Origin of the sequence: Streptomyces flaveus (assembly GCF_014647675.1) — a bacterium.
Lineage (GTDB): Bacteria > Actinomycetota > Actinomycetes > Streptomycetales > Streptomycetaceae > Streptomyces > Streptomyces flaveus.
On sequence record NZ_BMPQ01000022.1, the window covers coordinates 113,032 to 159,348 of the forward strand.

45 protein-coding genes (1 of these 45 only partly in view) are annotated in these 46,317 nt (G+C 70.1%); 18 read left to right on the plus strand and 27 right to left on the minus strand.

Annotated elements, in window-relative coordinates:
- Window positions 1-689 carry the start of a GMC family oxidoreductase gene (locus tag IEZ21_RS32920; RefSeq protein ID WP_189325476.1) on the minus strand. Its footprint begins 832 nt before the window's first position, so 689 of the gene's 1,521 nt are visible here — the first part of the coding sequence; the start codon lies at window positions 687-689; its stop codon lies off the left edge, out of view.
- 167 nt (window positions 690-856) lie between these two features.
- Here IEZ21_RS32920 and IEZ21_RS32925 point away from each other — a divergent pair, with 167 nt between their 5' ends.
- The gene (locus IEZ21_RS32925; RefSeq protein ID WP_189325477.1) at window positions 857-1,795 is read left to right on the plus strand and encodes an AraC-like ligand-binding domain-containing protein; all 939 of its coding nucleotides are present in this window, start codon (window positions 857-859) and stop codon (window positions 1,793-1,795) included.
- Window positions 1,796-1,907: 112 nt separating this feature from the next.
- On the opposite strand, the gene IEZ21_RS32930 is transcribed toward IEZ21_RS32925, so the two are convergent.
- Window positions 1,908-4,292, minus strand: coding sequence for an ABC transporter permease (locus tag IEZ21_RS32930; protein WP_189325478.1), 2,385 nt, complete (start codon window positions 4,290-4,292; stop codon window positions 1,908-1,910).
- Entirely contained in the window at window positions 4,289-4,981 is a 693-nt protein-coding gene (locus IEZ21_RS32935; RefSeq protein WP_189325479.1) for an ABC transporter ATP-binding protein, read from the minus strand. Before IEZ21_RS32935 ends, IEZ21_RS32930 begins: the two co-directional genes overlap by 4 nt.
- A gap of 226 nt (window positions 4,982-5,207) precedes the next feature.
- On the opposite strand from IEZ21_RS32935, the gene IEZ21_RS48505 reads away from it, so the two are divergent.
- Together IEZ21_RS48505 and IEZ21_RS32945 are read left to right on the plus strand one after the other, a co-directional pair.
- Entirely contained in the window at window positions 5,208-6,509 is a 1,302-nt protein-coding gene (locus IEZ21_RS48505) for a sensor histidine kinase (protein ID WP_189325480.1), read from the plus strand.
- On the plus strand, window positions 6,494-7,195 hold the full coding sequence (locus IEZ21_RS32945) for a response regulator (protein ID WP_189325481.1): 702 nt from the start codon (window positions 6,494-6,496) through the stop codon (window positions 7,193-7,195). Before IEZ21_RS48505 ends, IEZ21_RS32945 begins: the two co-directional genes overlap by 16 nt.
- A 15-nt stretch (window positions 7,196-7,210) precedes the next feature.
- Here IEZ21_RS32945 and IEZ21_RS32950 read toward each other — a convergent pair whose 3' ends face one another.
- From IEZ21_RS32950 to fabG, 5 genes are all read right to left on the minus strand, one after another.
- The gene (locus IEZ21_RS32950; protein ID WP_189325482.1) at window positions 7,211-8,005 is read right to left on the minus strand and encodes an SDR family NAD(P)-dependent oxidoreductase; all 795 of its coding nucleotides are present in this window, start codon (window positions 8,003-8,005) and stop codon (window positions 7,211-7,213) included.
- 16 nt (window positions 8,006-8,021) lie between these two features.
- Complete coding sequence (locus IEZ21_RS32955; RefSeq protein ID WP_189325483.1) at window positions 8,022-9,230, minus strand: acetyl-CoA acetyltransferase; 1,209 nt, start codon at window positions 9,228-9,230, stop codon at window positions 8,022-8,024.
- Window positions 9,231-9,242: 12 nt separating this feature from the next.
- Window positions 9,243-10,679, minus strand: a complete 1,437-nt coding sequence (locus IEZ21_RS32960) for an OB-fold domain-containing protein (protein WP_189325484.1) — start codon at window positions 10,677-10,679, stop codon at window positions 9,243-9,245.
- Window positions 10,679-11,929, minus strand: a complete 1,251-nt coding sequence (locus IEZ21_RS32965; protein ID WP_213089384.1) for an acetyl-CoA C-acetyltransferase — start codon at window positions 11,927-11,929, stop codon at window positions 10,679-10,681. Before IEZ21_RS32965 ends, IEZ21_RS32960 begins: the two co-directional genes overlap by 1 nt.
- 83 nt (window positions 11,930-12,012) lie before the next feature.
- Complete coding sequence (fabG, locus tag IEZ21_RS32970; RefSeq protein ID WP_246568369.1) at window positions 12,013-12,789, minus strand: 3-oxoacyl-ACP reductase FabG; 777 nt, start codon at window positions 12,787-12,789, stop codon at window positions 12,013-12,015.
- Window positions 12,790-12,887: 98 nt separating this feature from the next.
- Here fabG and IEZ21_RS32975 point away from each other — a divergent pair, with 98 nt between their 5' ends.
- Both IEZ21_RS32975 and IEZ21_RS32980 read left to right on the plus strand, forming a co-directional pair.
- Window positions 12,888-14,114: an acyl-CoA dehydrogenase family protein gene (locus tag IEZ21_RS32975; protein ID WP_246568371.1), complete on the plus strand. Its 1,227-nt coding sequence runs from the start codon at window positions 12,888-12,890 to the stop codon at window positions 14,112-14,114.
- 125 nt (window positions 14,115-14,239) lie between these two features.
- Window positions 14,240-14,827 (plus strand): carboxymuconolactone decarboxylase family protein, encoded by a 588-nt coding sequence (locus IEZ21_RS32980; RefSeq protein ID WP_189325485.1) that lies wholly within the window; start codon window positions 14,240-14,242, stop codon window positions 14,825-14,827.
- Between the two features lie 61 nt (window positions 14,828-14,888).
- Here the strand turns inward: IEZ21_RS32980 and IEZ21_RS32985 are convergent, their stop codons facing one another.
- The gene (locus IEZ21_RS32985) at window positions 14,889-15,584 is read right to left on the minus strand and encodes a DUF2889 domain-containing protein (protein WP_189325486.1); all 696 of its coding nucleotides are present in this window, start codon (window positions 15,582-15,584) and stop codon (window positions 14,889-14,891) included.
- Complete coding sequence (locus IEZ21_RS32990; protein WP_189325487.1) at window positions 15,581-16,405, minus strand: enoyl-CoA hydratase-related protein; 825 nt, start codon at window positions 16,403-16,405, stop codon at window positions 15,581-15,583. Before IEZ21_RS32990 ends, IEZ21_RS32985 begins: the two co-directional genes overlap by 4 nt.
- 201 nt (window positions 16,406-16,606) lie before the next feature.
- Between IEZ21_RS32990 and IEZ21_RS32995 the strand changes: the two genes are divergently transcribed.
- Window positions 16,607-17,410: a FadR/GntR family transcriptional regulator gene (locus IEZ21_RS32995; RefSeq protein ID WP_189325488.1), complete on the plus strand. Its 804-nt coding sequence runs from the start codon at window positions 16,607-16,609 to the stop codon at window positions 17,408-17,410.
- A 180-nt stretch (window positions 17,411-17,590) separates the two neighbouring features.
- On the plus strand, window positions 17,591-18,772 hold the full coding sequence (locus IEZ21_RS33000; RefSeq protein WP_033318436.1) for an amidohydrolase family protein: 1,182 nt from the start codon (window positions 17,591-17,593) through the stop codon (window positions 18,770-18,772).
- Between the two features lie 40 nt (window positions 18,773-18,812).
- Here the strand turns inward: IEZ21_RS33000 and IEZ21_RS33005 are convergent, their stop codons facing one another.
- Genes IEZ21_RS33005 through IEZ21_RS33025 form a run of 5 tightly spaced genes read right to left on the minus strand, consistent with a single transcriptional unit; the run spans window position 18,813 to window position 22,239 of the window.
- Complete coding sequence (locus IEZ21_RS33005) at window positions 18,813-19,943, minus strand: serine hydrolase domain-containing protein (protein WP_189325489.1); 1,131 nt, start codon at window positions 19,941-19,943, stop codon at window positions 18,813-18,815.
- Window position 19,944: 1 nt separating this feature from the next.
- On the minus strand, window positions 19,945-20,367 hold the full coding sequence (locus tag IEZ21_RS33010; protein ID WP_189325490.1) for a MaoC family dehydratase: 423 nt from the start codon (window positions 20,365-20,367) through the stop codon (window positions 19,945-19,947).
- A complete protein-coding gene (locus IEZ21_RS33015) occupies window positions 20,367-20,843 on the minus strand; it encodes an FAS1-like dehydratase domain-containing protein (protein WP_189325491.1) in 477 nt (158 codons plus the stop codon). The genes IEZ21_RS33010 and IEZ21_RS33015 overlap by 1 nt, the downstream gene beginning before the upstream one ends.
- 49 nt (window positions 20,844-20,892) lie before the next feature.
- The gene (locus IEZ21_RS33020) at window positions 20,893-21,738 is read right to left on the minus strand and encodes an enoyl-CoA hydratase-related protein (RefSeq protein WP_189325492.1); all 846 of its coding nucleotides are present in this window, start codon (window positions 21,736-21,738) and stop codon (window positions 20,893-20,895) included.
- Between the two features lie 6 nt (window positions 21,739-21,744).
- Window positions 21,745-22,239: a PaaI family thioesterase gene (locus IEZ21_RS33025; protein WP_189325493.1), complete on the minus strand. Its 495-nt coding sequence runs from the start codon at window positions 22,237-22,239 to the stop codon at window positions 21,745-21,747.
- A 144-nt stretch (window positions 22,240-22,383) separates the two neighbouring features.
- Between IEZ21_RS33025 and IEZ21_RS33030 the strand changes: the two genes are divergently transcribed.
- The gene (locus IEZ21_RS33030) at window positions 22,384-23,595 is read left to right on the plus strand and encodes a CaiB/BaiF CoA transferase family protein (RefSeq protein WP_189325494.1); all 1,212 of its coding nucleotides are present in this window, start codon (window positions 22,384-22,386) and stop codon (window positions 23,593-23,595) included.
- A gap of 32 nt (window positions 23,596-23,627) precedes the next feature.
- Here the strand turns inward: IEZ21_RS33030 and IEZ21_RS33035 are convergent, their stop codons facing one another.
- From IEZ21_RS33035 to IEZ21_RS33050, 4 genes are read right to left on the minus strand one after another with little or no spacing between them, the layout of a single operon-like run.
- Window positions 23,628-24,395, minus strand: coding sequence for an SDR family NAD(P)-dependent oxidoreductase (locus tag IEZ21_RS33035; protein ID WP_189325495.1), 768 nt, complete (start codon window positions 24,393-24,395; stop codon window positions 23,628-23,630).
- The gene (locus IEZ21_RS33040; protein WP_189325496.1) at window positions 24,392-24,922 is read right to left on the minus strand and encodes a nuclear transport factor 2 family protein; all 531 of its coding nucleotides are present in this window, start codon (window positions 24,920-24,922) and stop codon (window positions 24,392-24,394) included. The genes IEZ21_RS33035 and IEZ21_RS33040 overlap by 4 nt, the downstream gene beginning before the upstream one ends.
- Window positions 24,919-26,097, minus strand: coding sequence for an acyl-CoA dehydrogenase family protein (locus tag IEZ21_RS33045; RefSeq protein ID WP_189325497.1), 1,179 nt, complete (start codon window positions 26,095-26,097; stop codon window positions 24,919-24,921). The genes IEZ21_RS33040 and IEZ21_RS33045 overlap by 4 nt, the downstream gene beginning before the upstream one ends.
- Window positions 26,098-26,117: 20 nt before the next feature.
- Window positions 26,118-27,242: an acyl-CoA dehydrogenase family protein gene (locus IEZ21_RS33050; protein ID WP_189325498.1), complete on the minus strand. Its 1,125-nt coding sequence runs from the start codon at window positions 27,240-27,242 to the stop codon at window positions 26,118-26,120.
- Between the two features lie 129 nt (window positions 27,243-27,371).
- On the opposite strand from IEZ21_RS33050, the gene IEZ21_RS33055 reads away from it, so the two are divergent.
- Both IEZ21_RS33055 and IEZ21_RS33060 read left to right on the plus strand, forming a co-directional pair.
- On the plus strand, window positions 27,372-28,193 hold the full coding sequence (locus IEZ21_RS33055) for an enoyl-CoA hydratase/isomerase family protein (RefSeq protein ID WP_033318432.1): 822 nt from the start codon (window positions 27,372-27,374) through the stop codon (window positions 28,191-28,193).
- A 42-nt stretch (window positions 28,194-28,235) separates the two neighbouring features.
- On the plus strand, window positions 28,236-28,751 hold the full coding sequence (locus tag IEZ21_RS33060) for a MaoC family dehydratase (RefSeq protein ID WP_189325499.1): 516 nt from the start codon (window positions 28,236-28,238) through the stop codon (window positions 28,749-28,751).
- Here the strand turns inward: IEZ21_RS33060 and IEZ21_RS33065 are convergent.
- From IEZ21_RS33065 to IEZ21_RS33075, 3 genes are all read right to left on the minus strand, one after another.
- Window positions 28,730-30,139 carry a family 1 glycosylhydrolase gene (locus tag IEZ21_RS33065; protein WP_189325500.1) on the minus strand — a complete coding sequence of 470 codons (1,410 nt, stop codon included), beginning with the start codon at window positions 30,137-30,139 and terminating at the stop codon, window positions 28,730-28,732. The genes IEZ21_RS33060 and IEZ21_RS33065 overlap by 22 nt on opposite strands.
- Window positions 30,140-30,331: 192 nt before the next feature.
- The gene (locus IEZ21_RS33070) at window positions 30,332-31,933 is read right to left on the minus strand and encodes a GMC family oxidoreductase (protein ID WP_189325501.1); all 1,602 of its coding nucleotides are present in this window, start codon (window positions 31,931-31,933) and stop codon (window positions 30,332-30,334) included.
- On the minus strand, window positions 31,930-32,814 hold the full coding sequence (locus IEZ21_RS33075) for a crotonase/enoyl-CoA hydratase family protein (RefSeq protein ID WP_189325502.1): 885 nt from the start codon (window positions 32,812-32,814) through the stop codon (window positions 31,930-31,932). The genes IEZ21_RS33070 and IEZ21_RS33075 overlap by 4 nt, the downstream gene beginning before the upstream one ends.
- Window positions 32,815-32,894: 80 nt before the next feature.
- On the opposite strand from IEZ21_RS33075, the gene IEZ21_RS33080 reads away from it, so the two are divergent.
- The 5 genes from IEZ21_RS33080 to IEZ21_RS33100 all read left to right on the plus strand — a co-directional run bounded on the left by IEZ21_RS33080 (window position 32,895) and on the right by IEZ21_RS33100 (window position 38,465).
- Window positions 32,895-33,692 carry an enoyl-CoA hydratase/isomerase family protein gene (locus tag IEZ21_RS33080; RefSeq protein ID WP_246568373.1) on the plus strand — a complete coding sequence of 266 codons (798 nt, stop codon included), beginning with the start codon at window positions 32,895-32,897 and terminating at the stop codon, window positions 33,690-33,692.
- Between the two features lie 21 nt (window positions 33,693-33,713).
- The gene (locus IEZ21_RS33085) at window positions 33,714-34,850 is read left to right on the plus strand and encodes an acyl-CoA dehydrogenase family protein (RefSeq protein ID WP_189325503.1); all 1,137 of its coding nucleotides are present in this window, start codon (window positions 33,714-33,716) and stop codon (window positions 34,848-34,850) included.
- Window positions 34,847-35,869, plus strand: a complete 1,023-nt coding sequence (locus tag IEZ21_RS33090) for an LLM class F420-dependent oxidoreductase (RefSeq protein WP_189325504.1) — start codon at window positions 34,847-34,849, stop codon at window positions 35,867-35,869. Before IEZ21_RS33085 ends, IEZ21_RS33090 begins: the two co-directional genes overlap by 4 nt.
- Window positions 35,870-36,397: 528 nt before the next feature.
- Entirely contained in the window at window positions 36,398-37,687 is a 1,290-nt protein-coding gene (locus IEZ21_RS33095; RefSeq protein ID WP_189325505.1) for a vanadium-dependent haloperoxidase, read from the plus strand.
- A gap of 379 nt (window positions 37,688-38,066) precedes the next feature.
- Window positions 38,067-38,465 (plus strand): nuclear transport factor 2 family protein, encoded by a 399-nt coding sequence (locus IEZ21_RS33100; protein WP_189325506.1) that lies wholly within the window; start codon window positions 38,067-38,069, stop codon window positions 38,463-38,465.
- A 193-nt stretch (window positions 38,466-38,658) separates the two neighbouring features.
- Here IEZ21_RS33100 and IEZ21_RS33105 read toward each other — a convergent pair whose 3' ends face one another.
- Window positions 38,659-39,495, minus strand: coding sequence for an isocitrate lyase/PEP mutase family protein (locus IEZ21_RS33105; protein ID WP_189325507.1), 837 nt, complete (start codon window positions 39,493-39,495; stop codon window positions 38,659-38,661).
- A 63-nt stretch (window positions 39,496-39,558) separates the two neighbouring features.
- The gene (locus tag IEZ21_RS33110; RefSeq protein WP_246568388.1) at window positions 39,559-40,116 is read right to left on the minus strand and encodes a GtrA family protein; all 558 of its coding nucleotides are present in this window, start codon (window positions 40,114-40,116) and stop codon (window positions 39,559-39,561) included.
- Window positions 40,117-40,518: 402 nt separating this feature from the next.
- Here IEZ21_RS33110 and IEZ21_RS33115 point away from each other — a divergent pair, with 402 nt between their 5' ends.
- The gene (locus tag IEZ21_RS33115; protein WP_189325508.1) at window positions 40,519-41,253 is read left to right on the plus strand and encodes a helix-turn-helix domain-containing protein; all 735 of its coding nucleotides are present in this window, start codon (window positions 40,519-40,521) and stop codon (window positions 41,251-41,253) included.
- 172 nt (window positions 41,254-41,425) lie between these two features.
- Window positions 41,426-42,706 carry an MFS transporter gene (locus tag IEZ21_RS33120; RefSeq protein WP_281399630.1) on the plus strand — a complete coding sequence of 427 codons (1,281 nt, stop codon included), beginning with the start codon at window positions 41,426-41,428 and terminating at the stop codon, window positions 42,704-42,706.
- A 179-nt stretch (window positions 42,707-42,885) separates the two neighbouring features.
- Here IEZ21_RS33120 and IEZ21_RS33125 read toward each other — a convergent pair whose 3' ends face one another.
- The 3 genes from IEZ21_RS33125 to IEZ21_RS33135 form a co-directional block, all read right to left on the minus strand.
- The gene (locus tag IEZ21_RS33125; RefSeq protein ID WP_189325510.1) at window positions 42,886-43,644 is read right to left on the minus strand and encodes a DUF5995 family protein; all 759 of its coding nucleotides are present in this window, start codon (window positions 43,642-43,644) and stop codon (window positions 42,886-42,888) included.
- A gap of 229 nt (window positions 43,645-43,873) precedes the next feature.
- The gene (locus tag IEZ21_RS33130) at window positions 43,874-44,689 is read right to left on the minus strand and encodes a phosphotransferase (RefSeq protein ID WP_189325511.1); all 816 of its coding nucleotides are present in this window, start codon (window positions 44,687-44,689) and stop codon (window positions 43,874-43,876) included.
- Between the two features lie 151 nt (window positions 44,690-44,840).
- A complete protein-coding gene (locus IEZ21_RS33135) occupies window positions 44,841-45,821 on the minus strand; it encodes a zinc-binding dehydrogenase (protein ID WP_189325512.1) in 981 nt (326 codons plus the stop codon).
- A gap of 119 nt (window positions 45,822-45,940) precedes the next feature.
- Between IEZ21_RS33135 and IEZ21_RS33140 the strand changes: the two genes are divergently transcribed.
- Window positions 45,941-46,317: DDE-type integrase/transposase/recombinase (locus IEZ21_RS33140; protein WP_246568390.1), on the plus strand; the 377-nt coding region annotated here is incomplete at its 3' end.

A 46,317-nucleotide genomic window follows, 5' to 3' on the forward strand; every position in this document is an offset into this window, starting at 1 on the left:
GTGCAGCGTGTGCCGTCGAACAGCAACCTGTGGGCACGAGACTCCGTCGCGACCGTGAGATTCGGACGGCTGTCACGGACCGGGTGCAGATAGGCCGCCGCGGTGCTCTGGCGGTGCCCCTCCGTGATCGACAGGTCGTGCCAGCCGGCACCCTCCTGCACCGCTCCGTTGAAGTCGTCCGTCAGCGGATGACCGGTCGCCGCCGCCGCGTCGAGGAAGACCTGCGACAGCGGATTCGGCTGCGCCGACGGAGCCGGACGCATCGGGCCGTCCTCACCCCGGTACTGCGGATCCCGGCCGCTGACGGTCTCCATACGACGGAAGTAGGGCAGCACGGAGGCGTAGTCCCAGCCGTCGCAGCCCGCCTTGGCCCACGCGTCGAAGTCCGCGCCGTGCCCACGCAGGTACACCATCGCGTTGATGCTGCTCGACCCGCCGAGCGTGCGCCCCCGAGGCCAGTTGTGTACCACCCCGCCGGTGCCGGGCTGGGGAACGGTGTCGTAGGAGTAGTCGACCTCCGTGCCCCACAGCGCGGGCCACGCGGGTGGCACGGCAATCTCGGGCGCGTCGTCGGAAGGACCGGATTCGAGCAGGAGAACGCGAGTGTCGTGATCTTCCGACAGCCTCGCGGCCAGAACGCAGCCGGCCGACCCGGCACCGATCACCACGTAGTCGTAACGAGCAGCCATGGCCACCACAGCCCACCACCTCTGGTTCGGCGCTCCGGCGGGCCCCGTTGCCCGCGCGGCGAAAAACCTGCTACAGATTCTTGTCAGTCACGTTGCAGAGTTGTTGACTGATCCCGCCTCGGCCTTTGTCGCGCAAGGCCAAGTCTGGTGGGAGGGCGCACACAGTGATGTCGTCGACCGCAGGGACCGAACAGTCGAGCTCTCTCCCGGCCGAACTCTGGCGAGAGCAGTTGGGCAGTGCTTTCGGCCGACTCGTCCCCGAGGCCATCGGAGCGCGGGACGCCCATGGGCGGATGGCCGGCACTCAGCTCGGGGCGATCGCTGCCTACCGGGTGAGCGGTACGCCGCAGGTCGTGTGGCGCACCCCCAGGGCCGTACGGCAGACACCGATCGACCTGCTCAAGATCTGCGTACAGCTGAGCGGGCACGCCACCGTGTGCCAGGACGATCGCGAGATCTCGATCGCGCCCGGGCAGATGGCGATCTACGACACCGGCAGGCCGTACCACCTGCGTCTGGAGCGGCAGTGGTCGTGCGCGGTCATGGCTTTCCCCCGGGGCGCGTTGAGCCTGCCCGAGCGCATGGTCGTCACGTCGATGAGCCATGCCTATCCACTCGCGGACGGACCTGGCGCGGTGCTGGCCGGCTTCGTATCGTCCGCGGTATCGCAGCGGGATTCGATCCACCGGACATCCGCCGACCGGCTCGGCGAAGCGGGGCTGCATCTGGTGGCAGCGGCATTGAGCGAGGCCGCCCCCTGTGGCGACGACGGCGCAGCGGACGCATTGCGGCTGCAGATCCTGAACTACATCAGAGCGCACCTCGCCGAACCGGACCTGACACATGCGCGGGTCGCCGCCGTGCACCACATGAGCGCGCGCACCCTGCACCGACTGTTCGAGCACGAGTCATGCACCGTCACCGACTACATCCGCTCTCGCCGCCTCGAAGCGGCGATGCGTGACCTGGCCGACCCTCTGCTCGCCCATCGCAGCATCGCGGCGATCGCCGCCCACTGGTGCTTCGTCGGCCAGGCGCACTTCACCCGCGCCTTCCACGCCAAGTACGGCGTGAACCCCTCGGCTGCCCGTCGCAACGCCGCGTAGTCGCCGGGCCTCACGAGAGCCTCGCCGCCCCGCGGATCCGGCCACGAAGAAGGCACGAAGCAGAACCGTCGGCCGTGCCTCCATCTGACGCAGCGCGGCGAGACAGAGCCGGCTACTCCGTCCGCAAAGCCGTAGCCGTACGCGTCCTGGCCGCCCAGCCCGCCGGGAGCAGCGCACCCAGCAGCGCGATGGCGATCCCGGCCAGCCCCAACAGGACCAGCTGCGGGGTCTCGTACACCTCGAGGACCGACGGCGGCAGATCGGTCCCCGCGGCGTGCCCCATCACGGGCAGCACAAAGCCGTGCAGGGCAAACCCGACCGGCACACCGACGAGACCGCCGAGTACGCCGATCCCGGCCACCGAGGCGAGTACGAGGCTCACCGTCTGCCGCGGCGACATGCCGAGCGCCTTGCAGACGCCCAGGTCATGGACGCGCTCCCGGGTGTCGAGGACGACGGAGTTGAGCACGCCGAGGCCGGCTACGGAGACCAGCATCAGGGTGAGCAGCACCGCCATCGCGTTCAGGATGAGGATCATGTTCTCCTGTTCCGAGGGGGAGTTGACCATGACGTCGCCACCCAGTGGCTTCACCACCGCCGCGAGCTTCTGGGCATACTCGGCGGGGGAGACGCCGGGCTCGACCTCGATCTGGAAGACCTGCGGCTGGGCAGCGGCGAAGCTGGCGATGTCCGCACGTACGGACAGGCCGTCGTTCGAACCGTCGAAGGCCTCGCCGACGATCCGCAAGGTCTGTGTGTCCTTCCCGAGGGTCACCCGCACCGTGTCGCCGATCTTGGTGCCGGTACGTTCCAGGAAGGCTGTGGGCACGACGACCTGCCCAGCGCCGGTGATCCAGTGCCCGGAGATCATCTCGTAGCTGCCGGGACGTGAATCGCCCTGGTAGAAGGTGGCCTCGACCGAGCCGGAGATCCCGGCCACGGTGACGTCGGCCTGGAACATGCCGTAGTACGAAGCGGTGCCCGGCTGTGCCTCGATGGCCGCGCGGACCTTCGCCGGGTCGGTGGACGGAGGGCTTTGGCCGACTTCCACGCGGCGTGGTCCGCCGCCCTCGTCGCCCGGTACGCCGCTGATGGCGGTGACCGCGGCGCGGTCCTCGGGATCCTGTGCCTTGCCGACTGCGTTCAGGGACGAGGTCAGTCCCACCGCGAAGGTCGCGGCGACCGTGCCGAAGGCCACGGCGAGCAGCATCGCGGTGGTACGGACCGGGTGCGCGAAGGGGCTGGCGAGGCCGTACGTCACCGACCGCGGCAGCGGCAACCGGCCCGCCGCCCGGTGCGCCCACTGGCCGCGCCCCGTGCGCGGCGCCCGGCCGACCGCGATGGCCTCCACCGTCCGCAGCCGCCCGGCCCGCAGCGCGGGCACCAGCGCTGCGATCCCGACGACGAGCAGCGCGACGGCCGGCACCAGGACATCCACCCACCAGGCCACTGTCAGCGAGGCGCTGCCGTAGACCTGCTCGGTGTCCTCCAGCAGTGGCACGGCCAGCAGATTGCCCAATACCACCCCGAGCGCGATGCCGACGCCGGCCGGGATCAACGCCTGGGCCACATAGGCGCGTACGACCTCGCGCGGTGTGAAGCCGATGGCCTTGAGGATGCCGATCCTGCGCAGGCTGGTGCCGACCGCGCCGCTGACCACACTGCCGACGATGATCACCGACATGACGATGCCGAGCACGCCGAAGGCGATCAGGAAGGGGATGGTGGGCGCCGCGCCCTGGTCGGCGGCGCGCTTGGTGTCCAGCCAGGACTCGGTGCCCAGCAGCGCCTCGGCGGGCACGGCGGCGGCGAGCTTCTTCCGGTTCCCGGTGATCTGCTCCTTCGTTCCCGCAGAGTCGAAGCGGTAGAGCATCTGACTCGTGACCGGGCCGTCCTCCGACGCCAGTGCCCTGACCTGGCCGGGAGTCGCCCAGGCGTCGGCCGTCTTGCTTGCCGACACGGCGAGGCCGACGACCGTCAGGGGCGGGCTGTCCACAGCGTCCGAAGTCTGCATGGTGAAGCCGGGCTTGATGTCGGGTCCGGCGAACGAAGCGGACACCACGATCTCGCCGGGCTTCGCCGCCCATCGGCCGGACTTCAGGTCCAGGTCGTCCACGCCGCCGTGCGGATCGGACCGCCCGACCAGGGTCAGCGCCGGAAAGTGCCCGCCACCGGGGCCTGTCGGGTGGATGGTCGTGGACGGGAACGGCCCCGCGCTCGCCGTGACGCCGTCGAGCTGTCCGGTGTCCTTCAGCTGTGCCGTGCTCGCCTTGGCCGGATCGAACTGCGCGGTGATATGCGCACCGTGCTGCTTGGCGAAGGCGTGGTCGAACGGGGCATTCGTGGCGACCATGAGCGATCCGGCGACCACGGCCGAGGCCACGGCCATCATCACGGCCACGGCGATCACCACGGTCTGCACCCGGCGCCGGCCCACCCCGGAGCGTACGACCCGGCCGAGCGCGCCGCTGCCGAAGCCGATCGTCAGACGGCTCATCGGACGGCCTCCGCATGCGCGTCGAGGGCGAGGTGACCGTCGACCAGATGGATCGTGCGGCTCGCGCACGCCTCCGCCAGCGCCAGGTCGTGCGTGACCAGCACGATGGTCTGCCCGCCGCGGTGCAGGTCCACCAGGAGTTCCCGTACGTCCTGTCCCGAGGCGGTGTCGAGCGCGCCGGTCGGCTCGTCGGCAAGCAGCAGCGCGGGCCGGTTGACCAGTGCCCGGGCGACCGCGACCCGCTGGCGTTCGCCGCCGGAGAGCCGGCCCGGGTAGGCGCGGGCGTGCTTCTGGATGCCCAGCACCTCCATGAGTTCACCGGCACGGGTGGCCGCCTTGCGGCGCGCGGTCCCGGTCAGTTGGGCGGGGAGCTGGATGTTGTCGGCGACGGTGAGGTCGTCGAGCAGGTTGAAGAACTGGAAGACCATGCCGATCCGCTCGCGGCGGAACCGGGCCAGTGCGTGCTCGCTCAGCTGGTCGATCCGCCGCCCGGCCACGGTCACGGCGCCTTCGGTGGGCTTGTCCAGGCCGGCGACGAGGTTCAGCAGCGTGGACTTGCCGCTGCCGGAGGGGCCCGTCACGGCAAGGGCCTCGCCCTGGGCGACGCTGAGGTCGAGCGGTCCGAGCGCGGGTGCGTCGGCGCTGTCGTAGCGCTTGGCCACGCCGTCCAGTTGGATCACCTGAGTCATGGGAGTCGACCGTCCTTCGGTTCGCTTCGGTTCGAGAAGGCCCGTTGCCGGGCCCAGCGAACGTAGGAGCGTGCGCCGTGGTGGCGCGTCGGCCGCGGCACCGACATCCGGCCCTCCCCGCGGAGGACCCGGCCGCGGGGTCATCCCTGCGAAGTACGCCTGCGAGACGGCGTTTTGGCCGTACAGGCGGACGCGGGCCCAGGCGGGAGGGCCGCACAATGAGCCGATGGAGACGGAGGACAGGCGCGGACGGCGTCAGCAACTGCGCGACGCGCTACGCCCGGAGGCGAAGCCCGCGCCGTTGTCGCGGCGGGCATGGCGCGCCGATGTGGTGCTGGCCATCGTGCTGACCGTCGTCGCGCTGATCTGGCTCGCGCGATATCCCGACAGCGGACCGGTCCGAGTCGGCCAGGACGTTCCGTTCCCTCCCCCGACGCCGCCGACGCCCCCGTCTCCGGGCGTCGCGGTGCGGGAGGAGGAGCCCTCATCGGTGATCTGGCCGCTCGTCGTGCTGTCGGCGCTGCCGCTGGCGGCCCGGCGCCGGTATCCGCTGGCCGCGTTCGCCGTGGTGATGACCGCGACGCTGGCCATGGTCGACGACGCCTCCTGGATAAGCGTGCTGACCTGCGTCATCGGCGCGTACAGTGCCGTCGTCCACAGCCGCTACCGGATGTGGGCCATGGCCGCACTGGTCATCGCCGCCGTGCTGGCAGGCCTCGCGTTCCGGGACACGGAGCCCATCCTTCCGGGCTGGTCGAGCCCGGCAGTCGTGCTGCTGATCGCCGGGGTGCTGGCCGGCCTGGTCCGGATCTGGCGCCGTCAACTGGCGGCGAGCAGGGACCGGTACGCGCGGCTCCAGCAGACCCAGGAGGAGGCCACGCGCCGGGCCGTCGAGGAGGAACGCGCCCGCATAGCCGCCGAGTTGCACGACGTCGTGACCCACAATGTGAGCGTGATGGTCATCCAGGCGGGCGCGGCGCGCAAGGTGATGGACGCGGCGCCGGAGCGGTCGAAGGAAGCACTGCTGGCGGTCGAGGCCGGAGGCCGGGCCGCCATGGCCGAACTCCGGCATGTGATGGGCCTGTTGGCCGGTCCTGACATCGGCCGCACCGACACCCCCGCCGACGGCCTGGAGCCGCAGCCCGGCCTCGGGCAGCTCGACGCCCTGACCGAGCGGGTCCGCGCCGCCGGGACACCGGTCGGCGTCGCGGTGTCGCTGCCGCCGGACCCGCTGCCGCCCGGCGTGGACCTCGCGGCGTATCGCGTCGTGCAGGAGGCGCTGACCAACACGATCAAACACGCACCCGGCGCCGAGGCGTCCGTCGTGATCGGTTACACCGACGACTGTCTGGAGATCGAGGTCACCGACACCGGCGGCGCCCACGGCTCCCCGCCGGTGGACGGCAACGGCCGCGGCCTGATCGGGCTGCGCGAACGGCTGGCGGTCTACGGCGGCGAACTCACGGCCGGGCCGACCCTCGCCGGCGGATACCGGATCAAGGCCCGAGTCCCGTGGCGGATCGCGTGAACCGGCCGCCGCTGCGCGCGGTCATCGCCGACGACCAGGCCCTGGTGCGTACGGGATTCGGGATGATCCTCGCCGCTGACGGCATCGAGGTGACGGCCGAGGCCGCCGACGGGGCCGAGGCGGGCGCCGCCGTCCGGCGCACAAGGCCCGAAGTCGTCCTCATGGACATCCGGATGCCGCGGATGGACGGCATCGAGGCCACCCGGCGCATCCTCGGCGGCGAAGGACCGCAGGAGACACGGGTCATCATCCTCACCACGTACGACCTCGACCACTACGTCTACGCCGCGCTCACCGCCGGCGCCAGCGGCTTCCTGCTCAAGGACGTCACACCCGAGCACCTGGTGGCCGCCGTACGCCTCGTGCAGTCCGGCGACGCCCTGCTCGCGCCCACGATCACCCGCCGTCTGATCGAGCGCTTCGCCCACCGCGAGGAGGCCCGGCCGCCCGCCCTCCACCGCGACCTGTCCGGCCTGACCCCGCGTGAGCTCGAGGTGCTCCGCCTGCTCGCGACGGGCCTCAGCAACGCCGAACTCGCGGACCGGCTGCACCTCAGCCCGACCACGGTCAAGACACACATCGGCCGCATCCTGTCGAAGCTGGATCTCCGCGACCGCGTCCAGGCCGTCGTACTCGCCTATGAGACCGGGCTGATCTCCCCGGGAGGCACGGCCGGAACCGACTGACGCGGCATGCGTGGTTCACCTGTCGCGCAGGTCCGCCACATACGGCTGATGGGCCAGCAGCCCGCCGTCCACGCACAGGGTCTGCCCGGTGATGAACGCCGCCTCGTCCGAGGCCAGGAACACCACCGCCGCAGCGATGTCCTCGGGCCGGCCAAGGCGCGGCGTGAGGTGGTGACGCAGCATGGTCTGCTTGATCGGCTCGTACGCCGCCCCGGTCTTCGCCTCGGTCACGATGAACCCCGGCGCGACGGCGTTGCAGCGCACACCCTGCTTGCCGTACTGCGTGGCGACGTACTGCGTCAGGTTGATCAGCGCGGCCTTGGAGGCGCCGTACGCGGGATTGCGCAGGTCGCCCGAAAGCCCGGAGCCGGACGTGGTGTTGATGACGGAGCCGCCGCCGCGCGCGATCATGTGCGGCACGGCGGCCTGGATGGCGACCATCGTCCCGCGTAGGTTGATCCGCATCGTGTCGTCCCAGACAGCCGGATCGGCGTCCGCGACCGGGAGGTCCTGACGGGCGGCCAGGTGGGTGGCCGCCGCGTTGTTGTGCAGGATGTCGAGACCGCCGTACGTCCCCACCGCGGCCTCCACCATGGCCCGTACGCTCTCGATGTCGCCGAGGTCCACCAGGACGGCCGTCGCGGATCCACCGACGGCGGCGATCTCCTCCGTCACCGCCTTCGCGCCGTCGAGGTTCAGATCGGCGACCACGGTGTGCGCGCCCTCGGCCGCCACCCGGCGCGCGGTGGCCGCGCCGATGCCGGAGGCGGCTCCGGTCACCACGGCGATCTTGTCGTCGAGTCGTCCCATTACCGAACTCCCTTGCTCAGTCGGTGAGTTCGCTGCCCACGACCGACACGAAGGAGACGCATTCGCCCGGTCCGCCGCCCAGGTTGTGGGTGAGCGCGAGCGAGCGCCCCTCTGCCAGGGTGCGCACCGTACGATCCGGCGGTGCCTCGCCGCGCAGTTGGAGCCAGGCCTCGAACATCATGCGCAGGCCCGAGGCGCCGATCGGGTGGCCGAAGGCCTTGAGGCCGCCGTCCGGGTTCACCGGCAGGCCGCCGTCCAGGTCGAACTGCCCGCTGGTCACGTCCTTCCACGCCTGGCCGCGGTCGGAGAACCCCAGGTCCTCCATGAGCACCAGCTCCGTGGGTGTGAAGCAGTCGTGGACCTCGGCGAGCGCGAGCTCCGTGCGCGGATCGGTGATGCCCGCCTGCCGGTACGCCTCCTGCGCGGACGCGACGACCTCGGGGAAGGTGGTGAAGTCGTACTCCGGGTCCATGAGTCCGTCGGCGGGCCCGGCGACGAAGGACAGCGCCTTCACGAAGACGGGCTTGTCCGTGTACCTGTACGCGTCCTCGGCCCGCACCACGATCGCGGCTGCCGAACCGTCGGAGACCCCCGAGCAGTCGAAGACACCGAGCATGCCCGCCACGATCGGCGCCGACCGGATGCGCTCCAGCGGCACCTCCTTGCGGAACTGGGCGCGGGGGTTGCGGGCGCCGTTGACGTGGTTCTTCCAGGCGATACGGGTGATGACGTCCTTCATCTCGTCCTCGTCCAGCCCGTACTTGGCCGCATAGGCGGGGGCCAGGAGGGAGAAGTTGGCCGGCGCGGTGATCTCGCCCCGGCTGTCGTCACCGGCGCCCGGCATCGTCGTGCCCGAGAGCCCCGACATGCCGGAGTCCTTGAGCTTCTCCACGCCGACGGCCATCGCGACGTCGTATGCGCCCGAGGCCACCGCGTAACAGGCGTTGCGCAGCGCCTCCGAGCCGGTGGCGCACATGTTCTCCACGCGCGTGACCGGCTTGTTCGGCAGGTGCAGCGCCCGGCTGAGGGCGAGGCCGGAGACACCGGAGGCCTGGGTGCCGAACCAGAACGCGTCGATGTCGTCGAGCGTGATGCCGGCCGAGGTCACCGCCTCGCCGACGGCGTCGACCAGCAGATCGTCCGCCGAGCGGGTCCAGTGTTCGCCGAAGGTCGTGCAGCCCATGCCGACGATCGCGACACGGTCTCGGATTCCGTGCGAGCCCATCTGGGTACCTCCTCAGTCTTCCTCTGGGCCGGCGCCGAACCGCACGGGACGGGCCTTCCAGAAGTAGTTGTGGACCCCGGCGGCGGTGACCGTGCGCCGGAAGGTCATCTCGACACGGGCGCCGATCACGGCGTCGGCCTCGGTGGCGTCGGTGAGCTGGCAGCGGAACCGGCCGCCGCCGTCGTAGTCGACGACCACGACGAGCATCGGCGGGCTCGGGGTGTGGGCGAGCCGGTCCACGGTGAAGGTGGCGACCGTGCCCTGCACATGCTCCATCGGCTCGTCGGTCATGGCGTCGACGCTCCGGCATGACACGCACACCCGGTCCGGTGGCAGATGCCGGGTCCCGCACTTCTCGCAACGGGAGGCGATGAAGCCGTACTTCCAGCCGTTGCGGCGGTGCGCGGGCGGGGCGTACGGGGGCTCGGGGTCCGGTCGGCGGGGCGGTTCGCGGTCGAGGAGCCCGCGCCAGGTGAGGTAGGTGGCGTACGGGACGGGGGCGCTGCCCGTGGCGATCTGCGCGGCCACCGGGCGGGCGGCGCGGTGTGCGGGCAGGGCGTCGGTGGTGCGCAGCAGGAGCACTCCGGCGCCGTCGCCGAGGACGACGAGCGCGATGGTCTCGCCGGGCTGGGCTCGGTCGAGTACGTCGGCGAGGAGCAGTCCGGGCTGGGCGGTGCCCGCGTTGCCGATGGCCGCGGTGAGGTCTCCGGTCACCGCCTCGGGCCGTACCCCTGCCGTCCGGCGGACCGCCGCACAGGCCCGGGCGTGCAGGCCCGCGACCGCGAAGTGGTCGACGGCGTCGGCGGAGAGTTTGGCGCGGTCGAGCGCGGCGCCGAGGGCCTTGCCCGCGAGGTCGACGTAGATCTCCTCGGCGAACCGCTCCTCCCAGACGCGGGAGGCGGGCGCGCCCGGCAGCCGCCAGCGGTCGAGGAGTTCGTCGCTGACGGTGTCGTGGGCGAGGAGTTCGGCGATGACGGGCGCCCCGTCGCGGTGCCCGCCGAACACGAAGGCCGCCGCGCCGTCGCCACCGGCGCTCTCGTCCGTACCGCCGGGCAGCCCGGTGCGCAGGTCGGAGAGGACCGCGAGGGTCGGGACCGCGGAACGGGCGGCTGTGACCAGGGCGCCGAGTCCGGAGCGTACGGAGCCGGCCATGTCGACGGCGAGTACGTGCTCGTCGAGGGAGAGCGCGGCGTGCACGGCGGTCGCGTTGGTCTTGTCGAGGTAGGCGGGCGCGGCGGTGGCGAGGAAGAGCTGGCCGACGCGGGGGCGCAGTCCGTCGGCGGTCAGGGCGCCACGGGCCGCTTCGACGGCCATCGAGGTGGTGTCCTCGTCGTAGCCCGCGACCGAACGGGTCCCCTTCACCGCCCGGGTCCCGAGGGTGGCGGCGATGTCGGCCCGCGCGAGACGGTGGTGCGGCACATAGGCGCCGTATGCGATCAGTCCGGCCATCAGCGTCCTCCAAGAGCGTGAGTGGTGGTCGTCGGCCGTTCGAAGACCGCGGCAAGTCCCTGGCCGCCGCCGAGGCACATGGTCTCCAGGCCGTAGCGGGCCTCGCGGCGGTCGAGTTCGCGCAGCAGGGTGGCGAGGATGCGACCGCCGGTGGCGCCGACGGGATGGCCCAGCGAGATGCCGGAGCCGTTGACGTTGAACCTCTCGAAGTCGCCCTCGGTGAGGCCCCATTCACGGGTGCAGGCCAGCACCTGGGCGGCGAAGGCCTCGTTCAGTTCGATGAGGTCGATGTCGGCGAGTTTCAGGCCCGCTCTCTCCAGGGCACGGGCTGTCGCCGGGACCGGCCCGATGCCCATCGTCTCCGGGGGCACACCCACGACGGCCCAGGAGACGAGCCGGCCGAGCGGACGCAGCCCCAGCTCGGCCGCGCGTTCGGGATGGGTGACGATGCAGACCGAGGCGCCGTCGTTCTGCCCGCTGGCGTTCCCTGCGGTCACGGTCGCCTCGGGGTCCTGTCGGCCGAGCACGGGCCGCAGGGTGGCGAGTTTCTCCAACGAGGATTCGGGGCGCGGGTGTTCGTCCGACTCGACGACGGTCTCACCTTTGCGCGCCCGTACGGTGACGGGCACGATCTCGTCGGCGAAGCGGCCCGCCCGCTGGGCCGCGACGGCCTTCTCGTGCGAACGCAGGGCGAGCCGGTCCTGCTCCTCACGCGGAATGCCGTACTCGCGGCGCAGGTTCTCGGCGGTCTCCAACATCCCGCCCGCCACAGGGTGGTTGACCCCGCCGGAGGTGACCCGGCCACGGGCCAGCCGGTCGTGCAGCGTGGTACCGGCGCCGCGTACGCCCCACCGCACGTCGGTGGTGTAGAACTCGGCCTGGCTCATGGACTCCACACCACCCGCGAGGACGAGATCGCTGGCACCGGTCTGCACCTGCATGGCGGCGTTGATCACGGCCTGCAGTCCTGATCCGCAGCGCCGGTCGATCTGGAGCCCCGGCACCTCCACCGGCAGTCCGGCGTCCAGGGCGACGACCCGCCCGATCGCGGGCGCCTCGCCGTTGGGATAGCACTGGCCCAGCAGGACGTCGTCCACGGCACCGGGCGGCACTCCGGTGCGGTCAAGGACGGCCCGTACGACCGTGGCGGCCAGCTCGGCGGCCGTCACCTCGCGGAAGACGCCTCCGTAACCGCCGACGGGGGTACGCACGGGTTCGCAGATCACCGCGTCACGCAGGAGGGCGGGCATGGGGCGAGCCTTTCGCTTCAGGGGTACAGGGCTTCAGGGGTACGGGTCTGGGTGGCGCCGATCGCGTACGCAGCGGCGGCGGCTCACATGTAGCGGCCGCCGGTCACTTCGAGGACGGCTCCGGTGATGTAGCTCGCCATGTCGGAGGCGAGGAAGAGGACCACCTGGGCGACCTCGGCGGGTTCGCCCGCGCGGGCCATGGGGATCTCGGCGAGCTTCGCGTCCCAGGCGGACTGGGGCATCGCCTCGGTCATGGCGGTACGGATCAGCCCGGGCTGCACGGCGTTGACCCGGATTCCGGCTCCGGCCAGCTCCTTGGCGGAGGCCTTGGTGAGGCCGACGAGTCCGGCTTTGGCCGCGCTGTAGTTGGTCTGGCCGAAGTTGCCGACCTTGCCGGCGATGGAGGAGATGTTGACGATGCTGCCGCCGTGGCCGTGCTCGCGCATCGCCGCGGCGGCGTACCGGGTGCCGTTCCAGGCGCCGGTGAGGTGGACGTCCACGACGGCGCGGAAGTCGGTGAGGGCCATCTTGCGCAGGGTGGCGTCCCGGGTGATTCCGGCGTTGTTGACCATGACGCCGACCGGTCCGAAGGTGTCGGCGCAGTGCGCGACCAGGGCCGCGACCTCGTCCTCCTCGGTGACGTCACAGCGCAGCGAGGTGGCGGCGATGCCGTGTTTCACGAGGCGCTCGGCGGCCTCGGCCGCGGCCTCCTCGTTGATGTCCCCGATGACGACGGAGGCGCCCGCGCCGCCGAGTACGCCGGCGATCTCGTATCCGATGCCCTGCGCGGCCCCGGTGATCACCGCGGCCCGGCCGTCCAGCAGTCCCATGTCGTTGCCCGCCCGACTCGTCTCCAGCACTCCGCTATTCCTCTAAAATAGATAACCTATTACGCTGAAAGTATCAACCAGGAGCCGACCGGCCGCCGACCGACCGCGCGGGCCCGGCCGAGGAGGAGATGACGCAGGTGGACATCGGTTACCCCCCTCAGACGGAGGCGTTCCGCGCCGAGGTCAAGGCGTTCCTCGCCACCGCCCTGCCGACCGGCTGGACCGGCATCGGCGCCCTCGACGAGGAGGCCGCCTGGGCCTTCGCCCGCGACTGGCGGACCCGGCTCGCCGAGCGCGGATACCTCTCCCTGACCTGGCCGGAGCAGTACGGCGGTCGCGGCCTCTCCAAGCTCCACCAGGTCGTCCTGATGGAGGAACTGGCCCTGGCCGGCGTGCCGTTCGGGCTGCCGCAGGACACCTTCGGCGTGAAGATGCTGGCGAACACGCTGCTGCGCTGGGGCACCGAGGAGCAGAAGGCCCACTTTCTGCCGCGGATCCTGAGCGGCGAGGACACCTGGTGCCAGGGGTACTCGGAGCCGGACGCGGGCTCGGACCTGGCCTCGCTCACGACGCGCGCGGTGCGGGACGGCGAGGAGTGGGTCATCGACGGCCAGAAGGTGTGGACGTCCGGCGCCCACCACTGTGACTGGATCTTCGTCCTGGCCCGCACCGACCGCGACGCCCCCAAGCACCGGGGCATCTCCTTCCTGCTGGTGCCACTGCACCAACCCGGCGTCGAGGTACGCCCGTTCCGCATGATGAGCGGCCAACTCCACTTCAACGAGGTCTTCTTCAGCGGCGCCCGCACCCGGGCCGATCTCGTCGTGGGCGAAGTGAACAACGGCTGGGCGGTCGCACAGAGCCTGCTGGGCGTGGAGCGCGGGGAGGAGGCCGCGACGAACCCCATCCTGTTCAAGGCCGAGGTGGAGCGTCTCGTCGACCTCGCCCGCGAGTACGGCAAGGACCAGGACCCGGTCGTCCGGCAGCGCATCGCCTGGTGCTGGTCCAAGGTCGAGATCATGCGCTACCTCGGCTACCGCATCCTCACCGGCTGGCTGAGGGGCGCCGAGCCCGGCCCGGAGACCTCGATCGCCAAGCTGTACTGGAGCGAGTACCACACCGAGATCACCGACCTGGCGATGGACATCATGGGCCTGCACGCCCAGGTCCCGGTGGGCCGCCCGCCCCTGCGTACGTACCGCGCGGACGACCCCGGCGCCGCGAACTCCTCGGCGTCCTGGTCGACGACGTACCTGATCGCCCGCTCCGGCACGATCTACGCGGGGACGTCGCAGGTGCAGCGGAACATCCTCGCGGAGAAGGTGCTGGGCCTGCCGCGCGAGCCGAGGGTGTGATCCTCAGGTCTCGCCCAGGATGCGGGGCAGTTCGTCGAAGTCGGTGACGCGTGGCTCAAAGCCCTTCAGCGACATGGCTTGTTGTCGGCGTTTTGGCCGGACTGCCCTTGGCGTAGCGTGGCCGCGTGTCAGAGCCGCTGCTGCCGCCCACCGCGCCCCGCATTCCTCCGCAGCCCTCGGATGAATGGGCCGAATCCGTGCGGGAGACGTTGTCCGCCGACATCGGTTCACTGGGCCTCGGCGTGTCTTCGCTCGGTGAGGCACATGTGTTCACGACGCTTGCTCGTCATCCGGAGTTGTTCGCCGCCTGGCTTCCCTTCAGCAGCCAGTTGCTGCTCGCGGGCGACCTGCCCTTCGCTGAACGCGAGTTGGTGATCCTTCGAGTGGCGCGCAACTGCGAGTCGCCCTACGAGTGGGGCCAGCACGTGAGGATCGCCGCGAAGGCCGGGCTGTCATCGGACGACATGGCGCGGGTCGCTGCGGGTCCCGACGCGCCGGGGTGGACGGAACGGCAGTCGTTGCTGCTGCGGGCCACGGACGAGTTGCACTCCGGCGCCCGGATCGGCCGGTCGACGTGGGAAGGGCTGGCCCAGCACCTGACGGAGCGCCAGTTGATCGAGCTGCCAATGCTGGTGGGCCACTACCATCTGCTGGCCTTCACCCTGAACTCCCTGCATGTGCTGCCGGAACCCGGACTGCCCCCCATGAGCTGACGGGATGTCTCGGGCAGCAGCCAGGTCCGCTTTCCCCGGACCCGGTTGTGCGCACTCGTCCTCAGCCTGACTCTGTCGGGGATCTCGGATGGTCGGGCTCAGCTGCCGAGGGTTCGCCAGGACTTCGGCCGGGGATCTCGTTCTGGTCCAGGAAGGTCTGGAAGGCGGTCGGCGGTCTTGGTGAAGAGGTTCCCTCGAACACCTCGACCTCTGGCACAGGCCGCGGCCCCGCCCCCGGCCGCCACCCCGCATCCAGCTTCCGCAGCCCCACCCCACCCGGCGCCCAGATATGGCAGCTGTTCAGCACCCCCGCCGTGGAACGCGGGCCATCGGAGGGCCGCCCGGCCATCCGAAGCCCCGCATTGGCCGAGATCCCGGCCTGCACCACGGCAGGCCCGAGCACCCGCGCCAACTCGTACAGATGAGAGCACCCGGACACCCCACGAAACCGCTCCTGGATGGCCCGGTTGTACCCGGCAGCGACACTGAGCCCCACCAAGCCGTCGAAGACCGGCGTGATCAACGGACACTCGGCGTGCGGAAACGTGCGCATGTCCGCATCGGCCGCCACGATGACCATGTCCGCCAGCCGGACCCGCACGGCGAGCACCATCCGGTGCACGACACCGGCGTCCGGCTCCGCCACCCAGGGCCGCTCGTCCCGCAGTTCCGCCTCGACCGAGATCTCGCCGCCGCCCTCGTCGTACGCGGTGACGCTGACCGTACGACGATGCAGCGGCACCTCGGCGCGCGTCACGACGACTCCTCCCCCAGCACCGCCGGCTCCCCCAGCGCCGCGAACTCCGGCTGCCGCCGCTCGATGAAGCTGCGTACGCCCTCCCGGTAGTCCGGCGCACGCTTGGCCGTCGCCAGCAACCGGGCCGCGGCGTCGCGGCTCTCCGCGAAGGTCCTCGTCTGGTCGTCGGCGAGCTGTCGCTTGATGAGGGACATCGCGTACGGGCTGGCCGAGCGGGCCAGTTCGGTGGCGTACTCGAGCGCCGCCGCAACGAGTTCGTCGGGTTCGCACAGCCGGTTGACCAGGCCCATCGCGAGCGCTTCCGTGCCGCTGATGCGGCGCGAGGACAGCAGCAGGTCGCCGGCGTTCCCGTATCCGACGAGCCGCGGCAGGATCCAGGACACGCCGTCCTCCGCCACGAGTCCACGCGCGCTGAAGGCGGCGGCGAACTTGGCTCCGGGCGCGGCGAACCGCACATCGCACATCACGGCCTGGTTGAAGCCGATCCCGGCGCAGGCGCCGTTGACGGCCGCCACGACGGGCTTCGGGAAGGTCATCGGCCGGGTGCGTGGCGGCAGTTGGTCGGTCGGCCAGGGTCGGGCCCCGGAGGACGCCCCGTCCAGCACGCTGATGTCCATGCCCGGACAGAAGCTGCGGCCCGCACCGGTGAGGACGACGGCCCGTACCGCCGGATCCGCTTCGGCGCGGTCGAACAGCTCGTTGTAGAGCAGTTCCATCTCCAGCGTCCAGGCGTTGTGCCGCTCGGGCCGGTTCAGGGTGAGCAGCATGACCCCGTCGCCGGTCAGTTCGGTGAGGATCACCGGGGTCGGATTCTCGGTCATCGAGGTCACTCCCGTGAGGGCCTGTCAACGGTATAGCTAGATGAATCATCTATATACCACCTGCCCTCCCAACACCAGATCAGGTACGGGCAAGGCGATGATCACCCAGCTCTTGACCTGGTACCCTCGGTGTACTAAGAAGATTCATTTTGCTATATCAGGCAAAGTGGACGGGATGATCACAAACGAGGAGAGTCCGTCGTGGCCGAGGCAGCCGGCGCAGCAGAAGTACCCACCGTGCCCGTACCCTCCCGCGCACGCGTCGGGCGCCAGGTGCGCGTTCCGAAGACGGCCGAGCTGGTCGCCGGACATCTGCGCCGTCAGATCGTACGCGGCGAACTGAAGCCCGGCGACGCACTGCCGCCGGAGTCAGGGCTGATGGAGCAGTTCGGCATCTCCCGGCCGACGCTGCGCGAGGCCTTCCGCGTACTGGAGTCCGAGTCGCTGATCACGGTGCGTCGCGGAGCGCACGGCGGCGCCCGGGTGAGCGCGCCGGACTCCGATGTCGCGGCCCGCTTCGCCGGTCTGATCCTGGAATACCGCGGCGCCACCCTGGGCGACGTCTACCGCGCGGCGGCGATGATCGAGCCGCCCTGCGCACGCCAGCTCGCCACCAAGCACACGGCAGGCGACATCAAGCGGCTGCGCGAGGCGGTGGCCGCCGAGAAGGCCGTACTCGACGATCCGCTCGCCCTGGTCGACGCCCAGGACGCCTTCCACGCCCTGCTGGTCGAACTGACCGGCAACCAGACCCTGATCCTGCTCTGCGGCATGCTGCGCAACATCGTCGACCGCGCCAACGCCTCGTACACCGCTGCCGCCGTCGACACCGAGACCCAGAAGACCCAGGCCCTCAAGGGCCACCGTGCGCATGTACGGCTGGTGGGCCTGATCGAGTCGGGCAAGGCGGACGAGGCCGAGAAGCTGTGGCAGCGCCACATCTCCAGCGCGGACGACGTCGTCAACTCGGCGGGACCGAAGACGGTCCTGGAGCTCATCGACTGACCGAGAGACCCACTGACCAAGGGATTCACATCCCGGACACGGGCCCGCCGGCCGACCGGCGGGCCCGCGGCATGTCCGAACCACGTCCGGCGCCCGCCGCTCCCTTGCACTCTTGAAACAGTTAGATAATTATAGGAGGCGCACTGAATAGCTCTGGGTCGGGAGGCAACGGCGATGGCGATGGCCGAACAGCGTAAGCGGATCTTCGACTGCGACCAGCACATGTACGAGGAGCGGGATTCCTTCACCCGCTACCTCCCCAAGGAGTACCTCGGTCAGGCCGTGGCCCCCGTGACGCTGCCGGACGGCCGTGAGGTCATCCTCGCGGGAGACAGGATCGTGGTCTGTCTGGAGCCGGAGTTCGGGCAGGTCTACCGGCCCGGCTCGCTCAAGGAGATGCTCAAGGCGATGGCCTCGGGCAACCCGGAGGAGACGTACCAGTTCGAGCCGATGCACGAGGCGTACCAGAACCGTGAGGCCCGGCTGCGGGTCATGGACGAGCAGGGCCTGGACCAGACGATCATGTATCCGGGCGGCTGGGCCCTGGTCGCCGAGGAGTACGTACGCGGCGTCGAGCCGCTCTACGCCAACTACCACTCGTTCAACCGCTATATGGACGAGGTCTGGGGCTTCAACCACCAGGACCGCATCTACACCCCCGCCCTGCTCTCACTGCGCGACCTCGACAGCGCGGTGAAGGAGCTGGAGTTCGTCCTGGAGAAGGGCGCCCGGTTCATCATGCTGCCGACGGGGCCCCAGTACGGCCGCTCACCGGGCGACCCGTACTTCGACCCGTTCTGGAAGCTGGTCAACGAGGCCAAGGCCAGCGTCTGCTACCACATCAGCGAGTTCTACTACAACTCGCATGTCGCCCCGGCCTGGGGCCATGACCCGAACCCGATCCACTTCCGTATGTCCGCCTGGCAGTGGATGAACACCTACGGCCAGCGCCCGATCGAGGAGACGCTCTCCGCGCTCATCTTCGACAACCTCTTCGAGCGGTTCCCCGACGTCAACGTCCTGGTCTCGGAGTTCGGCGCCGAGTGGGTGCCGCACTTCGTCCGGCACATGGACAAGAGCCGGGGCATGGGCCGCAACGGACCGTGGATCGGCGGGCAGTTGTCGGAGCGGCCCAGCCAGGTGTTCCGCAAGCACATCCGCGTGGTGCCCTACCCCGAGGACGACATCCCCGGTCTGGTGAAGCGGCTCGGCTATCACGAGTCGCTGGTCATGGGCTCGGACTACCCGCACGCCGAGGGCATCGCGAACCCCGCCGACTACCGCAAGCTCATCGCGGAGCTGGACGAGTCGGTGCAGGACGACATCATGTACAACAACGCTCAGCAGCTGGTGAGCCGCTGAGCGTTCAGTCCCTCAAGCCCCCGCCTGGCGGCGGATCCGGTCAGTCGACCAGGTCCGCCGCCAGGTTCGCGATGTTGGTGAGCAGTGCGGTGCCGCGCCGTGAGTGGTCGTAACCGGCGAGCGGGTAGCCGTTGCTCAGCAGCGCGAAGGACAGACCCGTCTCCGGGTCCATGAAGCCCAGTTGGTACGCCGCTCCGGCACTCCCGAAGAGCAACGGCGAGCCGGTGGAGGGAAGTTGACTGCCCGCATCGGGGCCGGCGACGGTGACGAACAGTCCCATGCTCGTACGCCGGCTGCCCCCGCCGCCGTAGAGCTGGTCGCCGTGGGGATGCTCGGTCAGCCGGATCCTGGTGCCCTCGGCCACCGCCTCCGGCTTCCACAGGCCCGAGTGCTCCAACGCCTGGAAGTACAGGGCGACATCGGCGGCGGTGGCGACGAGTGCGTGACTGGGTTCGCCCGCCGCCAGCACCCGCGGGTCGGACAGGTACCAGGGTCCCCAGGGGTCGGGTTCCTGGTCGTCGTCGGTGCGGTCGGTGGCGGTCATCGGAGCGACCGTGGCGGGCTGACGGTCGACGGGGACGCCCAGTTCGACCGAGGTCAGGCCCAGCGGCCGTACGATCCGCTCGCGCAGGTAGTCGGCGAAGGGCAGCCCCGTACGCCGCTCGGTGATCTCGGCGATCAGCCAGGCGGCCGAGGTGAGATGGAACTGGAAGCGGCTGCCCGGCGGGTAGTCGAGACGCCAGCGGCCGAAGGCGGCGAGCCGCTGCTCCCGGTCGAGCATCTTCGGGTGGCCGAGCGGTGCGAAGGGGAAGCCGGCGGTGTGGGTGAGCACCTGCTCGACCGTGACCGCCTCCTTCCCGTTCGGCGCGAACTCCGGGATGATCGCGGCGACTTGCTCACCGATGTCGAGCAGACCGTCGCCCATCAGCTTCCACACGGCGCCGGCGACGATCGAGCGGCCGACGGACTGCAGGATGTAGCGGGTGCCGGGGTCCGCGTCGCCCCAGGTCTCGTACGCCACCAGCCGGCCGCTCCTGGCGACGGCGACCTGCGCCGACGGAAGCGGGCCGTGCTCCACTTCGAGCCTGATGCGGCGCAGCAGTACGTCGAGCCGGTGCGGGTCGACACCCACGGCCTCGGGCGCCACGGGCGCGTGGGCGTGGTCGGGCATGTCAGGACTCCAGGCGGACCGTCGCGGTGCCGGTGACCACCTCGGCACCGTGCTGGTTGACGGTACGCAGCGAGAACTGGGCGACCGGTCCGGCCGGCGTGTCCTCGATGGACTCGACGGTCGCCGTGGCGGTCAGGGTGTCGCCGGGCCAGACCTGCGCCTTGAAGCGCACCCCGTAGCTCAGCAGCGGCTCGATGCCGACCCAGTCGGTGAGGACCCGTCCGGTCATGCCCATCGTCATCATGCCGTGGGCGAAGACCCCGGGGTAGCCGGCGACTTCGGTGGCGAAGACGTGGTCGGTGTGGAGCGGGTTGAAGTCGCCGGAGGCGCCCGCGTACTGGACGATCCGGGTGCGCTTGAGATCGTCGACGAGCACACTCTCGCGGCTCTCGCCGACCTTGATGTCATCCACGTACGGGCTCATCAGGCGTCGTCCTTCCCGGTGGCACCGGTGGCCGGTTCCTCGGATTTGGGAGTGGCGGGGCCCTCGGGCACGACGGCCACGGTCCGGGCGCTGACGACCGGTTCGCCGTCGGCGTCCCGGTACTCGGTGATGCGTTCGCTGAACAGCAGGCGCCCCGTGCGGCCCTGCTTCTCCCAGCTGCGGCCCGGCACGGTGTGGGCGTACAGCGTCTCTCCGACGCGTACCGGACGGTGGTACTCGAAGTGCTGCTCGGCATGCAGCCCTCCGCCGCCCTCCGGCATCACTCCCGGACCGCCTCCGGAGCCGAACCACTCCTCGCCGGGCTTCGGCCGCAGGTGGTAGTCGGGGTCGAAGTGGGCGCTCGCCCAGGTGAAGGTCGGCGGCGCGAGATGCTCGTACGCCGGGTTCTCATCGCCGATGGCCCGGGCGAACATCATGATGTGCCCGGCCTCGACGGGGAACGGCTGCCCTGTCATCGTTCGTGCTCCTCGTGGTCAATAAGCTTCTGGCAGGCGCCAGTTGGCGTCAGTACGGAAGGAAGGCGTCGCGCGTCGCCTCGTCCGGGTCGAAGTCCGGGGGCAGGCCCTCGAACTTGGGCTCCCGCTTCTCCACGAAGCTCGCCACCCCCTCGCGGAAGTCCGGCGAGCCCGCGAAGAACTCCATCGCCGAGTAGCTACGGGCCAGGGCGTCGGTGAAGCCGCGGTCGAGGTCGCCGTACACCTGGTGGCGTACGACGGCCATGGCGCGCGGGGAGCAGTTGCGGGCGATGTCGCGGGCGTACGCGCGGGCGGCGTCGAGGAGTTGGTCAGGGTCGACGACGCGACTGACGAGCCCCAGCTCCTTGGCTTCGTCGGCGTCGAAGACGCGGCCGGAGAGCAGCAGGTCGAGCGCGTTCTCCAGGCCGATGACGCGTGGCAGCACGTACGGCATGTTGTACTCGCCGGCCAGTCCGCGCCGGGTGAAGGCGGTGGTGAAGCGGGCGCCGCGGGCGGCGAAGCGGACGTCGCAGATCAGCGCCTGGATGAGGCCGATGCCCGCGCAGGCGCCGTTGACTGCGGCGATCAGGGGCTTCGGCATGTCGCGCCGGCTGTACATGGGCACGCGGGCCTGGAGGTTGAGGGACTGGCCGGGCTGGGCGTTCTGCTCAAGGCGCTGGACGTCCATGCCGGGGCAGAACGCCCTGCCCGCCCCGGTGATGATGACCACGCGGACGGTGGGGTCGGCGGCGGCCTCGTCCAGGAGCGCGAAGAAGCGCTGCTCCATGGGGATGCTCCACGCGTTCTTGCGCTCGGGCCGGTTGAGGGTCACGGTGGCGACACCGTCCTCGTCGACCTCGTACAACACCAGGTCTTCTGTGGGCTGTTCGGTCATCGTGTGTCACTCCTCGGCAAAGGGTTCGACGGGGTCGCCGACGCCGGCTCGCTCCCCGGAGATGCTCACCACCACCTGGCCCCGGGCGCAGACCCGGCCGTCCGGCATGCGTACGTCGACCTCGGCGAAGTGCAGTCGGCTCCCGCGTCGGACACAGCGCGCGTACGCGATGGCCTCGTGGCCGCGGGCGGGCGCGAGGTACTGCACCGACATGGAGACGGTGCTGAGCAGGCTGCCCTTGGTGAAGTCATGACCGGCGATCACGGCTCCCGAGCCCGCGGTGTCGATCAGCGCCGAGACGACTCCGCCGTGGAAGACGCCTTCGTGGGCCGAGAGCGCCTCGGTGAAGGGCATCGTCATCTCGATGCCGTCCGGGTCCCAGCGCAGGACGCGCATACCGGCGCTGCGGTTGAACTTGACCCCGCGTTCCCAACGGGCCCGGAACCACTCGCGGCGCTCGCGTTGTTCCTGGTCGGTGAGGGTCCTCGCCGTGACGGCCATCCGCGCACCTTCCAGTCTCCGGCTCCGTAACCCAGCGCTATATAGTTACATGATTTGGATAGTTGAAGCAATCATGAGGCCGCACTCCGTGCCTCCTGTATGTATTATTTATATAACTCATTCGCCTTGACCGGGAGGCTCTAGATGCCGTCGACCGCCCTGGCCGGGATCCGCGTCCTCGATCTGTCCCGTATCCTCGCGGCGCCACTCGCCACCCAGACGCTGGCCGATCTGGGCGCGGAGGTGATCAAGATCGAGCGCCCCGGAGTCGGTGACGACTCGCGGACGTACGGGCCTCCGTTCCTCACCGACCGCGGCGGCGAGCCGACGGACACCGCCGCGTTCTTCCTCGCCTGCAACCGCAACAAGAAGTCGGTCACCGTCAATCACGCCACCGCCGAGGGGCAGGAGTTGATCCGCGCGCTGGCCGCGTGCTCGGACGTCGTCGTCGAGAACTTCCGCGCGGGCACACTGGTGAAGTATGGCCTCGACCAGGAGAGCCTGCGCGCACTCAACCCCCGGCTGGTCTACCTCTCCGTCACCGGCTTCGGACAGACCGGCCCGTACGCCTCTCGCCCCGGTTACGACGGCATCTTCCAGGCCATGTCCGGGATGATGAGCGTCTCAGGGCATCCGGAGGAGCCGATGAAGGTCGGCATCAGCATGATCGACATCCTCACCGGGCTGTACGCGTCCACCGCCATCCTCGCGGCCCTGCGGCACCGGGACGCCACCGGAGAGGGCCAGTTCATCGACCTCTCCCTGCTGGACTGCGGACTCGCCACGCTCTCGCACTTCGCGATGAACTACCTGGTCTCCGGCGAGGTCCCGCGGCGCCGGGCCAACGGCGGCTACGGCGGGATCCCGTCCCAGGCGTTCCAGTGCGAGGACAAGCCCATCTTCGTCGTCGCCGGCAACGACAAACAGTTCGCGGCCTTCTGCGCGGCGGTCGACCACGGCGAACTGCTCCAGGATCCGCGGTTCGCCACGACCGCCGCACGGATCACCCACCGGGACGAGATCGTGCCCGTACTGGAGGAGATCCTGCGGACCAGAACAAGGGACGAGTGGCTGGCCGCGTTCGACGCGCACGATGTCCCGGCCGGCCCGATCAACGAACTGCCCGAGGTTTTCGCCGACCCGCAGGTCCAGCACCGGGAGATGCTGCTGGAGGTCGAAGACCCGGTGTCGGGGCAGCTGTCGCTCCTCGCCAACCCCATCCGGCTCTCGGCGACCCCCGTCGAGGACTACGCCCCGCCGCCCTCGCTGGGCGAGCACACCGCCGAAGTCCTGGGCCGACTGGCCGGGGTGACGGAGGATCAGCTCGCGGAGCTGCGGGCGCGGGGCGTCGTATGACGACCTGAGGTGCAGTGCGGGCGGCCGTCCCGTCAGCCGATCAGCGTTCGGCCGCCCTCCAGCATCAGTGTCGCGCCGGTCAGATAGGCCATGTCCTCGCTGACCAGCGCCGCCACCGCGCGACCGATGTCCGACTCGGGGTCGCCGAGGCGGCCCAGTGGGATGCCGGCGTACAGCGGTCCGGCCTTCTCCGGGTGGGCGGCAAGGTAGTTCTCCGCGGCCGGGCTCAGGGCGGCCGGGCAGACGACGTTGACCCGGATTCCGTACGGGCCCCACTCCCGCGCGGCCACCCTGCTCAGCCCGCGGATCGCCTCCTTGGCCATCGCGTACGCGCCGAAGGTCGGATCGCCCTGCACCGCGGCGGAAGAGCCGAGGTTCACGACGCTGCCTCGGCTCTCCTTCAGGTGGGGCAACGCGGCCTGCATCGCGTGGAAGGTCGCCAACGGGCCGCTACGGTAGGTGAGTTCGACATCGTCGTACGAGGTCTTCTCCAGCTTGCGCTGCACCGACGACTGCGCGTTGTTGACGAGGACGTCCAGCGCGCCGAACTCCCGTACCGTCTCGGCCACCATGCGGTCGACGTCATCGCGTTCGCCCACGTCCCCGGCCACGGTGTACGCCCGCCCGCCCCGCTCGGCGATCTCGGCGGCGGTGTCCTTCAGCTTGCTCTCGGTACGGCCCGAGATCACCACCGCCGCACCCTCGGCGGCCAGCGCGAGCGCGATCCCGCGTCCCACGCCCTGTCCGCCTCCGGTGACCAGGGCCACCTTCCCGGCCAGCCGTGCACGTCGCTCCGTCACGTCGTCTCCTTCCAGAAGGGTGCCCACGAGGCAAAGGCGTCCGGCAGCGCCGGATTTCCGGCGCCCTCCCAGCCCTTGAAGTCCACCGCTTGGGGCCGCTCGGTGACATCGGCCGCGTACCAGTGCTGTTCACGGCGGCGGGAGAAGTACCACTCACCGTCCACCCGCGCGTACTCGTCCCAGTAGCAGATCGCCATCACGATCCACCGCTCCCCCACCTCGTGCTCGGCCCGGCAGTAGACCGCGCCGGTCGCGGTGTCGCGGCCGGTGAACTCGATGCGGTGGCCGCAGATCTGGTGAACGGAGCGGTGGAAGCCGCGTAGTTGGGGCTCGATGTGGTCGCGCAGGACCTGTCGGCCGCGGCCGTGGCGGCCCATGTCGACGTCGGGGTGGAAGCAGCCGGTCCAGGCGTCGAGGTCGCGGGCGTCCACGGCGAGGGCGTAGCGGATGGGGAGTTGCTGGATGGCGAGCTGCGATTCGATGCGGTCGATGCGGTCCTCGAGAGCGCGGATGTCGGTTGGGCTCATGGCCGTGGGTCCTTGGGCAGGCCGAGGAGTTGCTCGCCGATGATGTTGCGCTGGATCTCGCTGGAGCCGCCGTAGATGGTCTCCGCGAGGGAGAGCAGGAACGAGCGCTGCCGGGTGTCGAGTTCGTAGTCCTCGCCGATGATCTGTCCGGCTGGTCCCGCCAACTCCATGGCGAGATGGCCCAGTTGCTGGTGCCGTGTCGAGGCGTACAGCTTCGCCGTGGTGGACTGCGCTCCGGGGGTGCGGCCCGCGACCAGTTCGGCGACGGTCCGCATGTTGGTGGTGCGCATGATGCGTACGGAGATCCAGGCGTCCACGATCCGGCGGCGCAGCATGGGGTCGTGCAACGCGCCGCGTTCGCGGGCCAGCTCGATCAGGGCGTCGGCCTCCCGCTCGAAGGTGAGCTGCTGGGGCAGGAGCGTGGTGCCGCGTTCGATGCCGAGGGTGCCCATCGCGGTGCGCCAGCCCTGGCCGACCTCGCCCACCACCATGTCCGCGCCGGTGCGGGCGTCGGAGAAGAAGACCTCGGCGAACTCGTCCTGGCCCGCCAGGTTGCGGATCGACCGGATGTCCACGCCCGGCTGGTCGGCGGGCACGAGCAGCATGCTCAGCCCCTTGTGCCGCTGGGAGTCCGGGTCGGTGCGGACGAGCGCATAGAGCCAGTCGGCGTGGATCCCGAAGGAGGTCCACACCTTCTGCCCGTTGACCACCCAGTCGTCGCCATCACGCTCGGCCCGGGTGCGTACGGACGCCAGATCGGAACCGGCGCCCGGTTCGCTGAAGCCCTGCCCCCACAGCTCCTCGACGGCGAGGATCGGCGGCAGGAAGCGCTTCTTCTGCTCCTCGCTGCCCATCGCGAGCAGCATCGGGCCGAGCAGGTCGAGGGCGTTGCCGGTCGCGCGGTACGGGGCGTTGGCCCGCGCGTACTCGTACTCGAAGACGATCTCCTCAAGGAGTCCGAGCCCCCTGCCACCGTATTCTTGCGGCCAGCTGATGCCCAGCCAGTTCCCGGCGGACAGTTCGCGGTCCCAGGCGAGGCGGATGTCCCAGGCGGCGCCGTCGGTGGGGCCTCCGACGCCCCGGTGTGCGGCGAACTCCCCCACCAGGTGCTCCGCCAGCCAGTCGCGCAGCTCGTCCCGGAAGTCCCGTACCGCGGGGCCGAAGTCCAGCTCCATGCTTGCTTCCTCCAGGGGATTCAGATGCCGAGCCGGGTGGCGAGCAGCTCCCGGTGGTACGAGGGCGTGCCGAGCAGCACCTCGGAGCTCTTGGCCCGCTTGAGGTACAGGTGGGCCGGGTGCTCCCAGGTGAAGCCGATCCCGCCGTGCACCTGGATGTTCTCGCTCGCGACCACGGCGTACGCCTCCGAGCAGAAGGCCTGGGCGAGGGCCGCGGCGATCGCGATCTCGGCCTCGTCCCCCGCGTCGAGCGCCCACAGCCCGCCGTACGCCGCCGAGCGGGCCGACTCGATCTCGGCCAGCATGTCCGCGCACTTGTGCTTGATCCCCTGGAACGAGCCGATGGCCCGCCCGTACTGGACGCGGATCTTGGCGTACGCCACGGCGGCGTCCAGCGCGGCGGCGGCTCCCCCGACCTGTTCGGCGGCCAGGAGTACGGAGGCGGTGGCGAGGGCGCGCTCGATCGCCGGCCAGGCCGTGCCGTCGGTGCCCAGCAGCCGGGCGGGGGTGTCGGCGAAGTCGAGCTGTGCCTGCTTGCGGGTCTGGTCGAGGGTGGGGAGCGCGGTGCGGGTGATGCCCGGTGCCTTGCCGTCGACGGCGAAGAGGCTGACGCCGGAGGGCGTGCGGGCGGCGACCAGCAGCAGATCGGCGAGGTGTCCGTCGGGGACGTACGTCTTCATACCGGTCAGCTGCCAACTCCCGCCCGTCTCAGAGGCGTTGAGCCGGATGCCCGGCTCGTCCCAGCGGCCGTCCGCCTCGGTCAGGGCGAGGGTGGCCATGGTGTCGCCGGAGGCGATGCCCGGCAGGTAGTCGTGGCGGGCCGCTTCGTCGTCGCAGTGCAGGAGTGCCTCGGCGGCCAGGGCCACGGTGGCGAAGTAGGGGGCGCAGAGCAGGGCGCGGCCCGTCTCCTCGAAGACGATGCCGAGTTCGGCGTAACCGAAGCCCGAACCGCCGTACTCCTCGGGGATGGCGAGCCCTTGGAGCCCGAGTTCCGTGGCCATCCGTCGCCATACGACCCGGTCGTAGCCCTTCGGGTCGGCTGCCAGGCGGCGTACGTCGGCCTCGGTGGAGTGTCTGGCGAGGAAGGAGCGGACGACCTTGCGCAGTTCGTCCTGCTCCTCGCCGAAGCCGAAGGTGAGATCCATGGCGCGCCTTCCCGTCCCCGGTGCTGCTCGCTCCCCGGTGTTGCCCGCGTGCTACCCATCCACGATACAGTTAGATAATTATAGTATCCACACTGAATGAGCCGGTACTGAATCAACCAGGGGTGCGATGTGACCGACCGCTATGACGCGTTCACGAGCCTGACCTTCGAGCGGCCCGCGCCCGGTGTCCTCCGCATCGTGCTGGACGGCCCGAATCTCAACGCGGTCGATCCGCGGATGCACGGCGAACTGGCCGACATCTGGCCGGTGATCGACCGGGACGAGGAGACACGCGCGGTGCTGGTCCAGGGCGCCGGCAAGGCGTTCTCGGCGGGTGGGACCTTCGACTCCATCGAGGCGTTGACCGAGGAGTACTCGGTACGCGCCCGGGTGATGCGGGAGGCCCGGGACATGGTGTACGGGGTGATCAACTGCTCCAAGCCGGTGGTCTCCGCGATCCACGGTCCGGCCGTGGGCGCGGGCCTGGTCATCGGCATGCTGGCCGACATCTCCGTCGCCGGGCGCAAGGCGAAGATCGTCGACGGGCACACCCGGCTCGGGGTCGCGGCCGGTGACCACGCGGCGATCTGCTGGCCGCTGCTGTGCGGGATGGCCAAGGCCAAGTATTACCTGCTGACCTGCGAGGCACTCACGGGTGCAGAGGCCGAGCGCATCGGTCTGGTCTCCAAGTGCGTGGACGACGAGCAGGTGCACGCCGAGGGCCTGCGCATCGCGACGACCCTCGCGGCCGGTTCCGCCAGCGCCATCAGCTGGACGAAGCGGTCCCTCAACCACTGGTACCGCACGGCCCAGCCGATCTTCGAAGCCTCGCTCGGCCTGGAGTTCTTCGGATTCGGCGGGCACGAGGTCGCGGAAGGTCTGGCCGCCCACCGGGAGAAGCGCGCCCCGGACTTCGAGGGTGTGGCCGACAAGCACCCGATCGATCTCTGACCTACGTGACTACGTGACCCATGGATGCATGAGGAGCCCGCGATGACGTCCGAGCACACCACCGCCACTGCCGCGACCACCGAAATCCCCCCGCTGGTAAAGGGGTTGACCTACGAGGACATGCCGAAGGGCCAGATCTTCCGGACCGCCCGCCGCACCATCACCGAGACCGATCTGGTCAACTTCATCACCTGGGGCGGCTTCAACGAGCCGCTCTTCTGGGACGCCACGCACGCCGCGGAGGGCGGTTACACGGGACGGCTCGTCCCGGGCGGGCTGACCTACTGCATCGCCGAAGGTCTTGTCCTGCAGACGAACGTGCTGCACGGCACCGGCCTGGCCTTCATGCACATGGAACTGACCGTGCGCGGGCCTGTGTACGTCGGGGACACGCTCTACGCAGTCGTGGAGACCACGGAGTCCCGCCCGTCGAGCAAGCCCGGCCGCGGCGTCGTGACCAGCCGGATCACCGTACGCAACCAGCGCGACGAGGACGTGCTCGTCTACACCCCCGTGCGGCTGATCCGCGGCAAGGACTACGGGGCCACGACGCTCTGAGCGCGAGCAGCGGCGGACGGCACCAGGGCGAGACCGGCCGGGTGCCGACAGGCACCGTCCGCCCCGCCGGACGTCTTGGTGCGCACCCAGTCCGAGGGGATCGGCGGCTGCGGCGGAAGTTCGTGGTCCGGTACGGCCATGGCGTAGAGCCGGCTGTAGCGGAACTTCGCTTCCAGGTCGTCGAGCACCGACCAGTACTCGTAGCCGTGCACATCGACGCCCCGCGCGATCACGCCGCCCAACCAGGTGAGTTTGGCCCGCAGCAGGGCCCGGCGCCGGGCATCGTCGCAGCGTCCCTCGTCGTCGACCAGGTCCAGATCGCCCATGCCGTTGTCGACGATGGACAGGGGCGGCAGGAGTTCTGCGTACAGGTCGTGCAGGCCCGCGACGGCGTCGGCGAGTGCCTCGGGGACGATGGGCCAGCCGTATGCGGTCGTCTGTACGTCCTCGAAGGGGATCACCGCGAATCCGAGACCCACGAGCAGCCGGTTCACCTCGTTGAGGGCGCGGAATCGGATCATGGCCGGAAGCACTCGGGCCAGGTTCTCGGGTGCCGTGACGCGGAAGGGCGAGGTCCAGGACAGGCCCAGCAGGTCCTGTGCGGTGGCGATGGTCTCCAGGTCGCCGGGGCGTACGCAGCCGGTCGCCTCGATCGGCGAGAGGTCGTCCTCGGTGACCATGTGCTCGCCGAGGAGCAACGGGTCGAGGAAGAGGCGGTTGGTCCAGCTCTCCAGACGCTCCACGGCGAGGCGGTCGTACGGGTCGTCGGTGGCCGCATGTCCGCCGACGAGCGTGACCGTGGTCCCGATGCGACTGCTCACGCCGACCGCCCGGAGCGCCTGGGTCGCGAGCCCGTTGGCCAGCAGCACATGGTGGACCGCGGGCATGCCCGCCATGCCGGCGCGGCGGTCGGCGCAGTACATTCCGGCCACGCGATCCGCGAGCGAGGGGCGCGCCAGGTCGGTGGAGGTGATCCAGCGGGTGACCCGGTCGCCGAAGCGGCGGCCCATCTCGGCGGCGTACTCGGCGAAGTACTGCGCGGTGCCGCGCTCCAGCCACCCCCCGGAGGCCTCCAGCCAGGGCGGCAGCGCGAGGTTGAGCAGGGTGAGGCCGGGCCGCAGGCCCTGCGCGAGCAGGGAGTCGAGCGTGCGGTCGCAGCGGTCCAGGGCTGCGCGGTCCCAACTGCCGGGGCCGTCGGGCTGGAGTTGCGGCCAGCCCGCGACCGCCCTGTACGTCTTCGCATCGGCTCCGACCAGCTGGTGGATGTCATCGGTCCACTGCTGGAAGTGCCCGCCGCTGTCCGGCGGGGGCTGGGGCGCCGCGACACTGTCGGCGGTGGCGACACCCCATTCGACACCACGAAGAGACTCGTACAGACCATCGTTCATGGTCACCGTCCGGGCGATGAATGATATAGCGCATTCAACTGAATGACCGCCGTCGGGACCGTAACACTTCGGGGAGACTACGACAATGTTTCGGCCATATCTCCGCCGTCGGATCCGCCATCGGACCAGCTGTCGGATCCGCCGCATTCGCCACTTCCGGCACGGCGCGGTATCCGTGCATCGCGCCCCCTCTCACCCCCGCTCGAGGATGAAGTCCGAAGCTCGCCAGGCCATGGCCATGATCGGTCCGTTGAGATTGCCGGACACCATGGTCGGCATCACCGAGCAGTCGACGACCCGCAGCGCCTCCACACCGCGCACCCGCAGCTGCGAGTCGACGACGTCCTCCTCGGCCGGCCCCATCGCGCAGGTGCCGACGGCGTGGTAGCCGCAACGGCCGTGGTCGAGCCCGGCGTCGATGATCTCCTGGTCGTCCTGTACGCCCGGCCCCGGCAGGGTTTCCGACCGGATCCGGCCGGCGATCGGTTCGGCCTCGAAGAGCTCCCGCATTCTGCGGAAGAGAGCCGTGCCCACCGTGCGGTCGTGCTCGGAGCCGTAGTAGTTCGGCGTGATGGCGAGCGGCGCCTCGGGGTCGTCCGAGGTGATGCGCAGGCTTCCTTCGGCGGTGGGCCGCAGGATGTATCCGAGGCCCATCACACCGGGCTCGGACTCGACCTCGGTCTCCTTGCCGGGGACCTCCGGCGCCAGGGAGACCGGCGCTATCAGCAACTGTGCGTCGGGGCGCGGAAGTTCGGGTCGTGTCTTGAAGAAGGCGATCACGTCGAAGGCCGGTGCGGCCAGCGGTCCCCGGCGTCGCGTCAGGTACTTCACTCCGGAGAGGGCCTGCCGCAGCGGGCTGCTGAGCGCCTTGTTGTAGCCGAGGTTGTCCGTCAGCCGGTACTGAACGACGAAGCAGCGGTGTTCGCGCAGCCTGCCGCCCACGTGCGGACTGTCGACCAGGACGTCGACGCCCGCCGCCTTCAGCGTCTCGGCCGGACCGATGCCCGACAGCTGGAGGATCTTCGGCGTGGCGATACTGCCCGCGGACAGGATCACTTCGCGCCGGGCGCGGACGTCGGCCTCCTGTCCGTTGTGCCGGGTGCGTACGCCGACGGCCCTGCCGTTCTCGATCAGGACCTTGGTGACCTCGGTGTCCACGGCCACCGTCAGGTTCGTACGGTCCTCGACCGGGTGCAGGAAAGCGCGCGCGGCGCTGAACCGCTGCCCCTTCTTGATGGTGGCCATGGCATAGCCGATGCGTTCGTCGTCGCTGGCGTTGAGGTCGTCCGTATGTGTCCAACCGAGCCCGGTTCCGGACGCGATGGCCTCCTCGCAGAGCGGTTCCCGCTCCGACGCGGTGGAGATGTGCAGCGGTCCGCCGGCTCCGCGGGCGTCCGAGGCGCCGAGTTCGTTGTTCTCGATCCGCTTGAAGACCGGCAGCATCGTGTCCCAGCCCCAGCCGGGGTTGCCGAGCCGCTCCAGTTCGTCGTAGTCGGCGCGGTCACCGCGGTTGTAGACCATGCCGTTGACCGAGCTCGATCCGCCGAGCGCCTTGCCCCGGGCCCACTGCTCGACGCGACGGCTCGGGCCCACCGGCTCGACGGGGTAGTGCCAGGTGAACCGGGGATCCCCGAGCAGCTTGCCGAACCCTTTGGGCATCTTGATCAGCGGGCTGGAGTCCCTGCCCCCGGCCTCGATCAGCAGCACGGTCGTCTTCGGGTCCTCGGAGAGGCGGTTGGCGAGTACGCAGCCCGCCGAGCCCGCGCCCACGACGATGTAGTCGAAGTCCGTCATTCGGTCTCCCCTTCCTGCTCCCCGAGGGGGCGGAACTCCTCGTCCTGCCACCAGGGGTAGACCGGTGGCATGTCCTTGCTCACCCGGCCCGGGAACTCGGGTGGGCGCTTGGCGAGGAAGGACTCGATGCCCTCTGTGGGGTCCGGGCCGCCGCCGATCTGGCTCATGATCCGCGAGTCGAGCCGGTGCGCGGTCATGGGGTGGGGCTCGCCGAGCATCCGCCACATCATCTGGCGCGACAGGGCGACGGAGATCGCGGAGGTGTTCTCGGCGATCTCGCGGGCGAGTTCGTACGCCGCCGGGAGCAGCTCCTCCGGCGGGTGGACGGAGCGGACGAGCCCGGCCGCCAGCGCCTCGTCGGGGCCGAAGACGCGGCCCGTGGCCACCCACTCCATGGCCCGCTGCATGCCCACGGCCCGTGGCAGGAACCAGCTCGCGGCCGACTCCGGCACGATGCCGCGACGCGCGAAGACGAAGCCGAACTTCGCGGAGGCGGACGCCAGTCGGATGTCCATCGGCAGCGTCATGCTCGCGCCCACGCCCGCCGCGGGGCCGTTGATCGCGGCGATGACCGGCTTGGTGCAGGAGAACAGCCGCAGGGCCACCTGACCGCCGGTGTCGCGATGCCAGGCGCCTGCCCTGCGGTGGTCGAAGGAGCCGCCGCCGGAGCTGACGTCGGCGCCCGCGCAGAAGCCCCGTCCGGCGCCGGTCACGACGATCACCCGTACGTCGTCGTCGGCGTCCGCGGAGTCCAGTACGTCGATGAGGTCCCGCATCATCTGCGGGTTGAAGGCGTTCAGCTTCTCCGGCCGGTTGAGCGTGACGGTGAGAACGCGGTCCGCCACCTCGGCTCGTACGGTCTCGTACTCCTGCTCCGGCATGCGCGTCCTCCGCGGTCGATCACCGTGACGGTTCCCAGTCAGCTTAATTAGTTATAGCATTCAACTCTACTGACTCATTGATGACTCTCTCCTGGCTGATGGCGGTGGCGATGACGGATCTGGTGGTGACGGCCCGCGGGCCGGTCCGGTTGATCGAGCTGAACCGGCCGGACCAGCTCAACTCGATGAGCGAGGAGCTGCATTCGGGACTCGCGTCGGTGTGGGACGAGGTCGCGGCCGATCCGGAGGCGCGGGTGGTGGTACTCACCGGGCGCGGCCGGGCGTTCAGCGCCGGAGGCAACTTCGACATCATGACCCGGGTCCAGCGGGATGCCGCCTTCCGCGAGCAGAACGTCGACGAGGCCCGGCGGATCATCCTGGGCATGGTCCGCTGCCCGCTCCCGGTCATCGCGGCGGTGAACGGGCCCGCGGTCGGCCTCGGGTGCAGCCTGGCCCTGCTCAGCGACCTGGTGCTGATCGCCGAGGGCGCACATATCGCGGATCCGCATGTCCAGGTCGGCCTGGTCGCGGGGGACGGCGGCGCGCTCGTACTGCCACTGCTCGTGGGCCTCGCCCGGGCCAAGGAGCTGCTGTTCCTCGGCGACCGCGTGTCCCCTCAGGAGGCGGTCCGGCTGGGCATCGCCAACCGTGTCGTGCCGGACGACAAGCTCATGGCCGAGGCCATGGATCTCGCCGGGCGGCTGGCCAAGCTGCCCGGCCAGGCGCTGCGGGAGACCAAGCGGGCGGTGAACCTGCATCTGGAGCAGGCCATCGCCGCCGTACTGGAACCGGCCCTGCTCGCCGAGCGGGACAGCATGCACGCACCGGACCACATCGCGATCGTCGAGAAGATCATCGCGGCGCGCGCCGGCCGCTGAACCGGAGAGGAACGGTCACACATGGACTTCGCGTTCAGCGACGAGCAGGAGGAACTGCGGCGCACCGTACGGGCGTTCCTGGCGGACACCTCACCCGAGACCGAAATACGGCGGCTGATGGAGACGCCGGAGGGCTTCGACCGGGCGGTGTGGCGGCGGATGGGCTCGGAGCTGGGTCTTCAGGGGCTCGCGATCCCCGAGGAGTACGGGGGCGCGGGCTGCGGGCCGGTCGAAGTGGGCGTCGTGATGGAGGAGTTGGGCCGGGCGCTGACCTGCACGCCGTTCCTCGCCTCCGCCGTCCTGGCGACCACCGCCGCGCTGCGCTGCGCTGACGAGGAGGCCCGCAAGCGGCTGCTGCCGGGGCTCGCCGCCGGTGAACTGGTCGCGACTCTGGCGCTGACCGAGGACTCGGCGCGCTGGGATGCCGAAGGCGTCCGGCTCACTGCCCGTGAATCCAAAGGGAGTTGGCTGCTGACCGGGCAGAAGATGTTCGTCCTCGACGGCGCCACCGCGGATGTCGTACTCACCGTGGCCCGTACCGGCGACGGCATCGGCGTCTTCTGGGTGGACGGCGACGCGGCCGGGCTCACCCGTGAACCCCTGCCCACGATGGACCCGACCCGCCGACAGGCACGCCTCGACTACCACGACGTACGGGCGACCAGGCTGCGTACGCACGGCGACGGCTGGGACCTGGTGTCGGAGGTGCTCGACCATGCCGCGGTGGCGTTGGCGGCCGAACAGGTGGGGGCCGCGGGGCGCGCGCTCGACATGGCGGTGGAGTACGCCAAGGTACGGCATCAGTTCGGGCGGCCCATCGGCTCCTTCCAGGCGATGAAGCATCTCCTGGCCGACGTATTGCTGGAGGTGGAGTCGGCGCGGGCCGCCGCGCACTACGCGCTGCTCGCGGCCGAGAGCGGGGACCCGGAACTCCCCGCAGCGGCGAGCCTGGCCAAGGCGTTCTGCTCCGACACCTGTCTGCAGGCGACGGAGCAGAACATCCAGGTGCACGGCGGTATCGGCTTCACGTGGGAGCACCCGGCCCACCTGTATCTGAAGCGGGCGAAGACTTCACAACTGCTGTTCGGCGACCCGGCGTACCACCGGGAACTGCTCGCGCGGCGCATCGGTTTGGACAGAGTTGGAGAATCCGCATGAAGGTGGACGGCAAGCTGAACGTGTGGGGCACCGCCGAGGTGGTCGAGGAGGCCCTGCACCACGAGAAGGCGGGTTACGACGGTCTGTGGGCCTCGGAGTCCAAGCACGACCCGTTCCTGCCGCTGCTGCTCGCGGCCGAGCACACCGACCGGCTCGAGGTCGGTACGGCGATCGCGGTGGCGTTCGCCCGCTCTCCCATGCAACTCGCGTACACCGCACACGACTTGCAGGCCTACTCCGGCGGGCGCTTCACGCTCGGCCTCGGCAGCCAGATCAAGCCGCACATCGAGCGCCGCTTCTCGATGCCCTGGAGCCGGCCTGCGGCCCGTATGCGGGAGTACGTGTGCGCGCTGCGGGCCATCTGGGCGGCCTGGAACGAGGGCGAGAAGCTCGACTTCCAGGGCGACTTCTACTCGCACACCCTCATGTCCCCCTTCTTCTCTCCCCCGCCCGCTCCCGCCGGCGCTCCGAAGGTCTTCGTGGCCGCCGTCGGGGAGTCGATGACCCGGGTCGCCGGGGAGGTGGCGGACGGGCTCCTCGCCCACGGCTTCACCACCGAGCGGTATCTACGGGAGGTCACCGTCCCGACCGTCGAGACCGGCCTGGCCAAGTCCGGCCGTACACGTGGCGACTTCTCCATCTCCCATCTCCTGCTGACCGCGACGGGCCGTACGGAGGAGGAGATGGCCCGCGCCGTGAACGGCACCCGGCGCCAGATCGCCTTCTACGGCAGCACTCCCGCGTACCGGGGCGTCCTGGAACTGCACGGCTGGGGCGAACTGGGCGACGAACTGCACGCGTTGTCGAAGTCCTCCCGCGAGGACAAGTGGGCGGAGATGGGGCGGCTGGTCGACGACGAGGTGCTGCACACCTTCGCGGTGGTGGCGGAGCCGGATCGGGTGGCCGCGGAGATCCGCCGGAGGTACGGGGCGCTGGTCGACCGGGTGTCGTTCTACACCGCGTACGACATCGACGCCGAGGTGTGGGAGCCGATCGTGCAGGAGCTGCGCAACGGCTGAGGCTCGGCCTGGTCTTGCGGTACCTGGCAGGGTTCACCGTGACCGGCTGAGGCGGGTCTCTGGTCGCCCCCCTGCCCTGACGCACACTCAGCAGATACGCTCGGCTCGGCAGCCGTACGCATCGCAGGAGCGATCAGGGGGGTACGGGATGCAGGCGCTGCGCGATACGGATCCTCGGCGGATCGGCCCGTACGCCCTGCTGGGCAGACTCGGCGCGGGTGGCATGGGCGAGGGTTCTGCGTCTGCGCATCGCCCCCTGCTCTCCGCCATCGCTTCGCGCCGACCGCGCCCAGAGGCGCCCGGACTTCCTGCCCGTGCCCTCCGTCCCGGCGACCGACCTCGCCACCACGGCCGACCGGCCCGCCCGGAGGGCGCTCCGGCCGAGTGCTCCCGGCCGGAGCCCGCGCATTCGTCGCCGAGGTGACGGACATCCGGGTGTGAACCCCGTCGGATTGTCGATGTAACGACAAAACTGACCCCTGCCTATAGGCTCGGACAATCTGTCACCGACAAGCCCATGGGGGTCTCGTGACACAACGCCCGCTCGCCGGATCATTCAGAGGGTTACGCCGTATCGCGGTCCTCACCGCACTCGCCCTGACCGTCCCACTGACGGCCACCACCGCCGAGGCACACAGCGGCGTGGAGGCCGCCCCGGGCAATCCCGTCATCGCCTGGAACATCCACGCCCAGACCGCCATCTACGACACCGCCAAGCAGTCGCCCACCACCAGCACCCGCAGCTTCGCCATCGTGCAGGGCGCCGTGTACGACGCGGTCAACGCCGTCGCCGGCCGTCCGTACGAGCCCCTGGTCAGCGCGCCCCGCAGCCGCCCCGGGGACTCGCCCGCCTCGGCGGTCGCCGCGGCCGCCCACGACACGCTGCTGTGGCTCTTCCCCGGGCAGGCCGAGTCGCTGAACGCCCGGTACGACGAGGCGCTGGCCGCGATCCCCGACGGCCGCGCCGAGGACGGCGGGGTGGCCGTCGGCAGGGCCGCCGCCGCGGCGATGACCGAGAGCCGCCGTGACGACGGCTTCGACCCCACCGCGCCGTGGACCGTCGGCACCGAGCCGGGCGAATACCGGCTCACCCCGCCCGGCTACGTCAACGTCGGCGCCTGGGTGCCGAACCTGAAGCCGTTCGTCGTCCCCGACGCCGGCGCCTACCGGGTCAAGCCCCCGCCGGCCCTGACCGGCGCCGCCTGGGCCCGCGACCTGAACGAGGTCAAGAGCCTCGGCGCGGCCACCAGCACCGTCCGCACCGAGGACCAGACCGAGGCGGCGATCTGGTGGGACGACCCCCGGATGGTCGAATGGTCGATCACCCGGCAACTCGCCGGCGCGCACCGCCTCAGCAGCCTCCGGACGGCCCGGCTGCTCGCCATGGTGTACGTGGCCTCCGCCGACACCCTGATCGCCTGCTACAAGGCCAAGGCGCACTGGAACTTCTGGCGCCCCGTGACAGCCATTCCGCTCGCCGGCACCGACGGCAACGCGGCCACCGATCCCGACCCGGACTGGACGCCGCTGCGGGTCACCGCCCCGTCGCCGGAGTACCCGTCGGGCCACGCCTGTTTCACCACGGCGGTCACGACGGCCCTGGGGTCGTTCTTCGGCCGTGACGACCTCACGTTCGCCGCGTACAGCCCCGCCTCCGGCACGACCCGCCACTACGACAGCCTTCAGGCGGCGACAGCCGAACTCCTGGAGGCGCGAATCTGGGCCGGCGTGCATTACCGCTTCGCCTCCGAGCACGGGCACCGGCTCGGGCTGGCGGTCACCCGCGACGTCCTGAACCGCGCCTTCCAGCGGCGCTGACGCGGCCGTCCCTTCCACCACCGCCGGGAGGACAGCTCGGGACAGCACCGACACCGGCGCCCTGGCCCGTCGCCTCGAAGCCGACAAATACCGCTTACGGCCGGTCCGTCGCCGTATCCGGTCATGCTGCCTGGTTGTTGCGGGCAGGGTGCGACCCTGAGCATCCAACGGAGTTCCTCGTGCGACAGAAGGATCTTGGTCGATCTCCTGTCTATGGGGAACTCCGTTGCCGCGTGGGGCTTTCGCCGGACAACCACCCAAATCGGGGCAGAGTTCACAGAGCTAAAACCCTTACAGACTCGCTCCCCAGCCCCCGCCACCTGCGGTAACACGCTAAGTAACCGGCATTGCAGGTCAGGGACACTGTTACCGTCGCGCCATGTCCAAGATCGAGATAGACGTGGTGACCGCCGAGTTCTTCGAGGCCTTTGACAACCGGGGCGGCAGGGCCCCCGATGTGGCCCGGATCCGCCGACTGGTGATTCCAGGGGGTGTGATCGTCAAGACCGGCCCGGAGTTCACGGTCTACACCGTGGAAGAGTTCATCGAGCCTCGCCGGCGGCTGCTGACCGACGGTCGGCTGGTCGAGTTCTTCGAGTGGGAGACCTCCGAACGGACAGAGATCGCGGGCGATATCGCGTCGCGGTTCAGCGAGTACCGCAAGTCCGGGATCTTGGATGGTGAGCCGTTCGAGGAGGCCGGGACCAAGACCATCCAGTTCGTCCGCACCTCAGAGGGCTGGCGGATCACAGCGTTTGCCTGGTACGACCAGCCCTGACCGCAGGAGCGGTCGGCTGGCCGATCGGCTCAACTCGCCTGAACCGCCCCGCGATCCGGGCCATGACCTGGTCGAACACAACCCGCCGGCGGGCAGGTTCCACGCTATGGCCTGCGGCCAACGCACGATCTCCAGGAGTCCACACAACTCCCGATGATCACGCGGTGGCCGTACCCGTTCTCAGCTGGGCTGACTAACGCCCGCTTCCCAGCAACGCGTTGAGCTCGCCGTAGTCGAGCCCTCCGGCCAGCGACTCGTAGGTCCCCGCGCTCAGCAGCTCCCGCGCGGCACGGCGGACCACGGCATGCACTGCCTGGGAAATGCCCGACCCGATGCTCACGCGCGCGACGCCGAGGGCGGCCAACTCGGCGACGGGCGGTGCTCCGGGGCCCGCCATCACGTTGAGCGGAGCGTCGATGCCCTCGGCGAGCGCCTTCACGGTCACCGGGTCGACGACCCCGGGGACGAAGATCCCGTCGGCGCCCGCGGCGAGGAAGGCGGCTGCCCGTTCCAGGGTGAGGTCCACTCCCCCGGCACCCCTGAGGAAGGTGTCGATCCGGGCGTTCACGAACAGCGACACCCCCGCCGCGTCGGCGGCCTCGCGGGCGGCGGCGAGGCGCTCGGCCTGTTCGGCCACCGGCCGCAGCGGGCCCTCGCCGCTCCCGTACAGCGCGTCCTCGATGTTCACACCGACCACGCCCGCCGCGATCACCGCGCGGATCGTGTCACCGATGCCGACCGAGCCCCGCGCGTAGCCGCTCTCGATGTCGGCGGTCACCGGCACCCGGACCACCTCGGCGATGCGTGCAACGGCGCCAAGGGCCCGGTCGCGGTCCAGCCGGTCACCGTCCGCCGCCCCCAGTGCCCAGGCCAGCCCCGCGCTCGTGGTCGCCACCGCGGCGGCACCCGCATCCTCGACGATGCGGGCGCTCGTGGCGTCCCAGGCGTTCGGCAGGACGAGCGGACGCCCGGGGATATGGCGGGAACGGAAGGCGAGGGCCCGGTCACGGAGGATGTGGTTCTGCGTCATGCGGATCACTCAACCAGCCGGCCCCGGGCCGCGGCTGGCAGGAATCCGACGGGAACGTGCGGCTCACGCCGCCAGTTGTGGCCGCGGCCCGTTGGGCCAACTCGTGCACGATGGCTGTCGCGCTCCCCTCGGGTCGGGCACGGCCACCGCCTCCTGCTTCATCAGCGGTCGTGCGGTCTGGCCGCGGCGGCCGGCGAAGACGTAGAGGCGCAGGATGATGAAGCGGCCTGCGCCGGCGAGGCCGGAGGCGCCGAGGTAGACGATCTGCTCAGTCAGCGTGCCGGGGGACGGCTGCGCCAGATACAGGACGTGAACGGCGACGCTGGTCGTCAGATAGGCGGCGGTCGCCGAGCCCGCGGACTGCCAGTGCTCTCGCCATCCGGCGCTGCGCCCTTTGGCGAAGGTGAAGCGGGCGTGGAGTTCGGTGCACAGCAGGGTGGAGGCGACGGTGATGATCGCGTTCGAGACCGCCCAGGGCATGGTCATGGCCAACAGCGGCACTGCGAAGCTACACAGGACTCCGACGCCGCCACCGAAGATCACGAATCGGATGAAGGAGGCGATCGGGCCGGGGCCTGCCAGAGTCGCCACTTCGGACTTGTTTGAAAGCGGCGACTTCATGGCGGCGTCCTTCCGGAGGGTTGGGTGCTTTTGCAGGCGGCGGTCGGTGATGTCGCCGTAGGCGGTGGTCTCGTGGATGTCGAGCTGGGCGGCAGCGCCGTCGGTGTTCCCCAGCGCGTTGTGAATCCGGTCGTAGGGGGTGTCGGTGTCCGGAGCGGCGGAGACTTCCGTCTGTATCGCGCTCTCCTTCGGCTCGCTTTTTCCGATGACGGAAAAGCTACGTTGCATTTACGGATCTAGCAAGATAATCGTTGCGCAGAATCGGCAATTCTGCAGGTGAAAGCTAGAAAATTGTTGCAATGACCTTCGCGATTAATGCAACAGTAGTCACCTGATCATTGCAATGGATGAGCGTGAACGCTATCCTGGAGACACCCAGGGAGCACGATGAAGGAGACCGCGATGCCGGGAGGCAGACTCACCCAGCCCGAACGCCAGCAGATCGCGCTGGGACTGGCCGACGGCCTCGCCTACGCGGAGATCGCCCGACGCCTCGAGCGCCCGACCTCGACGATCACGCGCGAGGTGATGCGCAACGGCGGCCCCACCGCCTACCGCGCCGACCTGGCCCACCGCGCCACCGAACGCCGCACCCACCGGCGCAGGCGGGCCGCGCCCCGGGGGGCGGAGGCATCCGAGCAGGCCCACGGACGCGACGCCGAGGCAGTGCGCGAGTACGAGGAGATGTTCACCACCGTCATGATGGCTTCGGGCATGACCGCGATGACGGCCCGGGTGATGGTCTGCCTCACCCTCACCGACACCGGCAGCCTCACCGCGTCCGAACTCGTCCAGCGTCTACAGGTCAGCCCGGCGTCCATCTCCAAAGCGATCACGTTCCTCGAGAGCCAGGCCTTCGTCCGCCGGGAACAAGGCGAACGCCGCCGCGAGCGCTACGTCGTCGACGACGACATCTGGTACGAGACGACGGTGGCCAGCGCCCGGTCTCTCGCCCAGATCGTCGAGACCGCACGGCAGGGCGTCGGCGTCCTCGGCCCCGGCACCCCGGCCGCCACCCGCCTGGAGAACATCGCCCGCTTCCTCGACTTCGTCTCCGAGAGCACCGCCCGCGCCGCCGAACAGGCCCGCGAGATCCTCCACACAAAACCCGAAACGCCCTCGGACAGCACTACTTGAGTCACACTCAGGTCGCGGAGAGACAGCCGCCTTTGACGGTCACAGCCAGCGAAGCATGTGTCCCTACGGGCTTCATCTGCTCCCATCCGTCAGCCCAACTGCTCAACCCTCACGGCAGGTTGTAGTTGTAAGGGATCACGGGATGATGCCTCGGGTGGACCCGACGAATGACATGCCGGACCGGCCCCGAACGCGCTGGGGAGTATTCGCCCGACCGGATTTTCGCCTGCTCTGGGTAGGCGAGACCGTGAGTGGCCTGGGTAACAGCATCACCGTGGTGGCCTTGCCGCTGATCGCGGTCGTGGCGCTGGACGCCGGCTCCACCGCCGTCGGCCTGCTCGCCGGGGCGGTGTGGCTGCCCTGGCTGCTGCTGGGTCTGCCGGTAGGCGCATGGGTGGACCGGTTGCACAAACGGCCGCTGATGATCGCGTGCGATCTGGTGGCCGTCGCGGCGCTGGTGAGCATTCCGCTGGCGGCGTGGCTCGACGCGCTCACCTTTCAGCACCTGGTCGTCGTCGCGTTGACCTGCGGTACTGCGGCGGTGTGCTTCAACACCGCCTACCACTCGTACATCAGGATCGTGCTCGACGGTCGCGACCTCCTGGAAGGCAACGCCAAACTGCAGGGCAGCGAGGCCGTCACCCAGGTCGCCGGTCCGGGAGTGGCGGGGCTGCTCGCCCAGGCGTTCGGCGCGGTCACCGCGCTCGTGGCCGACGCGGTGACGTTCCTGGTCTCCGCGCTCTGCCTGAAGCGAATCAGCGTGGTCGAGCCGGACCACGCTCTGGACGACGAGGAACGCGCTTCCCTCCGACGGCAGATCATCGAAGGACTTCGCTTCGTGGGCCGGGACCGGTACCTGCGGCCGATGGTCACCTGGGGCGCCGTGATCAACATGGCGCTGATGGGCTACCAGGCGGTCCAAGTCGTGTTCCTGGTCCGCACCGTCGGGCTGAACCCGGCCATGGTCGGGCTGCTGCTGACCAGCGGCAGCACCGGCGGCATCGTGGGCGCGCTGGTGGCCACCCGGGTCAGCCGACGGTTCGGCACCGGGCGCGGGCTTCTTCTCCTACAGGCCGCCACCGCGCCGTTCGTACTGCTCCTTCCGATGACCACGGCGGGACCGGGACTGCTGCTGTTCGCGATGGGAGCCTTCCTCGTCGGGATCGGCATCTCCGTGGCCAACATCGTGGTCGGCAGCTTCCGGCAGACCTACTGCCCGCCACACATGCTCGGCCGGGTCGTGGCGACGGCCATGATGATCAACCACAGCACCATCCCGCTCGGATCCCTGCTCGGCGGCGTACTCGGCGACGCCGTCGGGTACCGGCCGGCCATGTGGATCATGACCGGCATCGTCGCACCCAGCTGGCTCATCCTTGCCATGAGCCCGATGCGCCGCGAACGCGACCTCCCGCAGACCCACGAGCCGGAACAGGCGCACGCCAAGGGCTGAAGGGGGACGAAAGTTCCAGCCGGCCAGAACCCACTGCCCGGTACATACGACGAACTGGACTGCTGGGTAGTGCGGGGCGACGCCGCGCGGGCGGCGCCGGGAAACCGGCGCCTCTCTTCGCGTGGGATTCCGGACAGTCAATCCACCGGGCCTCGCCCCGTCCCCTACCGGGCGGAGGGTCACTCCACGGCGTTGTCCAGATGAGTGATGACGGCCGGCACGTCGTCGCTCTCGGTGCTCCGGATCAGCTGCAGGGCCGGCCGGACGAGGCCGCCCGGTCGCGCCACCAACCGTGCGAGCACGGCGGCCCGGATGTCGAGCCGCTCGATGGTGGCTTCGCGCTCCTGTTCGTTCTGGCCGGCAAGCAGGACGGCGTTGTACCACGCCTCCTCGCGGGACCGACGGACACTGAAGTCGAGGATCCGCTCGTCGGTGCGGGCGCCGACCTGATCCAGCAGCGACAGGAGCGGCGACAGGGCGCCGACCGAGTCCTGCACCGCCAGCGCCACCCGCGCAAGGATGTCGTTGATCAGCAGAAAGTCGCGCCGTAGCGCGTGGATGGCCTCGCCCGGGCTGGTCCGCGCGGCGGCGATGGCCAGGTCGAGGTTGATGTGCGCGTTCACGCCGAGGATCAGGTGCTGGACGATGACGGTGTCGGCGTCGTCGAGCAGCCCGAACGCCTTCCGCCAGCAACGCGGCCCGCTCCGGTCACGACGCCAGGCGTCGTACGCCTCGAAGTAGCGGTTGCCGAAGTGCGTGTCGAAACGGTCCATTCGGGCGCCGTCGTCGAACAGTCCACCGTGAATGGCCGTGCGGACCTCAACGGTCACCTGTCGGTACAGCGCCGCGAAGTACCCGACCCGGTCACCGGCGCGACCGGCCTCCCGCACGATCCCGGCAAGCCCGTCCACGACATCATCGATGTTCTCCGCCGCCATGCCCAACTCCCTCTCGCGGCCCCCTCGTTCGGCCCGCGCTCTGACTGCTGTCCGCAGTGTTGATTACAGCCCCGTCCTACCACCGCATACCGGGAATGGTCCCCGCCCTACAGGAACCGGGACGGGAGCCCCGCTCATCTTGCCGCCACGGCCGCGGCGCACAGCGGGGAGCGGGACTGCGCGTGGGGCGGGGCCATGGAGGTTAAACGATCACTAAAGTTCGAGCGGATCAGTTCAGCAAGGCGGCCGTGAATGTCTCGCGGTGGGCCGCCAGCCAGGTCTGCATGCGGTCCCAGCGTTCCCATCCACCACGCTCGGCCAGCGCCTGGAGATAGACGGGGTCACCGTCGGCCACGCGGCCGGCTACGAACGCCCGGCAGGTCCCGGTGGCCTGTTCGATGACTCCGGGCAACTCGGCGCGTTCCTGCGGCGAGAGGCCGTAGCTGTCGGCGAGCATTCGCAGCCGTGCGGGCGCATCCAGCCCAGTGGGGTAGAAGGCGGTCGCGGATGCGGGATCGAGCATGGGTACCCAGTAGCGGGCGGTCATGGCGACGTCCCAGAGGGGGCGGCCCGGGGCCGCCAGGTCGAAATCGATCAGGGCAGCGGCCCGGCCGTCGCGGAAGACGACGTTCTCCGGGCACACGTCGTTGTGGCACAGCATCGTTCCCCCCTCCGGATCGGCCAGGTCCCGCGGCCACTCGACGCGGGAGTCGACCGCGATGGTGGCGCTGGCCTCATGCAGGCGTCGCAGCAGGTTCCCCACCGATTCGAGGGCGGTGTCCGTCATCACCCAGCGTGGGAAGGGTGGCAGAGCCACATCGCCGGGGATGAAGGTCAGCTGCTCGCGACCGTCGGCGGTGAGACGGACGGGGCTCGGAGCCGCGTCGAAGCCTTGCTCCCTCAGCGCGAGGAGGTGAGCGTGGAGGGCGTGCGCGTTGTGTGGAGCCGGGCGGTCCACCAGCGCACCCCGTCGGAAGACCGCCCCCACGTTCACCATGCCGCCGGCCAGTGGTTCGCCGTCCGCCCTCTCGCCTCCAGCCGTCATGTCGATCACGCTACCGCCTTTCTCAGCTCACACCGGGCCGCCAGACGCGATCGCTCTACCGAAGCGCACTACGAAAGGCACAGGCATGGCGGGTCCTAGCCGTATTGGCGCCGCCATCGCGGCACTGACTGGACCGACGCCGTCCGTACCCTCACGAGTGCGCGTCGGGAACGAGGACGACCTTGCCTGTTGTAGCCCGCGTCTCCAGGGCGGCGTGCGCCGCAGCGGCCTGTGACAGGGGGAAGGTCTGGTAGGCGGGCACCAGACTGCCGTCGGCGGCCGCCGCGAGCGCGCGGGCCTCGTCGGCGGGCGCGTCCTGGCCCTCCAACAGCCGGGCCAGTGCGTCGGTGAAGGTCACGCCGCGCTCCTTCAACTCCGCCTCATCGGGGCGGAACTCCTCCCGCGAGGCCGCGCCGATGGTGATGTAGCGCCCGCCCTCGGCCAGCAGCCCGAAGGCGGCCCGCCCCTTGTCGCCCTCGACACCGTCCAGAACGACCGTGACTCCGCGCCCGTCCAAGGCGTCGCGTACGGTGCCCGCCCAGTCCGGCAGGTTGTAGTCGACAGCGATGTCGGCTCCCAGCTCTCGCACGGCTGCCGTCTTGTCCGGTCCGCCCGCCGCGCCGATGACCGTGGCGCCGAGGCGGCGGGCGAACCGGACGACCAGACGGCCGACGCCACCGGCCGCGGAGGTGACCAGGACCACGTCACCGGAGGTGAGCTCTGCGATGTCGAGCAGGCCGATGGTGGTGGTGCCGGTGACGACCATGGTGACGGCGGCCTCGTACCCCAGTCCGGCCGGTATCCGGTGCAGGGACGAGACGTCGGCGACGGCCAGTTCGGCGTAGCCCCCCGGCCTGCCGTGCGCGGTCACCACCTTGGCGCCGATCCAGGCCTCGTCCACGTCCGGCCCGACCGACTCGACGACGCCGGCCACCTCTCCTCCGAAAATCGCCGGAAGTCGGGGAAGCGGCGGACCGATCTCCAGCCCTTCCCGCATCGCCGTCTCGATCTGGTGGACTCCCGTGGCCCTCACCAAGACGCGGACCTCGCCCGGTCCTGGTACGGGGTCGGGCACAGTCTCATAGCGGAGGTTCTCAGCGGGTCCGAACTCGTGCAGCACGACGGCGCGCATGCCCGTTCCTTCCGGTAGATCTACAGGAGAACACCCACTCTGCGACCTCTACTTAACTTGAGGTCAAACCTCTCAGCATCACCGCCGGGGGCCGGCTCTACCTCGCCTGCTGGCTGGACCTGGCCACCCGCGAGGTCGTCGGTTACGCGATGGCCGACCATCACCGCGCTTCCCTCGTCGTGGACGCCCTGAAGATGACCCACGGCCGGGCGGAACTCCGCCCCGGATGCGTCATACACAGTGATCGCGGCAGCGAGTACACCTCAGCCGAATTCCGCGATGAGATACGGGAGTTGGACCTGCGGCAAGGCTGCGAACGCACCGGATCCTGCTTCGACAACGCCGCCGCGGCCAGCACTCGCTCCGCCTCCGCGAGGGCGGTGGGCGGCTCTCCCGGTTCGGCTCGGCTGCGGCGCTACAGCGCCACAAGGGTCAGCGGTTCCACGCCGCCGCACAGCGGTGGCGCTGGATCCAGCTTGCCGTCCGTCACTGACAA

Excerpts from the sequence above, each read along its gene's own strand:
- IEZ21_RS33105 (WP_189325507.1), bottom strand. The coding sequence starts at position 39,495 with ATGACGCAGAACCACATCCTCCGTGACCGGGCCCTCGCCTTCCGTTCC.
- IEZ21_RS33030 (WP_189325494.1), top strand. The coding sequence starts at position 22,384 with ATGCCGTCGACCGCCCTGGCCGGGATCCGCGTCCTCGATCTGTCCCGT.
- IEZ21_RS32975 (WP_246568371.1), top strand. The coding sequence starts at position 12,888 with ATGACGCAGGTGGACATCGGTTACCCCCCTCAGACGGAGGCGTTCCGC.
- IEZ21_RS33025 (WP_189325493.1), bottom strand. The coding sequence starts at position 22,239 with ATGGCCGTCACGGCGAGGACCCTCACCGACCAGGAACAACGCGAGCGC.
- IEZ21_RS33110 (WP_246568388.1), bottom strand. The coding sequence starts at position 40,116 with ATGAAGTCGCCGCTTTCAAACAAGTCCGAAGTGGCGACTCTGGCAGGC.
- IEZ21_RS33045 (WP_189325497.1), bottom strand. The coding sequence starts at position 26,097 with ATGGAGCTGGACTTCGGCCCCGCGGTACGGGACTTCCGGGACGAGCTG.
- IEZ21_RS33080 (WP_246568373.1), top strand. The coding sequence starts at position 32,895 with ATGACTCTCTCCTGGCTGATGGCGGTGGCGATGACGGATCTGGTGGTG.
- IEZ21_RS33075 (WP_189325502.1), bottom strand. The coding sequence starts at position 32,814 with ATGCCGGAGCAGGAGTACGAGACCGTACGAGCCGAGGTGGCGGACCGC.
- IEZ21_RS33120 (WP_281399630.1), top strand. The coding sequence starts at position 41,426 with ATGCCGGACCGGCCCCGAACGCGCTGGGGAGTATTCGCCCGACCGGAT.
- IEZ21_RS33085 (WP_189325503.1), top strand. The coding sequence starts at position 33,714 with ATGGACTTCGCGTTCAGCGACGAGCAGGAGGAACTGCGGCGCACCGTA.
- IEZ21_RS32950 (WP_189325482.1), bottom strand. The coding sequence starts at position 8,005 with ATGGGACGACTCGACGACAAGATCGCCGTGGTGACCGGAGCCGCCTCC.
- IEZ21_RS33125 (WP_189325510.1), bottom strand. The coding sequence starts at position 43,644 with ATGGCGGCGGAGAACATCGATGATGTCGTGGACGGGCTTGCCGGGATC.
- IEZ21_RS33005 (WP_189325489.1), bottom strand. The coding sequence starts at position 19,943 with ATGCCCGACCACGCCCACGCGCCCGTGGCGCCCGAGGCCGTGGGTGTC.
- IEZ21_RS33010 (WP_189325490.1), bottom strand. The coding sequence starts at position 20,367 with ATGAGCCCGTACGTGGATGACATCAAGGTCGGCGAGAGCCGCGAGAGT.
- IEZ21_RS32930 (WP_189325478.1), bottom strand. The coding sequence starts at position 4,292 with ATGAGCCGTCTGACGATCGGCTTCGGCAGCGGCGCGCTCGGCCGGGTC.
- IEZ21_RS33020 (WP_189325492.1), bottom strand. The coding sequence starts at position 21,738 with ATGACCGAACAGCCCACAGAAGACCTGGTGTTGTACGAGGTCGACGAG.
- IEZ21_RS33090 (WP_189325504.1), top strand. The coding sequence starts at position 34,847 with ATGAAGGTGGACGGCAAGCTGAACGTGTGGGGCACCGCCGAGGTGGTC.
- IEZ21_RS33070 (WP_189325501.1), bottom strand. The coding sequence starts at position 31,933 with ATGACGGACTTCGACTACATCGTCGTGGGCGCGGGCTCGGCGGGCTGC.
- IEZ21_RS32955 (WP_189325483.1), bottom strand. The coding sequence starts at position 9,230 with ATGGGCTCGCACGGAATCCGAGACCGTGTCGCGATCGTCGGCATGGGC.
- IEZ21_RS33115 (WP_189325508.1), top strand. The coding sequence starts at position 40,519 with ATGCCGGGAGGCAGACTCACCCAGCCCGAACGCCAGCAGATCGCGCTG.
- IEZ21_RS33060 (WP_189325499.1), top strand. The coding sequence starts at position 28,236 with ATGACGTCCGAGCACACCACCGCCACTGCCGCGACCACCGAAATCCCC.
- IEZ21_RS33065 (WP_189325500.1), bottom strand. The coding sequence starts at position 30,139 with ATGAACGATGGTCTGTACGAGTCTCTTCGTGGTGTCGAATGGGGTGTC.
- IEZ21_RS32935 (WP_189325479.1), bottom strand. The coding sequence starts at position 4,981 with ATGACTCAGGTGATCCAACTGGACGGCGTGGCCAAGCGCTACGACAGC.
- IEZ21_RS33100 (WP_189325506.1), top strand. The coding sequence starts at position 38,067 with ATGTCCAAGATCGAGATAGACGTGGTGACCGCCGAGTTCTTCGAGGCC.
- IEZ21_RS33050 (WP_189325498.1), bottom strand. The coding sequence starts at position 27,242 with ATGGATCTCACCTTCGGCTTCGGCGAGGAGCAGGACGAACTGCGCAAG.
- IEZ21_RS32965 (WP_213089384.1), bottom strand. The coding sequence starts at position 11,929 with ATGCCCGCCCTCCTGCGTGACGCGGTGATCTGCGAACCCGTGCGTACC.
- IEZ21_RS32990 (WP_189325487.1), bottom strand. The coding sequence starts at position 16,405 with ATGACCGAGAATCCGACCCCGGTGATCCTCACCGAACTGACCGGCGAC.
- IEZ21_RS48505 (WP_189325480.1), top strand. The coding sequence starts at position 5,208 with ATGGAGACGGAGGACAGGCGCGGACGGCGTCAGCAACTGCGCGACGCG.
- IEZ21_RS32960 (WP_189325484.1), bottom strand. The coding sequence starts at position 10,679 with ATGGCCGGACTGATCGCATACGGCGCCTATGTGCCGCACCACCGTCTC.
- IEZ21_RS33015 (WP_189325491.1), bottom strand. The coding sequence starts at position 20,843 with ATGACAGGGCAGCCGTTCCCCGTCGAGGCCGGGCACATCATGATGTTC.
- IEZ21_RS33040 (WP_189325496.1), bottom strand. The coding sequence starts at position 24,922 with ATGAGCCCAACCGACATCCGCGCTCTCGAGGACCGCATCGACCGCATC.
- IEZ21_RS33135 (WP_189325512.1), bottom strand. The coding sequence starts at position 45,821 with ATGCGCGCCGTCGTGCTGCACGAGTTCGGACCCGCTGAGAACCTCCGC.
- IEZ21_RS33130 (WP_189325511.1), bottom strand. The coding sequence starts at position 44,689 with ATGACGGCTGGAGGCGAGAGGGCGGACGGCGAACCACTGGCCGGCGGC.
- IEZ21_RS32925 (WP_189325477.1), top strand. The coding sequence starts at position 857 with ATGTCGTCGACCGCAGGGACCGAACAGTCGAGCTCTCTCCCGGCCGAA.
- IEZ21_RS33000 (WP_033318436.1), top strand. The coding sequence starts at position 17,591 with ATGGCCGAACAGCGTAAGCGGATCTTCGACTGCGACCAGCACATGTAC.